At 34.0% G+C, this 56,326-nt stretch carries 57 protein-coding genes and 4 pseudogenes (1 of these 61 running past the window's edge); 22 read left to right on the forward strand and 39 right to left on the reverse strand.

Features of this window, described 5'->3' with window-relative positions:
• Positions 1-17 (forward strand): annotated as a pseudogene (locus LIS78_RS28770) (transposase); its annotated part reaches 423 nt to the left of the window's first position; the annotation flags it as partial.
• Between the two features lie 235 nt (positions 18-252).
• Here LIS78_RS28770 and LIS78_RS28775 read toward each other — a convergent pair.
• A complete protein-coding gene (locus LIS78_RS28775; protein WP_252285501.1) occupies positions 253-738 on the reverse strand; it encodes a CBO0543 family protein in 486 nt (161 codons plus the stop codon).
• 347 nt (positions 739-1,085) lie between these two features.
• On the opposite strand from LIS78_RS28775, the gene LIS78_RS28780 reads away from it, so the two are divergent.
• Positions 1,086-1,544 (forward strand): hypothetical protein, encoded by a 459-nt coding sequence (locus tag LIS78_RS28780; protein WP_209152397.1) that lies wholly within the window; start codon positions 1,086-1,088, stop codon positions 1,542-1,544.
• A gap of 134 nt (positions 1,545-1,678) precedes the next feature.
• Positions 1,679-2,020 (forward strand): annotated as a pseudogene (locus LIS78_RS31750) (IS21 family transposase); the annotation flags it as partial.
• Positions 2,021-2,203: 183 nt separating this feature from the next.
• Here the strand turns inward: LIS78_RS31750 and LIS78_RS28785 are convergent.
• From LIS78_RS28785 to LIS78_RS28800, 4 genes are all read right to left on the reverse strand, one after another.
• Entirely contained in the window at positions 2,204-3,166 is a 963-nt protein-coding gene (locus tag LIS78_RS28785) for a DUF3231 family protein (RefSeq protein WP_252285502.1), read from the reverse strand.
• Positions 3,167-3,419: 253 nt separating this feature from the next.
• Entirely contained in the window at positions 3,420-3,695 is a 276-nt protein-coding gene (locus tag LIS78_RS28790; RefSeq protein WP_252285503.1) for a GNAT family N-acetyltransferase, read from the reverse strand.
• Between the two features lie 71 nt (positions 3,696-3,766).
• On the reverse strand, positions 3,767-4,405 hold the full coding sequence (locus LIS78_RS28795) for an FMN-dependent NADH-azoreductase (RefSeq protein ID WP_252285504.1): 639 nt from the start codon (positions 4,403-4,405) through the stop codon (positions 3,767-3,769).
• 82 nt (positions 4,406-4,487) lie between these two features.
• Entirely contained in the window at positions 4,488-5,129 is a 642-nt protein-coding gene (locus LIS78_RS28800; protein WP_252285505.1) for an FMN-dependent NADH-azoreductase, read from the reverse strand.
• Between the two features lie 209 nt (positions 5,130-5,338).
• On the opposite strand from LIS78_RS28800, the gene LIS78_RS28805 reads away from it, so the two are divergent.
• A complete protein-coding gene (locus tag LIS78_RS28805; protein ID WP_252285506.1) occupies positions 5,339-5,845 on the forward strand; it encodes an RrF2 family transcriptional regulator in 507 nt (168 codons plus the stop codon).
• 154 nt (positions 5,846-5,999) lie between these two features.
• Entirely contained in the window at positions 6,000-6,428 is a 429-nt protein-coding gene (locus tag LIS78_RS28810; RefSeq protein WP_286676980.1) for a UPF0715 family protein, read from the forward strand.
• Positions 6,429-6,506: 78 nt separating this feature from the next.
• Here the strand turns inward: LIS78_RS28810 and LIS78_RS28815 are convergent, their stop codons facing one another.
• On the reverse strand, positions 6,507-7,751 hold the full coding sequence (locus tag LIS78_RS28815; protein ID WP_098288016.1) for an MFS transporter: 1,245 nt from the start codon (positions 7,749-7,751) through the stop codon (positions 6,507-6,509).
• Positions 7,752-7,998: 247 nt separating this feature from the next.
• Between LIS78_RS28815 and LIS78_RS28820 the strand changes: the two genes are divergently transcribed.
• Positions 7,999-8,307: a hypothetical protein gene (locus LIS78_RS28820; RefSeq protein WP_098602817.1), complete on the forward strand. Its 309-nt coding sequence runs from the start codon at positions 7,999-8,001 to the stop codon at positions 8,305-8,307.
• Positions 8,308-8,372: 65 nt separating this feature from the next.
• Here LIS78_RS28820 and LIS78_RS28825 read toward each other — a convergent pair whose 3' ends face one another.
• Complete coding sequence (locus LIS78_RS28825; protein WP_176544074.1) at positions 8,373-8,534, reverse strand: hypothetical protein; 162 nt, start codon at positions 8,532-8,534, stop codon at positions 8,373-8,375.
• A 140-nt stretch (positions 8,535-8,674) separates the two neighbouring features.
• Here LIS78_RS28825 and LIS78_RS28830 point away from each other — a divergent pair, with 140 nt between their 5' ends.
• Positions 8,675-8,878, forward strand: coding sequence for a hypothetical protein (locus LIS78_RS28830; RefSeq protein ID WP_098602816.1), 204 nt, complete (start codon positions 8,675-8,677; stop codon positions 8,876-8,878).
• Positions 8,879-8,898: 20 nt separating this feature from the next.
• Here LIS78_RS28830 and LIS78_RS28835 read toward each other — a convergent pair whose 3' ends face one another.
• Both LIS78_RS28835 and LIS78_RS28840 read right to left on the reverse strand, forming a co-directional pair.
• Complete coding sequence (locus tag LIS78_RS28835) at positions 8,899-9,297, reverse strand: hypothetical protein (RefSeq protein ID WP_098602815.1); 399 nt, start codon at positions 9,295-9,297, stop codon at positions 8,899-8,901.
• A 463-nt stretch (positions 9,298-9,760) separates the two neighbouring features.
• Positions 9,761-10,756: an NADPH:quinone oxidoreductase family protein gene (locus LIS78_RS28840; protein ID WP_252285507.1), complete on the reverse strand. Its 996-nt coding sequence runs from the start codon at positions 10,754-10,756 to the stop codon at positions 9,761-9,763.
• A 147-nt stretch (positions 10,757-10,903) separates the two neighbouring features.
• On the opposite strand from LIS78_RS28840, the gene LIS78_RS28845 reads away from it, so the two are divergent.
• Both LIS78_RS28845 and LIS78_RS28850 read left to right on the forward strand, forming a co-directional pair.
• Positions 10,904-11,497, forward strand: a complete 594-nt coding sequence (locus LIS78_RS28845) for a TetR/AcrR family transcriptional regulator (RefSeq protein WP_168760813.1) — start codon at positions 10,904-10,906, stop codon at positions 11,495-11,497.
• A gap of 325 nt (positions 11,498-11,822) precedes the next feature.
• Positions 11,823-12,098 (forward strand): DUF5316 family protein, encoded by a 276-nt coding sequence (locus LIS78_RS28850; protein WP_098287831.1) that lies wholly within the window; start codon positions 11,823-11,825, stop codon positions 12,096-12,098.
• 119 nt (positions 12,099-12,217) lie between these two features.
• On the opposite strand, the gene LIS78_RS28855 is transcribed toward LIS78_RS28850, so the two are convergent.
• Genes LIS78_RS28855 through LIS78_RS28865 form a run of 3 tightly spaced genes read right to left on the reverse strand, consistent with a single transcriptional unit; the run spans position 12,218 to position 13,504 of the window.
• The gene (locus tag LIS78_RS28855; protein ID WP_182528275.1) at positions 12,218-12,655 is read right to left on the reverse strand and encodes a MarR family winged helix-turn-helix transcriptional regulator; all 438 of its coding nucleotides are present in this window, start codon (positions 12,653-12,655) and stop codon (positions 12,218-12,220) included.
• Entirely contained in the window at positions 12,633-13,082 is a 450-nt protein-coding gene (locus LIS78_RS28860) for an EVE domain-containing protein (RefSeq protein ID WP_207372666.1), read from the reverse strand. Before LIS78_RS28860 ends, LIS78_RS28855 begins: the two co-directional genes overlap by 23 nt.
• Positions 13,079-13,504 (reverse strand): SRPBCC family protein, encoded by a 426-nt coding sequence (locus LIS78_RS28865; RefSeq protein ID WP_252285508.1) that lies wholly within the window; start codon positions 13,502-13,504, stop codon positions 13,079-13,081. Before LIS78_RS28865 ends, LIS78_RS28860 begins: the two co-directional genes overlap by 4 nt.
• Positions 13,505-13,836: 332 nt before the next feature.
• Between LIS78_RS28865 and LIS78_RS28870 the strand changes: the two genes are divergently transcribed.
• Positions 13,837-14,574, forward strand: a complete 738-nt coding sequence (locus tag LIS78_RS28870) for an MBL fold metallo-hydrolase (protein WP_061860444.1) — start codon at positions 13,837-13,839, stop codon at positions 14,572-14,574.
• 189 nt (positions 14,575-14,763) lie between these two features.
• Here LIS78_RS28870 and psiE read toward each other — a convergent pair whose 3' ends face one another.
• The 6 genes and pseudogenes from psiE to LIS78_RS28900 form a co-directional block, all read right to left on the reverse strand.
• The gene (gene psiE / locus LIS78_RS28875; RefSeq protein ID WP_016764251.1) at positions 14,764-15,183 is read right to left on the reverse strand and encodes a phosphate-starvation-inducible protein PsiE; all 420 of its coding nucleotides are present in this window, start codon (positions 15,181-15,183) and stop codon (positions 14,764-14,766) included.
• A gap of 411 nt (positions 15,184-15,594) precedes the next feature.
• A complete protein-coding gene (locus LIS78_RS28880; RefSeq protein ID WP_252285509.1) occupies positions 15,595-15,864 on the reverse strand; it encodes a hypothetical protein in 270 nt (89 codons plus the stop codon).
• A 72-nt stretch (positions 15,865-15,936) separates the two neighbouring features.
• Positions 15,937-16,362: a hypothetical protein gene (locus LIS78_RS28885; RefSeq protein WP_252285510.1), complete on the reverse strand. Its 426-nt coding sequence runs from the start codon at positions 16,360-16,362 to the stop codon at positions 15,937-15,939.
• 398 nt (positions 16,363-16,760) lie between these two features.
• A complete protein-coding gene (locus LIS78_RS28890; RefSeq protein ID WP_252285511.1) occupies positions 16,761-17,600 on the reverse strand; it encodes an MBL fold metallo-hydrolase in 840 nt (279 codons plus the stop codon).
• 784 nt (positions 17,601-18,384) lie between these two features.
• Positions 18,385-18,753, reverse strand: a complete 369-nt coding sequence (locus tag LIS78_RS28895) for a hypothetical protein (protein WP_209152198.1) — start codon at positions 18,751-18,753, stop codon at positions 18,385-18,387.
• Positions 18,754-18,896: 143 nt separating this feature from the next.
• Positions 18,897-19,046 (reverse strand): annotated as a pseudogene (locus LIS78_RS28900) (IS6 family transposase); the annotation flags it as partial.
• A 605-nt stretch (positions 19,047-19,651) separates the two neighbouring features.
• Between LIS78_RS28900 and LIS78_RS28905 the strand changes: the two are divergent.
• From LIS78_RS28905 to LIS78_RS28920, 4 genes are all read left to right on the forward strand, one after another.
• Positions 19,652-20,236 (forward strand): TetR/AcrR family transcriptional regulator, encoded by a 585-nt coding sequence (locus LIS78_RS28905; RefSeq protein ID WP_245210755.1) that lies wholly within the window; start codon positions 19,652-19,654, stop codon positions 20,234-20,236.
• Between the two features lie 59 nt (positions 20,237-20,295).
• Positions 20,296-22,122, forward strand: coding sequence for an alpha/beta fold hydrolase (locus LIS78_RS28910; RefSeq protein ID WP_209152196.1), 1,827 nt, complete (start codon positions 20,296-20,298; stop codon positions 22,120-22,122).
• A gap of 385 nt (positions 22,123-22,507) precedes the next feature.
• A complete protein-coding gene (locus LIS78_RS28915) occupies positions 22,508-22,762 on the forward strand; it encodes a hypothetical protein (RefSeq protein WP_252285512.1) in 255 nt (84 codons plus the stop codon).
• 108 nt (positions 22,763-22,870) lie between these two features.
• On the forward strand, positions 22,871-23,089 hold the full coding sequence (locus tag LIS78_RS28920; protein ID WP_053487901.1) for a hypothetical protein: 219 nt from the start codon (positions 22,871-22,873) through the stop codon (positions 23,087-23,089).
• Positions 23,090-23,217: 128 nt separating this feature from the next.
• Here the strand turns inward: LIS78_RS28920 and LIS78_RS28925 are convergent, their stop codons facing one another.
• The 4 genes from LIS78_RS28925 to LIS78_RS28940 all read right to left on the reverse strand — a co-directional run bounded on the left by LIS78_RS28925 (position 23,218) and on the right by LIS78_RS28940 (position 26,354).
• Positions 23,218-23,901: a DUF3885 domain-containing protein gene (locus LIS78_RS28925; RefSeq protein ID WP_434092394.1), complete on the reverse strand. Its 684-nt coding sequence runs from the start codon at positions 23,899-23,901 to the stop codon at positions 23,218-23,220.
• A gap of 148 nt (positions 23,902-24,049) precedes the next feature.
• Positions 24,050-24,445, reverse strand: coding sequence for a hypothetical protein (locus LIS78_RS28930; RefSeq protein ID WP_252285514.1), 396 nt, complete (start codon positions 24,443-24,445; stop codon positions 24,050-24,052).
• A gap of 650 nt (positions 24,446-25,095) precedes the next feature.
• Entirely contained in the window at positions 25,096-25,503 is a 408-nt protein-coding gene (locus LIS78_RS28935; protein WP_098240106.1) for a GNAT family N-acetyltransferase, read from the reverse strand.
• A 335-nt stretch (positions 25,504-25,838) separates the two neighbouring features.
• Positions 25,839-26,354: a DinB family protein gene (locus LIS78_RS28940; RefSeq protein WP_252285515.1), complete on the reverse strand. Its 516-nt coding sequence runs from the start codon at positions 26,352-26,354 to the stop codon at positions 25,839-25,841.
• Between the two features lie 458 nt (positions 26,355-26,812).
• On the opposite strand from LIS78_RS28940, the gene LIS78_RS28945 reads away from it, so the two are divergent.
• Positions 26,813-27,022: a cold-shock protein gene (locus tag LIS78_RS28945; protein WP_209152099.1), complete on the forward strand. Its 210-nt coding sequence runs from the start codon at positions 26,813-26,815 to the stop codon at positions 27,020-27,022.
• Between the two features lie 804 nt (positions 27,023-27,826).
• Here the strand turns inward: LIS78_RS28945 and LIS78_RS28950 are convergent.
• The 4 genes from LIS78_RS28950 to LIS78_RS28965 all read right to left on the reverse strand — a co-directional run bounded on the left by LIS78_RS28950 (position 27,827) and on the right by LIS78_RS28965 (position 33,112).
• Positions 27,827-28,927, reverse strand: a complete 1,101-nt coding sequence (locus tag LIS78_RS28950) for a GerAB/ArcD/ProY family transporter (RefSeq protein ID WP_209152100.1) — start codon at positions 28,925-28,927, stop codon at positions 27,827-27,829.
• 212 nt (positions 28,928-29,139) lie between these two features.
• On the reverse strand, positions 29,140-30,252 hold the full coding sequence (locus LIS78_RS28955; RefSeq protein ID WP_209152101.1) for a GerAB/ArcD/ProY family transporter: 1,113 nt from the start codon (positions 30,250-30,252) through the stop codon (positions 29,140-29,142).
• Between the two features lie 21 nt (positions 30,253-30,273).
• Positions 30,274-31,500: a Ger(x)C family spore germination protein gene (locus tag LIS78_RS28960; protein WP_252285516.1), complete on the reverse strand. Its 1,227-nt coding sequence runs from the start codon at positions 31,498-31,500 to the stop codon at positions 30,274-30,276.
• Complete coding sequence (locus LIS78_RS28965; protein WP_252285517.1) at positions 31,490-33,112, reverse strand: spore germination protein; 1,623 nt, start codon at positions 33,110-33,112, stop codon at positions 31,490-31,492. Before LIS78_RS28965 ends, LIS78_RS28960 begins: the two co-directional genes overlap by 11 nt.
• 132 nt (positions 33,113-33,244) lie before the next feature.
• Here LIS78_RS28965 and LIS78_RS28970 point away from each other — a divergent pair, with 132 nt between their 5' ends.
• Positions 33,245-33,463: a YczF family membrane protein gene (locus LIS78_RS28970; protein ID WP_252285555.1), complete on the forward strand. Its 219-nt coding sequence runs from the start codon at positions 33,245-33,247 to the stop codon at positions 33,461-33,463.
• A gap of 89 nt (positions 33,464-33,552) precedes the next feature.
• Here the strand turns inward: LIS78_RS28970 and LIS78_RS28975 are convergent, their stop codons facing one another.
• Positions 33,553-34,329: a DUF4046 domain-containing protein gene (locus tag LIS78_RS28975; RefSeq protein WP_209152104.1), complete on the reverse strand. Its 777-nt coding sequence runs from the start codon at positions 34,327-34,329 to the stop codon at positions 33,553-33,555.
• Positions 34,330-35,235: 906 nt separating this feature from the next.
• Here LIS78_RS28975 and LIS78_RS28980 point away from each other — a divergent pair.
• Genes LIS78_RS28980 through LIS78_RS28990 form a run of 3 tightly spaced genes read left to right on the forward strand, consistent with a single transcriptional unit; the run spans position 35,236 to position 37,373 of the window.
• The gene (locus LIS78_RS28980) at positions 35,236-35,535 is read left to right on the forward strand and encodes a hypothetical protein (RefSeq protein WP_209152128.1); all 300 of its coding nucleotides are present in this window, start codon (positions 35,236-35,238) and stop codon (positions 35,533-35,535) included.
• Positions 35,536-35,565: 30 nt separating this feature from the next.
• Positions 35,566-36,681: an FtsK/SpoIIIE domain-containing protein gene (locus LIS78_RS28985; protein ID WP_245210748.1), complete on the forward strand. Its 1,116-nt coding sequence runs from the start codon at positions 35,566-35,568 to the stop codon at positions 36,679-36,681.
• Positions 36,678-37,373 carry a hypothetical protein gene (locus tag LIS78_RS28990; RefSeq protein ID WP_209152130.1) on the forward strand — a complete coding sequence of 232 codons (696 nt, stop codon included), beginning with the start codon at positions 36,678-36,680 and terminating at the stop codon, positions 37,371-37,373. The genes LIS78_RS28985 and LIS78_RS28990 overlap by 4 nt, the downstream gene beginning before the upstream one ends.
• Before the next feature lie 741 nt (positions 37,374-38,114).
• Here LIS78_RS28990 and hutH read toward each other — a convergent pair.
• The 7 genes from hutH to LIS78_RS29025 all read right to left on the reverse strand — a co-directional run bounded on the left by hutH (position 38,115) and on the right by LIS78_RS29025 (position 48,653).
• Positions 38,115-39,653 carry a histidine ammonia-lyase gene (gene hutH / locus LIS78_RS28995; protein WP_245210749.1) on the reverse strand — a complete coding sequence of 513 codons (1,539 nt, stop codon included), beginning with the start codon at positions 39,651-39,653 and terminating at the stop codon, positions 38,115-38,117.
• Between the two features lie 143 nt (positions 39,654-39,796).
• Positions 39,797-41,170, reverse strand: coding sequence for an MFS transporter (locus LIS78_RS29000; RefSeq protein ID WP_192100869.1), 1,374 nt, complete (start codon positions 41,168-41,170; stop codon positions 39,797-39,799).
• A gap of 464 nt (positions 41,171-41,634) precedes the next feature.
• On the reverse strand, positions 41,635-42,966 hold the full coding sequence (locus tag LIS78_RS29005) for an MFS transporter (protein WP_029325558.1): 1,332 nt from the start codon (positions 42,964-42,966) through the stop codon (positions 41,635-41,637).
• A gap of 109 nt (positions 42,967-43,075) precedes the next feature.
• Positions 43,076-44,059 carry an agmatinase family protein gene (locus LIS78_RS29010; protein WP_192100870.1) on the reverse strand — a complete coding sequence of 328 codons (984 nt, stop codon included), beginning with the start codon at positions 44,057-44,059 and terminating at the stop codon, positions 43,076-43,078.
• Positions 44,034-45,329, reverse strand: a complete 1,296-nt coding sequence (hutI, locus tag LIS78_RS29015; RefSeq protein ID WP_209152132.1) for an imidazolonepropionase — start codon at positions 45,327-45,329, stop codon at positions 44,034-44,036. Before hutI ends, LIS78_RS29010 begins: the two co-directional genes overlap by 26 nt.
• A gap of 19 nt (positions 45,330-45,348) precedes the next feature.
• The gene (gene hutU, locus LIS78_RS29020; RefSeq protein ID WP_434092393.1) at positions 45,349-47,016 is read right to left on the reverse strand and encodes a urocanate hydratase; all 1,668 of its coding nucleotides are present in this window, start codon (positions 47,014-47,016) and stop codon (positions 45,349-45,351) included.
• A gap of 149 nt (positions 47,017-47,165) precedes the next feature.
• Entirely contained in the window at positions 47,166-48,653 is a 1,488-nt protein-coding gene (locus LIS78_RS29025) for a helix-turn-helix domain-containing protein (RefSeq protein ID WP_252285519.1), read from the reverse strand.
• A 255-nt stretch (positions 48,654-48,908) separates the two neighbouring features.
• Here LIS78_RS29025 and LIS78_RS31650 point away from each other — a divergent pair.
• Positions 48,909-49,004, forward strand: a pseudogene (locus LIS78_RS31650) (small, acid-soluble spore protein, H family); the annotation flags it as partial.
• Positions 49,005-49,288: 284 nt separating this feature from the next.
• Here the strand turns inward: LIS78_RS31650 and LIS78_RS29035 are convergent.
• The 5 genes from LIS78_RS29035 to LIS78_RS29055 all read right to left on the reverse strand — a co-directional run bounded on the left by LIS78_RS29035 (position 49,289) and on the right by LIS78_RS29055 (position 54,061).
• On the reverse strand, positions 49,289-49,516 hold the full coding sequence (locus LIS78_RS29035) for a helix-turn-helix transcriptional regulator (protein WP_053488389.1): 228 nt from the start codon (positions 49,514-49,516) through the stop codon (positions 49,289-49,291).
• Positions 49,517-49,837: 321 nt separating this feature from the next.
• Complete coding sequence (locus LIS78_RS29040) at positions 49,838-50,317, reverse strand: MerR family transcriptional regulator (RefSeq protein ID WP_252285520.1); 480 nt, start codon at positions 50,315-50,317, stop codon at positions 49,838-49,840.
• 399 nt (positions 50,318-50,716) lie between these two features.
• Positions 50,717-51,505, reverse strand: a complete 789-nt coding sequence (locus LIS78_RS29045) for a ParB N-terminal domain-containing protein (protein WP_209152135.1) — start codon at positions 51,503-51,505, stop codon at positions 50,717-50,719.
• A 109-nt stretch (positions 51,506-51,614) separates the two neighbouring features.
• Positions 51,615-52,916: a replication protein gene (locus LIS78_RS29050; RefSeq protein WP_209152210.1), complete on the reverse strand. Its 1,302-nt coding sequence runs from the start codon at positions 52,914-52,916 to the stop codon at positions 51,615-51,617.
• A 581-nt stretch (positions 52,917-53,497) separates the two neighbouring features.
• The gene (locus LIS78_RS29055) at positions 53,498-54,061 is read right to left on the reverse strand and encodes a helix-turn-helix domain-containing protein (RefSeq protein ID WP_209152209.1); all 564 of its coding nucleotides are present in this window, start codon (positions 54,059-54,061) and stop codon (positions 53,498-53,500) included.
• Between the two features lie 506 nt (positions 54,062-54,567).
• Here LIS78_RS29055 and LIS78_RS29060 point away from each other — a divergent pair.
• Positions 54,568-54,825: a hypothetical protein gene (locus LIS78_RS29060; protein WP_252285521.1), complete on the forward strand. Its 258-nt coding sequence runs from the start codon at positions 54,568-54,570 to the stop codon at positions 54,823-54,825.
• A 223-nt stretch (positions 54,826-55,048) separates the two neighbouring features.
• On the forward strand, positions 55,049-55,678 hold the full coding sequence (locus tag LIS78_RS29065) for an HAD-IA family hydrolase (RefSeq protein ID WP_209152207.1): 630 nt from the start codon (positions 55,049-55,051) through the stop codon (positions 55,676-55,678).
• The last annotated feature ends 648 nt before the right edge of the window (positions 55,679-56,326 follow it).

The raw sequence follows: 56,326 nt of genomic DNA on the forward strand, positions 1-56,326 counted from the left end.
CTGAACAGGTAGAAGCAACAGCATTCCCAAGTTCTTCTCATGCTCATGTGAGTGAAGTTTCTATTTGGGGTAACTTAACTGGATGGGAAAATGAAGACTTGTTCTGAACATTAATCGGCTGGGAAACATCAGGTAACCCATTTGAAACTGAACAATTAGATTTGTTCGTGTTTGAAGAAGCAGTACCAGTTGAGTTTCCACCTATAAAACAAGAGGAAGACACAAGATCACTGTTTCTAGTAGGAGCATAGGTTAATCCTTTTGTTTCTTATCTAAAATGTTAATAATTTCGATTACTAAACGACTAAATAACGTTCTTATATTAAGACTAATAAGGCTGTAATACCATTTCCATTCTTTTTTCCATTTAATTAGTTTCGTATTTTTCTCTGCCCATAACTCAAATAGGAATAGTGAACTAACAATAGATACTATTTTAAATATAATTTTAAAAGGCTTATCATTTTTAGTTAATTGATACAGCCATAAAGAAACAGTTGGTAAGTATAAAAAATTAAACAAAACATTTGATTTAAACTCTTTTGGAATAAAACGTACAGGGTAACTAAGTATATTACGATTAACTAAAAACCTGTCAACGATAGCATTTGTATATCCATTCATAAACAAGATCAATAGTGAATCTTTGATATTGACTTTCTTTAAAACCAGGGGTAAGCCGCCTAAAAATATAATGGTTGTATAAATTAGAAATCGTCTTTCTAATTTATTTCTCATATAGCTCCATCTCCTTTCTTAGTCATAAAATTAGTATTAGCTACTCTATTATTTACGATGCAACAGTTTTTATTTGTCATGCAAATGTAACAGTATAAGCCATGACAATTTCTTCTCAAATGGTTACATTCATTCGGTATCAAAAACTGTATAGGATTGTTGTCCAGATGTTATTTTTATTCTATTTTTGTTAAACCACAAACCATAAATAAACAAATAGCAAATTGCAAATAATAAATTTATTACAATTTAAGTTAGAAAAGGCATTTGCTTTTTTATTACTTTTAAATTGTCTACTTTAAAAGAATAATACAGAAAAAATAATTTTGATTGGATAAGTGGTATTGATGAATGAAGATAAGTTACAAAAGTTACTCTGGAGCATTGCCATACCGGGGTTTGGACAGTTATTAAACAGAAAAATATTCAAAGGTATAACATTCATTTTCCTAGAATTTTTCATAAATTATAATTCAAATTTAAATACCTCCATTATGTTAAGCTTTAATGGAAAAGTTAACGAAGCCATTGAAGTAACTAATTATCAATGGCTATTGTTTTATCCTTGCGTATATGTATTTGCTATGTGGGATGCAGTTAAAGAAGCAAAGGGTGAAAATCCTCCATTTTACTATCTTCCGTTTGTTTTGGGAGCTTATTTAGGAACAGTCGGTATTATTTATTCTAGGTCTTTGACTATTTTTACAATACTATTAGGACCGGTATTTTCAGGTATGATCTTTTTCTTTTTGGGTATATTTTTGGGGAATTTCATAAGGTACATATTAAATAAAAAACTCTTTTAAGTATTCAAGTATAATCAGCAACTGTAAAATACCAATAACAGCGATTCAAAATTCCCTAATAATAACAGACAATCATTTCAAGACCACATCATGGATGGAGTGGAGAAACGGTACTGAAGATTGGAGAGTTTTTTATGATTAGAGAATTATTTCAAGAAGGTTGAACGACTAAAACAGCTATCGCAGAAGCAACTGGTTTTAATCATAAAACCGTAAGTAAATACCTAAAAGATAATCAGTTGTCTAAGCTAAAAGTAAATAAATAGAAAAAAGAAAGTAAGTTAGATTTTTATAAAACGTATATACTTGGGTGTCTTAAAGAAGGTACTATTAATTGTGTAGTTTTATTAGAAGAAATACAAGCAATGGGATATGAAGGTCAACTGACAATATTAAGGGATTTTTTTCGTCCTTTTCGTCAACAACCAAAGAAGCAGGCAATTTTACGGCTTGAAACGCCACCTGGAAAACAAGCTTAAATGGGATTGGCATTCGTCGGGAAGTACTTAGTCAATGATACGCTGCAAGATGTATGTGGATGTAGAATTCAGAATTCTACATCGTCGCAATATTGAAAGCGTTTTTGGAAAAATTTAAAGTTTTCTTCTATGGATTCAACAAACTTTCCCATAATGTTTCACCTCTATTTTTTTATTCTTTTACTTATGCATCCAATTAGATAGAGGAGGTTCATTAAACCAATTTTTTCTTACTAATAACTTAAATCCTTTTTCTGAAAAGTCTTCGACCTGCTTGATTAATTCTTTTAATAAATTTATATGATCTCTTTTATAGCTAACTACTATAGCACTTTGTAAATTGGTTATTCCTATTGGGTTTAGAAACATAATTAAATTTGCTATTAGTTTATCTGAGAATGGTGAGGCTTCAATCTTATTAACGTGAGCCTCCAATCCAGTTGAGGTAGGGACACCGTTCTCCCTGAAGATATTCGATAAAGTAGAAGCTTGGTTAAATGCGAGTTTTTCTCCCTCCAGTAAAAAATTCTTTATGTCCTCATCCTTTACAACTTCAGAAAAACCAGCACAAAGAGCGACCCCCACATTATTACATTCAAGAGAACTAAACATATGTGACAGTTCTACTGCATTAAGTGGTCTTTGCTGAGTTGATTTAACTTTGAACAATTTCCCTTTTCTCTCTTCCGCATTTTTGTAAGAGAAAGAATTATTTTGTAGCATGCCTTTATCACCTAACAACCCTAATAAAGAATAATCTATTTCAGTAAAAGTATCGAGAAGTTCTTTAAAAAATTTTTTAATTTTTAAATCAGTTAATTCTGAATACTGCAATGCAAGTTCTTTCAATCCGTTACCCGTTACATGTTTAAGAATTTCTGTAGTTAGTTGATCTGAAAATAACTTCGTATTTGGATTATATAAATCATCTTGGATGTTGAAAAATGAGGTACTTTTAAAGCCTTTTTCAGACAAAATTAAGTTAGCTGTTTGTTCTTGATGTGTTGATATTTCGTTTATTTGTTTTAGAATTTCTTTCACATCAACATCTTCTGTAGTTCCAATAAGATATTTCAAAAATATGTTAATCATATTAGAACTTGATTGTAAGTACCAAAGAAAACCCAATTCATTTACATTCATTTTTTCTACCCCTATCAATTCATTTTCTCTACTTATATTTTCTAAAAACACGTTAACTTATTCATAACCTTTTTCTTTCAGGTGAATTCTAATAACTAAATTTTTTAATACATTCTTAATTATTTTATTAGAGAAATACCTTTTGTAATTATATGTTAGATATTGATTCAATAGGCCGATCCCTTCTTTTATGCATTTATTGTTTCATACCTTATCTCTTCGTGAATATTTTGATTATACAACAACATTTATGTTAACTTAAAAACTCTTTAATTCTTTTGAGTAAATAGTAAAGTATTTTGGTTAAAAATACTTTACTATTTACAACTGTTATAGAAAAACCAACTAACTCTTCATCTTCTTCAACAACAAATTGAGCTCCTTCCTTTTGATTAATGAGTGTATAAAAAAGTTGATGAACTTTTTCCACAGGTGGTTCTGGTCTTTGATAAAAGTCAACGATATACTCATACATTAGTTCAGTTAATTGATTAATATCTTTCGTTTCAGCTTTTCTAACAGTAGCCATTATAACTTCTCTCCCATAATGAAAAAATTGTTTTGACTTTCCACATCACTTCTAACTAATATGGAGTAAAATTAAAAAGCCAACGCATGTTTTGCTGCATCTGATATACCTTTGCGAATAATATCATCTGCTCTCTCTCGATCAAATTCATGCCCTTCCACATACAATACTTCCACATTATCTATACCTATGATGTTAAGCACTTGTTTTAAATATGGGTGACTATAATCCATTTTCGCAAAAGGTCCTTGTGAGTAAGTTCCGCCACTTACTTGAACGTGGATAGCTTTTTTACCTTGTAAATGTCCAACAGGGCCATTTTCTGTGTAATGAAATGTTTTTCCTACTACTACAAAGGAATCGATAAACGCTTTTAATCTTGGTGGAGTTCCCCAGTTCCACATAGGAGATACAAATACATATTTGTCAGCACTCGCTATCATGTCTGTAAATGTATTTAAAGCATTTATTTTTTGTTGTTCTACTTCATTTAATTCTGAGAAGGAAATTCCGTCTTTACGCATTTTTCCCCAACCGTTAAGGATATCATTATCTATTGTTGGAAAGTCTTCTTCGTATAAATTTATTTCTCTAATCTCGTCATTTGTATGAGAATGGCGATAAGCTTGCAGAAAAGCTTGCCCTACTCGATGACTAACTGAGGTTTCAATTGATTTTGGATTCGCAGTAATGTATAGAACTTTTCCCATGTTAAACCCAACTCTCCCTTTATTAAATTAAGGAAATGTCAAATGATTAATTCACTTGACATTTCCTTTAATGAAGTGTTTTTTATTTTGTAGCCAATCTTGAAGCAGCTTCTTCCACTTCTTTATATGCTTTTTCTACTACCTCATTTGGATCTAATAAAGCAGTTCCTTGTGCGCGAATGATTTGATAATCTTCAATCCCAAGGAAATTGAACATTGATTTCAGGTATTTGTGAGAGTATTCAACTTCTGTATACCAATCATTATTTGTATAGATTGATCCACTTGCTTGAATAACAAGTAATCTTCGTCCGTCTTTAAGTAGACCCACTGAGCCAGTTTCCGTATATTTAAACGTCTCACGTGCGATCATAATATTATCTATATAATCTTTTAATTTCGATGGAATATTAAAATTATGCAAAGGTAAAACGATGACATACGTATCTGCACTTTTAAATTGGTGTAAAACCTCAGACATGCGGTCCGTTACTTCTTTTTCTTGGCTCGTTAGCTCTTGTCCATTTCGTTGTTTTTCCCATGCACTTAATACTGTTTTATCTACCATTGGTACTACATCACTGTATAGATTAATTTGTTCAATTGTCTCACTATCAGGAATTAATTCTTTATAGGCTGTTAAAAAGTGATGAAAAACCTTCAAGCTATATGAAGAAGTATCATCTACTTTTGGATGTGCATTAATGATAAGTGTTTTATTCATTTGTATTTCTCCTTTAATCTGTATTTTAATTCTAAATTAAGGACTAAACTAATCGTCGATTAACTCGGTCTTTAATATAAACCCTATCATTATTTTTGTCAAATGAAAAAAATAATATACTGAAACAGATTTCTTCTATTTGACAAACACTCAAAATACTCCTAAGATACAATTTGATAACCCTTAAAACCAAAAGCAGGTGAGTTTATATGCAGTATAGCGTCGGGGTTGAATATGCATTACATTGTCTTGTTTATTTAATTGATACGCCTTCAAAAGAAAGTGTTGGAATAAAAGATTTAGCAGAATTCCAAGGACTTTCGGAGACATTTCTTTCGAAAGTTTTCGGTAAATTATCTAAAGCTGGTATTGTCAGTTCCGTTCCTGGTGTAAAAGGAGGATATAGATTAGCTAAGTCCCCAGAAGAGATTTCTTTTTGGGATGTAATAGAAGCTGTCGAAGGACCCAAACCTATTTTCCAATGTAAAAATATTGTACAAAACGGTATATTATATCGTGACAAGGACTGTAGTTCCTGTGAATCCAGCAATTCTACTTGTACAATTAATTTGGTCATGCTTGAGGCAGAAGAACAGATGCGTGAATTTCTTCGTCATAAAACTCTTGCATGGTTAGATAAGGAACTTAACCATGTTTTACCTGAGAAGCAAAGAACAGATACACGAGAATACTTCGCAAAAAAAAGCACTAACTGAATCGCCTTGACGAATTAGTTAGTGCTTTTTTAATTATTTCGACTACAGATTAACTGTTACGCTATATAGGTTTAGTTAACATAAAACGTGTTATCGGAAATAATCTCCCTTAAGTAATTGTTTCCTTTTCATTCATGCATTATAGTAACAGTACGTGCTTGACTATAGACAAGAAGGGCGTGCTCAATCATTGACATTTAAAGATTTTTTTCCTTATCATATATTAACAGTCATTTGTTCTAGTGTTTCTTATGCTATATTCATGGTAATCATCGAACCGAGTTATAGAGCTATTATTGCATGTTTCATTATTCCATTTGTTACACTCATTCCTTACTCTATTGCTGCAGTACCCTTGCAGTTTCTTCTAAATAAGTGCCCGAAAAGGTTTAATATCTTTTATTTACTAATATATTGTGTCGTGGCAATCGTTTTTCTTTATGTTTTTTATAAACTTGAGGGAGGATGGTCTACACCAATATTTAATCCTAGGAGGATGATTGTATGGGCAATCGGTGCAGGGATTATATACTGGTTGTGGGATTCTGTCATTATGCAAAAATACGAATATCCTTATTATTAAAAATTAAAGCTGACTCGTTAATTAACTAATTTACATAACAGGTATTATCGGCAGGGTAGAAATTTGTAATATAAGTGCTTAAGCTTTTATAGAGTGAGATTCTTGCTCCGTTACAGTTTTGATATTATAATCCCTCAAAGTTTTTGATGACAAAGCCAGGATAGCTGAACCACAATATAGAGCAGCTGCCAAAATAAAAACAAGTTTCACACCTAACATATCTCCTAAATATCCCATTATTAAATAGGTAACACCTGTCCAAGGAGTAAGTATGATGTTTCGAGCAGCTGTGACTTTAGCAAGTTCAGACTGTTTAATAATATCTTGTAAGACCGTTACCTGACATGTGTCTCTGATTTGATATAAAGGACCCATCAATAAACAAAAAATAAGCGCAAGTATTCCACTGGAAGTTGTTGAAAACATAAATGTGAATAGTCCCATAGACAAACCACTTAAGGCTATAATGTATCCCATTTTCATTTCTAAAATTCTTGACAAATATACAACAATTAATCCTCCTAGAATAGCACCAATGAAGTAAGACGCATTAATAAACCCCCACCAATCTTCTCCCTTGCCTAGTACATCATGAGTAAATGCTAATAATAAAGCAGAAGACCATATAGCATTAGCTAAAGCCTCAAAAAAGTCCATAATAGTAATATTTATAAGGATGGGAGATTTATAAATTGAACTCCACAATGGTTGGGCTTTTTTCTTAACTGTTAATGTAGTGTCTTTATGGGGTAATTTAATCTTATAAATTAGAAAGCCGGAGACAAAAAAAGAACCCATTATTAAAAGAATCATAGCAAACGGAGAGATAAGTAAGATTAAGATACCTCCTCCTCCCCAAAGACCAGCCAATAAAATTTGATTAACCACAGATAGACTACCATTCGCTCTAATATATTCCTTCTTTTCTACAATTAGAGGAATAACAGACATTCGAGCAGGTGCATACCAAGCCCCAATAAAATTTAATACAAATAAAACAATCAATAATAAAATGAATGAGAATGTAAAATGAGTTACAATTAATCCACCTAATATTAAAGTTAAAACTCCTCTAGACCATCCTACAAATCTCAATAAAGCTAAGGTATGAAATGAATTAATATACTTAGCAGCATATAAATTGCTTAGAAATCCTGCAAGAGAAGTCAATGCTAGTACAGCACCTGAACCTAATACCGAATTAGTTTGCTTGTAGACATTAACCATAACTGAAATGGTTAATAAGGTATTTGCTAACGTCTGTAAAATCTGAGAGGTCCATAAAATTTTAAAATTTTTATTTAAGAACAACGATTTTTTCATTTTATCAACCTTTTCATAAAGATTTTAAGTCTTTAAACTCTTCTAACTCATAAAATTCCTTATATTTACATCTTATCAAATATAAGTATTAAAATCATTATTTATGACATATAAAGATTTAGTTAACATAGTGGATTTTCTAGGAAGAAATATAACAAGGAACGATTAATAGTTTAATTAGAATAATATATTAGTGGGATATCAACAGATATAATATAATGAAATAAAAAAGGGAGAAATATCCAAGATGAAAAAGCACTTGTGGAATTGGGGCATTATCATTGGAATTTTTACTATTTTGGCTATTGGTATACCGCGAATAATAAGTAATGAAGCAGAGGATTTAAATTCAACAGAAGGAAAAAAGGTAGAACAACTTGAAGGAGATTTCAGAAAGTGGTCACTTAGACCATTGGACAAATTTATGGTGCAGAGTTACCAAGCCAAATCAAATGGACATCAGTGGAACACCGTAGAGCGAAAATTAATTAAAAATTATCGCGTTACATATTACACTTTTTTTGGCATCCGTTACATGGAAGTAGAAGTCAGTTAAATCTAATATATATAAACATCAAACAAAAAGCCGTGGGAACAATCAGTTCCTATGGCTTCTTATCTTTATGTTGCCCCCAAAACTGCAACTATTGTAATCGATAAAACCATGCTTAATAGCAAAGAGATGATCCAATCCTTTTTATCTGTCATTTTCAAAAGTATATTTAAAGTTGAGCTAATTGCAAGCAAAAAAAGAAAAACAAATAAAGCCATGATAAATTCCATTTTACCATCTCTTTTTTCCTTATAATTACATTTTATCACATTAAAAAGATAAAAAATGAACGAATACTCTGTACAGCTTCAGTTAACCTAATATGGGCTTTTATGGTAAAATTAGATAAAAACTATATCTAGGAGTAAATATGAAAATAGATGACAAGAAAAAACAAATTCAACAAAAATATAAAGAAGAACTTGAGAATAAAAGCGACTCTAAAGGTTATTCAAAAAAGTTGCTCATTTTTGCTGTAATTGTTGTTATCTTTTTTGTTTTTAGTTATTACTTTGGTGTAAGACCTTTTCCAGAAAAAGAAGAGCATAAAATTTTAAAACGAATAGATAGCTAAATAAAAACCAGCCATAAGCTTTATGGCTGGTTTTTATTTTTTAATGTAATCTCTTCTTTTTGATCATTCCATTTTAAAATTATTATAGGTTTATCTGATTTCAATGTTTCTCTGTTGACTATTGCATTTGTTTTTTCTTCAAATTTCCCTTCTTTATCTAGCTCTATAATGGAAACACCCCATTGGCCGTTTGGTGCTTCTAATTTAAAACTGAACTCTCCAACCGATTTCTTATCTTTGCCTGTATAAGTCAATTTAATAGTCTTTGGTTCGCCTTTATCTTTATCTGATATTGGCTTTACAGTCTCTTTTACTGTCCAATTATCGCTTTTGCCTGTAAAAACTAAAGGCTCCTTATCTTTACTTTGGCAGCCACACATTAGAAACAATATGGCAGCAATAAAAAATATCTTTTTCATCCTCATCCCCCTAAATATAACTACTTATTTATTCCATTTTATCAAATATAAGGATGAAAAACATTGTGAATATGATATTCAATTTCAGTTTACATAAAACGTGTTATAGAAAATAAGAAGACCTTATTAATAAGGTCTTTTCTTATTTTTCTTATAAAGAACAATACCCACTATTAGTAAAACCAGTATAATCACTGGTGACCATACAGTAAGAGTAAGCAAAAGTGTAGCAAAATCAAAGCTAGACATTACATAAGTTCTCCTATTCTAATTCAGTAACCATATAATATCATTTTTTCTATATATTATAATAAATAAATCGAATTAACATAATGTAGCTTCTAGGCACCAAAAAAGCTAAGGGTTTAACCCTTAACTTTTTTGGATGTATTTCTCAAATATTTTAAAAATTCTTTATAGTGCTTGATTTTTTACATTAAGAAATCTCAATGTAAATTTCTTATCAGACTAATTTTACAATCGTTCTTCCTCTTACATACCCTTTTAAAATGTTAGGAAGAACAGTAGGAAGCTCATTTAAATTAATTTCTTGTGAGATAAAATCTTCAAAATTAGATGGTTTGAAATCTGTTGCTATGCGCTGCCATATTTTTAAACGTGTTTCCATTGGACAGTATACAGAGTCAATTCCAAGTAAATTGACGCCCCTTAAAATGAATGGAAAAACAGTAGAGGCCAGTTTTGCCCCAGCTGTTAATCCACTAACAGCAACTGAACCTCCATATTGAATCTGGCTTAAAACAGAGGAAAGAGGATCTCCCCCAACAGGGTCAACTGCTGCAGCCCATTTTTGTGTCCCTAAAGCTTTAACTTTTCCTCCATACGTCATATCCCTTGAAATAATGGTATGAGCTCCGAGTTTTCGTAAATACTCATACTCCGATTCTTTCCCTGTGCTAGCTTCTACTTTATAACCCAGAGAGTTTAAAAATGAGACCGCAAAACTGCCAACGCCACCGGTTGCACCTGTCACAAGAACTTTCCCTTTTTCTGGTGATACTCCATTCTCCTCTAGACGTTGTATAGATAAGGCTGCCGTAAAGCCTGCTGTTCCTACTACAATGGCTTCTTTAAGGGTCAAATTTTTAGGTAAAGGTACAATCCAATCACCTGGAATACTGGCATATTCGCTGTATCCGCCAAAATGGGAAACACCTATATCGTAACTTGTTGCAATGACTTCATCTCCTTCATGAAAGCGAGGATCTTTAGAAGAAACGACTACACCTACTAAATCTACCCCTGGTATAAATGGATAATTTCTTACGATTTTACCATCAGGAGTACCTGCTAGCCCATCTTTATAGTTAATCCCCGAATAATGTACCTTGATTAAGACATCACTCTTAGGCAAAAATTCCAGAGAAATATTTTTTACATTTATTGAAAATTCATCATTACATTTGTCTACCACTAGTGCTTTGAATTGATCTTTCATTTCGTGATTCCTCCTTTTTGAAACTACTTCTAGTATACATTATTATTCTGACCGGTCAAACTTTTTTGACCGGTCAGAATAATTTTTGTTCAAATTTTATAAAATGTTGTATACTAATTTGTAGGTTTAGTTTGCTGGAGGTTTATTATGAAGAAAAAAGCAGAAGAGAGAAAGAATCAAATATTAAGAGCAGCTTTCCAAGCTATGTCAGTACAAGGTTATAATTCGGTTACCTTACAGAGTATTGCTGATCATGCAGAAGTTAGTAAAGGAGTCGTCCATTATTATTTTGAAAATAAGGAAGATACCTTATCTCAACTCCTTGAGTGGCTTACAAATAAAATCTATAACTATGAGCTTGCATCAGTGAATTCAGAGTCTACTCCCTTGGGTAAATTAAAAGCTTATGTAAACTCAGTATTTGTCGCCCCTGAGAAAAATGCAAAATTTTATAGAGTTTATTTAGATTTCTTGTCTCAGGCAGGTCAAAATGAAACATATAGAAAAATTAATCATCATTTTTATCAAAACTGTTGGGGCATTACATCTGACATTATTACTTCTGGTCAGAAAACAGGAGTGTTTGAACAGAATATTAATATAGAAAACACTTCAAAAACCATGCGCGCTATTATAGATGGATTGCTCATTCAATGGCTAATGAACGAAGATATAAATTCCCATCAATATTACAAAGAGACTTGCTATCAAAGCTTTTTAGACTTGCTAAAAGTTAATTAGATGCTCTGGTTGACTTTTTTAATCTGTCTAAACTATCTACCTTCTATACTTTAAAGGATAAACAAGAAGAACAAAGTCTAAAATCAAACGAAGCTTTGTTCTTTTTTATAATATGTAATTCCCATAAAGATTAGATAACGCAGGATTTGTATCAGAACAAGCATATGTGTTACAAGCTATCAGTAGAAACAATCCAATAATCAAAGTTAGGCATGTCATATGAAAAGCGAGTTACCATAATGAATTCTCTAGGTACGCCCTCACAAAAAAAGGAATCTCATGGTAATATATAGGTGGATTACTTTTAAAAAAGAGGGATTATCAAATGAAAAAAGGACTTATAACGGGAATAATTGCACTACTTATCGTACTAGCTATTTCTTATTTTTCAGGAATTTGGAGTTTTGTTTATTATTTATGTGGAGCTATAGGATTAGTATCTATAGTGCTTTCTGTAGATTTCTTAATTTATACTTTAGGTAACAACCGGTTATCAACTTCCAATGGGAAAAGCCATAAAAGTCGTATAGAGGATTCAAAAAAGTTTATTTCAATTGCTATTCCTAACTTAATAGCAGTATTGATCTATATAATAAACTAATAAAAAACAGCACTATCCTATTTGAATGGGGAGGGCTGTTTTTTATTAGCTCTTCCTACTTTTGTTAACATAAAACCATTTATAGGAAGTAGTATGAGCTATTCTAGAAACCAACTTAGTTATAATAAAGAATGTAACATCTCATTAAAGTCGTCCTGAGTATCTTTAATATTATTAAAAAACTGTTCATCTACTTTTTCTACAATTGGAATCCCTTGTTTAACCTTATTTTTTCCTTCTGCAGTTATAGATAATAAAATTTCTCGCTTATCTAAGGGGTTCTTACTTCTCTCTAAAAGCCCTTTTGTTTCAATAGTACGTACTACATCAGAAATCATCATAATATTTAACTTTGTAAAGTCAGCAAGTTTTTTTTGAGTCACGTTTTCTCCTTTAGTCTGTAGAAAATCACATGCTGCTAGTAACACAAATTGTGAATGAGTAACATTTATCTTACTCAGTTCTTTTGTTATGAGTCTTTGCCATGCATGTGTTACTTGCCATAATAGAAATCCTGAGCTATCTTCTGGATTATTAAATTTGGAAACCCATTTCATGCAGTTTTACCCCCATAGCTTTAGCAATTATTAAAAAGTCTTCCCGTTCTATCTCAAAATGCCCTCTTCTAAAGAGTAGTCCTACATTTGGGGTCATACGGGCAAAATTTAATAAAGGTTTAATTTCTAAATAACTAGCAGATTGGCATTCTTTAAACTCTACATCTATTCTATTCGGTATAAAGTTTGGATTCATTTCGTAAAGATAAACCTCACCCGATTTAACTTTACCAATAGCAGTAAAAGACTGTAAAGGTAAGCCATTTTTATAAGATGTCTTTGGTGAATAATAAACGAGCCAATCTCCTGCTTTCATTCGTTTTAAAGGATATGCTTTACCATGACATAGTTGAGCAAAGCCATTTTCCTCTCCTATTCTTACATGATCCTCAGATACTACACCTATCCAATATCGTATTTTAGTCATTCGTTTTCACCTGCCAATTTAACAAGTCTATCCATAGAATGAGGGATATTTTTTGTTAACAAAGGTCCTATCTGATCCCCTATTTCCTTAGCATGAGGGCCTGAAATGCTAACACCATGTGTAATTTTAGTTTGGGAATCGGTCTTGTTTATGTAATGATAAAAAGCAATTTGTATATTTAGTTCATCTATTGCCATAACACTTGTAAAGCTTTGATTTTCTTTCACTTCTTTAAGAGTAAAGATACTAGGTTTTTGATTGAGAACTGTTAGAGTTCCAACACTTCCCGTTGCAAAGGGGCGCTCTAAATGAGCTTCTATAATTTCATCATCCCACTTTGACCATTTAGATATATCTTGATACAAATTCCAAATAGATGTAGGGCTAGAAGTAGTAAAAATAGCATGTTCGTAGTTCCACATAATAAGACCTCCTAAAATAGTAAGTGCACGTATCATTAATAATACGTGCACTTACTATTTGTGTCAATATTTAACAGAAAGTTTGTTCTGCATAAAAATCTAGTTACCATAATCACAATTATAAGAAGCAAAAAACCTGTATTTTTAAATACAGGTTTTTTCATGTTCTTCTTCAAAATATCTATTTAAAACTTATATTTATTAAAAAATTATCTTAATCTTATCTTTATAATACCACATTTTTGTATTTTTTTCCAGTATAGTATTCAATTCTTTTTTCATTAAAATACAAAATAGGGTAGGTACTTATATAAAAGAAATGGGGTAGAAATTTGAAGGTAGCTAGTGGAGTAGAAGTCATAGAATTAAAAATCGAAGCTCTTGGTAAGCAAATTGTATTAAATCCTACGTTAGTTTGGGATAACAAGATGTCTATCTTAATTGATACTGGAGTACCGGGACAGTTAAATAAAATAAAAGAATCTATGTCTAAAATTGGTGTTCCTTTTGAAACTCTAAAGGCAATTATTTTAACACACCAGGATATTGACCATATAGGAAGTGGTCCTCAACTCTTAGACGAATTGAATAACCAGATTACAGTATATGCCCATGAAAATGATAAACCCTATATTGAAGGGGTTTTACCACTCATAAAAACAGATACTAGTCGTATGAGTAAAGAAGAATTAGCTTCTCTTCCAAAAGAGGTTAAACATTTATATGACAACTCTCCAAAAGTTAAGGTAGATGGATTATTAGAAAATAAACAAGAACTTCCTTACTGTGGAGGAATTGAAGTTATCTATACTCCTGGACATTCTCCAGGTCATATTAGCTTATATTTGAAACAATCAAAAACACTAGTTGCTGGGGATGCTATGGTGAAAATCAATAATCAACTTCATGGACCAGTTAAACAGACTACTCTTGATATAAAAACAGCTACAGAATCTTTAAAAAAATTCTTAGATTACGACATCGACACAGTAATTTGCTACCATGGAGGAGTTTTTAGAGAAGACCCAAGGCCACATATTTTAAAAATATTGAATGAACAATTAGCATAAGTGCAAGTAAACTCCTATGTAAACTGGTTCTATATATAGAGATACAAAGCCGGTTTACATAGTGTGATTTTTTCGGAAGTAATTTATGTATATGAATGTATAGCGAATAGTCCTCCTTGGAAGCCTTCGTGCTGTTATTCTGCACAAAAATGCACAATGAAAAGATATCCTATTTTTAACAAGGCATAATTATAGTTTCTCCTTTTGTTTCGACGAAAACTTTATAATAGCGTAACTGATAGTTAACACAAGAATAGCGCAAGTGTGCAAAAGTGTATTAACTGGGTTATCATGCTCCACAATAACCAGACGTATCAATGCAGTAATGCCAATATAGAGAAAGTAGCGTAGAGGAAAGTGATAATTCTCTTGAAAATATTTTACGATCATTGCAATGAATTCAAAGTACAAAAAGAAAACTAAGATACTTTCAAGAATTTTGTAGTGAGTCTCAATTCCTCGATTAAAAATAGAAAAATGAATGAAATGGAAAATTTCCTTACCAAGCAAAACGGATAAAGTAACAGCTAGTAAAATCAATGCTGTATTTAAGATAAGCCGGAGAACGTGTGAAACCTTAAAGTTCGGTCTTTTGTTTTGTTGTATCATCAATATTCCTCCTACATACATAGACTCTTTACTTTATTATATCTTCCGTTTTAGATTTAGCGTTAGCCGTTACAACTTGTTTGTTGGAATGTTTATTTTGATTCATATATTGCAATACATCAAGACCATATTTGTCGTCAGTAACTGTAAATAGTAAAACTTTAATAATACATGAAATACTTTAATATTTACATAACATATTATAAGAAATAAACAAAGTTATTTTGTGAAATAATAGTCGATTACAAGATTCATTTTTAAAGATATATGTATATAAATCTACAAATTTGGTCAGACTAGTAACGTATTCCCCTATTCCAATAAATTTGAAAAACCTTTGCCTGTATGGGCAAAGGTTTCTTTTTTTATGTAAATATTTTTTAAGATGCAAGCATTCTATGTGTGCTCTTTTTAATTTTCACCAAAGTTCATTGCAAAAAGTAGCATACCTAACGTGATAAGTAATGGAATTATAACAAAAGAGGCCAAACTAAAATATTTCATTAGCCCTTTTTCATTTTTTCCGAAAGCTAGTACTCCACATGTAAAGCCTGCAAGATAAATAACGACTCCTACATAAAGAATATTTGAGCTATATATCGATGTGAAATATTGTCCCAACCCAATAAAAATCCCAAGTATTGATAACCACAATGAGTATAGACTAAAACGTTTTTTCAATTTATTCCTCCAAGAATTAAATATATGGTTAAAGATCACATTTATTTATCTATCAGTTAACATAAAACGTCTTTACTTTGTTCTTGGTACCAGTTCATATTCAGCCTCTGCTTGTTTCAATTCATTCTCTTTCTCTTCAGTCCATTCTAACTTTATTTTTACCTTATTGTTTTCTTTAGAATAAACAGACGCTTCAGATTCGTAATCTCCAGGAATAACTATAGGTTCTTTTAAATAACCTTTGTATCCATACTTAGAGTTATCTGAGTATGGTTTTATTGTTACGTCAATGCTCTTATTTTTTAAGTAAGTAGCTTTCACATCATATACCCATTTATTGTGATCTTTCTTAGGTACGATATTTATTTTCCAATCTTCCGTATTGAAAGAAGAAATCTTTTTCACAGAAATATCTTTAATATTCTCTTGCTTTTGTTGGCATGATATTAGAAGAACTACAGTGCATAAGAAAAGTAAAATAATAGATTTATATTTCATAAAAACTCCTTTTTTATAGAATTTATAGGCTACATAATTAAAAAGACCTTATTAGTATGAATAAGATCTTTTATGTTTATTGCTTATTACGTTCCGCAAAATATAAATAAACAATACCAATGACTAAAGATACTATACTTAAAATATTTAAGGTCGTGCCTATTTCATACAATTGGTCTTTAAACGTACCTGAACTCCAAGATGCTTCACTGGAAGAATAAATTGCTACACTAATAAACTTTGTACATATAAATAAGGCTGCCAAGAATATGAATAAGCAACCCGCGGCCCTTTTATTCAAGAAACACTCCTAATAAGTTACTTTATTATTATATTTTACCACAATTGACCTTTCTAAAGTTAACATAAAACGTATTCCAGGAACCCATATAAATTACTTAAACATATTCTAGTCGTAAACCTACCCCAACTTCTTCTATATCAGCAACTCGAGAGAGAGCTATCTTAGAATGTAGATCCGTACAATGAGAGGCGTGTAGCTTATTAGGACCAAGTTCTTCTATATATTTTACGGTATTCTCTAGCTGAAAGTCTGATGGATTCAATAAATGAAATCCCCCTATAACATCTACTATTCTTTCTTCACTACATACCTCTTTTGCATACTCGATAATGTTACATATCCCCGAATGAGCACAACCTACCATAATAACTAACCCTTCTAGTGATTTATAAACTAACGCAGTATCATCAAAAATAAAATCATCAAATTCTTCTTTTTCAGTGTTTACCTTTCCAATAGATTCTTTGCCCTCAAAATTAAATTTTCTTTTAATTTCACCCAAAAACACTAATTTATCAGTCAGCCAAAATGGTTGCTTAGATAAGTTAATAGGGAAATGTTTGCTTAATTTATTGTAAGATAAGACACTCCCTATCTCGCTTACTGAATCAAGTAATTTGCTTTCAAAAACTAACGGATGACCAATGATGGTAGGGGTATAATGAGTTAAAGCCTCACTTTTTGCTTCCATATGTAGGCTAATTAAATGTGTAAGTCCCCAAGTATGATCGACATGTCCATGTGATAAGGCTACCCAATCTAAGTTCCTTAAATCAATTCTCATCTTCTCTGCATTTCTTATAAAAGCATCGGAATAGCCAGTATCAAATAAAATTCGTTTATCGTCTTCCTCAATAAAGAATGAAAGTGCTGGCTCTCCTAAGAAGTAGCGATCAATCAATGTATTATTATCTACAAGTACTGATAATTTCATATAAATATCCACCTTTTTTGTGATTTCCATATATTATAACTAAGGAAATTATTGTTAACAAACAAAAGTGAATCTGTTTTTAAGTTGCATAAGACATACCTATTTAGTTCACATAATGTACCTTATAGGCACTCCTAACGACCAAATATTAAACCTACAATAGACGCAACTAACATAATGATTAGCATTAATACATTAACTTTAACCAAGAATAAAGCCCATCTTTTGTTTTTCATAGCAAAGTAAAAAACAGCAACATAAAACAATGCAGAGATTGTCCCTCTTATAATAAATTGCGTTCCTAATCCGTAATCTGTGAAGAAAAAGTACAAACTTAGCAATAAAGAAAGAATAAAAACGGACAAGTATGAGTTATGAATTACCTTTTTTCTTTTTTGTTCATGTTCAAATAAATACATGTAGAATACCTCAACGTTGGATTTTATACCATTTTATCAATAATATAACTTCTAATCACTATGAATATCATATACGGAGATAGTTAACATAATCACCATTTTAGGAAACAAAAAGGCTTTTAAGAATCTTATTCCTTAAAAGCCTTTTTGTTTGAAACATCATCTAGTAAAGAACATATTTAAAATCTTTTTCAAAAACTGTTCGTAGGATTTAAACACTATGCTAAATTTTGAACTTTGCTTTTCTTTTGGATTAATCATATTTTTACTCCCTGCGTAGATCTTTCTATAATTATATCACCGTTATTTTACTAAAAAGAAAAATTTGGATATAGTATACAGATCTAGTTACCATAATGGATGTTCTAAGAATCCAACACTTCTTTTAGCATAACTTTAAATTTGGGTCTAAATACTATATCCATAGTCATTATAAAACGATCAATTCCTTGATCTATAAATAACCGAATTGCTTTGCTTTCTTTATTATCGTTTACAATCTCAATCTTTGTAACAGATTCTAGACCGTAATAAAAGATTTCGTCATCTTCTAAATCCGTTACTGAAAGTGAGAAAGAATTATAGAATGGTGAGATTTTCACTTCAAACCTGTTTGTTTGAGTAGTAAAAATAAAAGTGGACTCATCGTACCAAAAAACCTCATTTTGATCCTTTTTAAGTGGAATACATTCAAATAATGAAATAAAATCTAATTCTTCAGGACAATCTCGCATTTGTTTCCTCCTTGGTTGAAAACTATCTATTTAAGTAGATCCTTTTGTACAATATAAAAAAGCAAAAATTCTTCAATTATTTTCCCATATACTTTAATACTCTTCAATTATCTTATGTATACGATATACAAAGTTAGTTAACATAATGTTGTATGAGCAACGATTATGCCCCGTTCCGCCATCATTTCCACCAAATCACGAAAATTTAGATTGTACCGTAGGTACCATCTTACCGTTAATAAGATAATATCAGGCTGATAGTGTTTCCATTTAAATAAATTTTTCTTTTCCATACCGATCACACACCCTTTTAGAGTAATAGTATTAGTATGTCCAAGACTTAGAGATTACTTGTAATTCCCCTGAAGTTTTTGCACCAGAACCCGTAAAAGTGGTTTGATTATCTTGTCAGGATAGACAAAAAGATTAGCTGTTTAGATCTGATAGAACTTTTTGTGTTCAACTTAACGACGAAGCATTATATATAGATTTTTATACAATTTTGAGCAGTGCAATTTTTTGTAAAACGTTATTTTAGGTAAAATAAGCTGCTGATAACGATAATTATGTAAATGAGCTGACTTATTTTATTCTTTGCTTAGCGTGGGGTTTTTCTAAAATGCTGGCGATGACCTTTGTACTCTGAATAATGGTTTTCCGGTTATGTCTGTTAACCGGAAAATTGAAATATCAAATCTATTTCCTAAAGTGACACTTGACTGGAAGCCCCTAATTTTTAGTTCGGTCACAATATATTCGGATTGGGTATTTATCCAGGCTCGTACTTCTATGGGGAATTCTTTAGGAGTATTGATACCTCCATAGTGATTTTTATATTTGTATGCATTTCATCAATCATTCCCTTGACTCTCCATTTGTAGTACTGTATAGTACTAATATGAAAAAAAATACACTTAGTAATAAAGATATTGCTCTGCAATCCGCTTTTACATTGTTTCTTACTAAAGGTTTTCTGGCAACAAGCATGGACGACATAGTCGCACGTAGCAAAGTTTCAAAAACGAACATTTATTATTATTTTAAGAGCAAGGAGGAGCTGCTGCTCGCTATTGTTAATCAGTTGATAGCACATTACGAGCAGCGAATTAATTATATTGTGTCTCAAACTGAGCTCACCGTTCAGGAGAAATTAGAAGCGGTACTCCACATTTTAAGCGATACTATTGAACAAAATAACTACCTTGGCGGTTGTCCTTTCCTGACTCTGTATACACAGACGCCTATTGACGCGGTTGAAATTAGAGATAGAATCAAGAGTTTTTTTGAAAAACAGCTGCATGGTGTTGAATTGATTTTAGCCGAAGGGATTGCACGACAAGAACTAAAGGAAGAGCTGCCCGTTAAACAAATAGCTATGTTGATTGTCTCCTCTATTGAGGGTGCTCTCTTCTTGGCTCAAGCTTCTAACAACCAAGATATGATCAAAAATTTATTTCCTACTTTAGCTTCCATGCTAAAGTAATATTTTTAGATATATTAGTACTAGTTAGTACTATAAAATAATAAAGGAGTGTTTTTATTATGAATATCTTCATGACCGGCGGAACTGGTTATATTGGACGTCATTTAATCGCTGAGTTAGCTTCTCAGCATCAGATTTATGCACTTGTACGTCAAAAAAATCGTCTTCTTACCATCATCAATCAACTGGCACCCGATCAACAGAACAACATTGTTCCTGTTATCGGTGATCTAACGCAGCCTCGATTAGGTTTAAGTGATGACAGCTACAAGCAATTACTTGCAACTGATCTAATTATTCATGCAGGAGGTCCAATGAATATTGAGTTGAACCTCAGTGAAGCTGAGCAGTCTTTTCTCGCCCCTGCAAAATCCCTTGCTCGGCTAGCACAGGATATCCACGCTGCAAAAGAATTAAAGCATTTTATCCATGTCGCAGGCTTTATGAGTCCCTATCATGAACAAAATGCATTGTTGGATCTAGATCATTTGCTGGACAATCAACCACCTTATGAAAAAATGAAGTTTTTAGCCGACTCTTATATACGAAAATCTCTTCATAACATGAGCATTCCCTTATCTACTGTTAATCCTAGTGTAATCGTCGGAGACTCCTTCTCAGGGAAAACAGAACAGATTGGAGGCCTTAGTATCTTAGTCGATGCCGTAAGGCGAAATCTTATGCCGCTTGTTCCAGGCGGCGACGATTATTGGTTACCAATGGTTCATATTGATCATGTGGCTTCGTTTATTTCAAAACTTGCTAATACAGAAGGGTTATCAAGCAATACCTACTATCTTTTAGATTCTAAGCAAGAGAGTCCGTCGATCCGAACTTTCATCAAACTCATGGCACGCGAATTGCAGACAACAAAGCCGTTAGGAACTATACCGCTTCCGTTATTGAAAACTGTGCTTAGAATGGGTGCTGGTAAGATGCTTGGTATTCCTAAAGAATCCATGAGTTTTCTTGTTAAGTCGGAATTCCCTGTTTACAGTAAATTAGAAATAGAACAAAGGAACGGCAGAAATTCATTCGTAGTTCCGTCCACGCTCCCTTTTATCATTAGTGATTTAGATTATCGGTTAAATCATTTAGGACTGAATCAAAATGAGCAGAAAGATTTTAGTCAACGAAGAAGGGCTAACTTAGTTTCGCTAGAGAAAGATAGGAATGAAACGCCTATTATTTTTCTTCATGGGACGTTCAGCAATGCCGACGCCCTTTTGCCCCTCTCACAATTTTTAAGCAGTTTAAATACTTGGTTCGTAGATTTACCTGGATTTGGGCGTACCCCTTATCACCATAATCCTTCTGTGCTAGAAGGCTATGTAGAGAGCATTTCCACTATGATCACTGAGTTGAACAGACCCGTTATATTAGTGGGGCATTCATTTGGCGGATTGATTGCGGCTCAAGTGATGGAACGGCTGCCCTCACTGATCAAACAACTCATTTTATTGCAGCCAGTACTGCATCCTATCCAACCTAAATATAGATTTCGACGTATTACAAGTTTCGTTCTAAAATATATGGAGCCTGCCCGTTTGGAAAAAGAGCTACTTCAAGCCAATAGCTTCAGAACATCCAGTCAGTTATTGAGTAATTACGCTCATTCTATGGTCCGTGATTTAAAATCCCCCCGTATACGCAAAACTAACGCTACGGTCATGTCTTGCTTAACTATATCAAAATCCATTCAGTTAAATCCCGAGACATGGGATAAGAGGAAAATTAAGATACTATGGGGAGCTTTGGACAAAGATCATCATGTCCCAAAGCAGTTTGAACACTTGGATATTACACGTATTCAGTACGGTCATCAGTTTCCTGTTGAATCTCCTGAACTAACTGCTCAATGGATTTCTCAAGCTGTAACAGTATAAAGGTTCTTTTGATAGTATTGATGGAGGTGTGGATTGTTAACACAAATTCAGACTGCTTTTTTAAGGGCTCGTTTTCTGAACTCAACTGGACTTAAATAACCTAAAGTTCCATGAACACGATGATGGTTAAACTGGTTCTGTTGCAAAGTTTGAAAAAAGCATAAACAGGTTGTTAAATGAAGAACAATGATCTATTTGTCGTCAGTTAGTGTAAATGATTAAACTAATTATTTTTATGAAGTACTTTATGATTTACTCAACAAAAAACGTATTAGAGGTAGTTATGAACTCCTTGTTCAAATATGTATTTTCTGGTAACATCAGGATCGTTAAGAATAGTTATTTAAAAACCATACAAACTATTAAGCAAGCGAGGAATCACACATTGAGAAAACATTTTGGTAAAATTTCATTTGCTTTTTTAATCTTGACTTTTGGCTTTTATTTCGTAGTTCCTACAAATAATAATTACTCATCAACAGCTATCAACACATGGTTATTGATTGGATTAGCTTTGACATTAATTTTTGCTTTTTTTAGTCCTAAAAATATATGGAAAAAGATTGTACTAACTGTTATTACAATAGCAATTGTAATCTTTTTATTTATTGCTATTGCATTTGGAATATCAGGTCTATAAAGGATGCAGCTGTTATTTACATAATGTAACTATCGGAAAATCTAACAGAAATACATTTTTTTCTTTTTATGGTAATATAAATAGTGAAAATGTATAGGAGGATTTACATTGATAAAAAATTTACCCTTACTAATTTCCATTTTAATAATAGGAGTTAGTTCTTCTACCATAAGTATGAATGGACATTTACCTACGTTCTTTGAATGGACATTACCAATTATGAGCATTATTTTAAATATCATCGCAGTTATAGGGCTATCCTTACACGTATTTGTATATAAGCCTATGAAAAAAGCAGAAGATAACCTTAATGGAGCTATTAAGTAAGAATGAAAAAAGAGCTAACTATAGCTCTTTTTTCATTCTTATAATATATACGATATAAAGAACTAGTTAACATAAAACACATTATCGGTAGTCTAAAGAGCACAATCTTTAGACTACCGATAATGTGTTTATTTAAATAAAAGGTCAATTTCTTCTCGGTCATAATCTAAAATCCAATGATTATATTCTTCATAAAGAAACTTTATAGATTTTTTGTTAGAGGCTAATACATCACAACCTCGATCATCATACAAATGAAAAATGATTTCTTTAGAAAGATTAACAAAATAAATATCATAACCACTTTGTGGGTTGTTTTTAAGTATGCTAGATGGATGAGCAAAGTCTTCATAACAAATAGCTTTTAAGAGTTGTACATATTTTAGTTCTGGTTTCTTACAAGAAAGTGTAAATCGATGAGTGACGGATTGATCATCTGCCTCATCAAATACACTGGGTAAAAGATGATGACTTAATTGGTATAGCTTTTCTTTATTTTTTATGTATTTTAAATATACGTTTAAAGGCCTTTTTTGGAGGAAGATATCTTTTTTTATAGAGTGTACATCTGTAACAAGAAGAATCTCATCTTCTTCTCCAAATACTGCTTCAAATAATCTGATTGAACGATAAAATGCTTGCTCTAAATGTTCCTTTTTGTAATAAGGTATTAAAGGATTTGATATTTCAAATCGAATACTATTCTTCCAAGAATAAAATAAGGAAGGGCTCAAAATTAGTCTTTCAAAATGCTTTTCTAAAAATGAATGTAGAATATCATGGTTTATATATTTTTCTCCGTGGTTTTTGATTTTATTTTAACATTTTTCTAAGTGAATTCTTTGTATGCCATATAAATATCTAGTTACCATAATCACAGTTACAGGAACCAAAAGGAGCACATTAAGTGCTCCTCTTCTCATTACCTTATAGTATTTCTTAAAGAATTTTATTATTGCTCTATTTGTCTTTATTATTTAAGTCGTGCCAATCCCAATATGAACTATACAGTTCATCATGTAAAAATTCTTCATCTTCATCGTCATCTTGTTTTTCTTCTAACTTTAAACCAACCCATATATCTTCTTCGTTCTCTAATACAGGATCACTTACCCCATCTAGTAAACAAAAAGCACTATGAAAAGCACCCATAATGTTATCTCTTACGATTTTTTCTATTGCACTAATACTTTCGTCAGTAAACTTTTGAGAATTTAAAGCACTTATTTCATCTTCAGTTAGATCAAATTCCTCCCAGGATAATTGTTTATCTGGTTGTTTCAATTGGTCCCCGACTTCTGCATATTCCTTAATGATACTATGTAGTTCTCTTAAAAATAACTGTTTAGAATCCATATTTAATTCTCCCATGTATGTTATAAGTTCTATTTATTATATCAGTTTCACTTTGATACTCAGTGTATAAAGTATACAAATTCAGTTTACATAATACCTCTTTCCGGAACACAACCAAAAAAAGAACCCTTGTAGGATTTGGGTTCTAAGGAGGTTACGATTCCTTTAATATGCAGCTTTTTATACATCCTTGATATAACAGCACTCCTCGGATGGGTGGATGTAAAATCGATGTATAAAAAGCGCAACTTTTATACATATGCTGTAACCTCTCTGAAATACTATCTTTACAAACATATGTTATTCTGTATCTGCACATGGATCTTATAGTTTTATTCAATAAAAAGCCACCTGTCCTACTACACTAGGTGGCTTTTTATTTTGCTAATATTAAGGTTTGTTCAATATAGATAGTCTAAAAGGGCATACATTTTTAGTTACCATAAAGCTGATTATCGATATGAAAAAATAACCTCCGATCGAAGATCCCTTTGTTGCTTATTCAATTAAAGCGCCCGATTGCGGAATCTCGATACCAGTTAATGATTATTAAAATTAAAGCCTATGATAGTTTGAAAATGTTAAATTGAGTTTTAGAGAAACAACTTTTTATATATTAACTAAGTGAAGTTCAAGATTGGCATAAGCATTTATCGTTTTATATTTCTTGTCATTCCAATTGAGTATTTCTTAAATCCTAAAGATTCATAATAGGATTCCAAATTTTCTACACACATAAGTTGAGGAATAACTCGATTTTGCTCACAATGTTGAATGATTCGGTTCAACATTTCTTTGCCGATACCCTTAGATTGATATTTTGGTAGCACACCGACTCCGCAGATAATTCCAGTAACCACGCCATCCGATATCACACGTCCCATACCCACCAATTGTTGTTTATCAAAAGCATATATTGCATACCAACTTTGATTGCACATTTGTTTTAAATCATTAACTGTTAATCCAAGTGAATTCCATCCTAAAGATTCGTATAAGATCAGTAATTGCTTAAAATTTTCAGGGTGATCACTTATATAACGTATACTGTTTTCCATATATAGCACTTCCTGTTTTTTTTGAATTTCCCCATTAAAATCTCTATTCTATATATCTTCTTCCACAAATTCTTCCCTTTAATTGAGCAACATTTAGAGAATGAGTACTACTATTACAGCCGGTTTTGGTGCAAAAAGATCAAGCGAGAAAAAAATCTGAATAATATACAATAAATTTGTTTGTATTATTCGTATTAAGGTCTTTTTATTGAACATTTTTGATGATAATACATCTTTATTGTTCGTTATTTACCTTGTGTTAACATGCGATTTTTGAAAATACTCGAGCTTTTCACCAGAACCAGCAAAATTATCTGTAGTTAGCAGGGGAAAAGCTACCTTTTCGTCTTCATTGCATACAAATAAACAACATAATCAGTCATAACACCAGGATATCCTAACTGTCGCAACATAGCTGTTATATTCCCACGATGATACGTTCCATGATTGACAACATGCTGCACCAATTCGAAAAGGTTAGATTCCAACCGGCCAAAATTAGGATGTTCTGGGAAAATTGCTTGATCTAGATTCCCTTGACGATCGAAAAATGCTTTAAATCGCTCGGATAAGTAAAAAAACATCGTCTCCATTTCCTTAATACTTTTTCCTTTTGTTTTCTCCCTCAGTTGTTTTCCTAGTTTTATGATTTCATCAAAACTGTCGCCAGACATGACACCCAACCACGTGTTATCGGTAGCGTAAATATGCGCCAACACCTCTGAGATGGAAGAAAAAACACTTTGAATCTCCTTGTGGTAAATGTCTTGTGGTAGTTCTTTTAAGCACTCAAAAACTCTTTGATTTGCCCATACGTGATAATCATATAGTGATAATGTTTGATGTTTCATTTCGGACTCCTCCTGTTTCACTATTCATTATTGACATAACATTAGGTATCGGTAGTCAATCTATCTATTTAGAATTCTATAGAAATCCTCCCAGACCTTGTTCTGAAGAGATTTCGTGTTAACATAAAACTCGTTCGCGGAAGTAATAAAAGCGCAAACCCGTTCAGTAACAACGAGTTTGCGCTTTTTTTCTATTATGAACGAGCATAATTTCCATATCTATTAATTACCTTTACACTTCATAAAAAAAGTACACAAACAGATAGTTCGCAAAAAAATGTTCGTATTTGTATGCTTTTACGAGTGGTGATTTAAGAAGAATGAATTTATGTTAATTTTATAGATTAGAAAACCATATTTAATAATAAAGACACAAGCCTATTTCCCCACTAATTCCCTTAATATGTTACAAATATTATACAATATAAAAAGACTAATAATTTAGGGGGGAAGATTATATGGGAAGAAAAAATGGAACAATCAAGTCGTACAATTTTAATAAAGGATATGGTTTTATTACAACAGAAGATGAAACTGAGCTTTTTGTTTCTTATCGCTCTATTGAAGGGAATGGTTATGCAGATCTGAGAGAAGGCCAAAAGGTTTCTTTTGAAGTAGAAACAGGTCAAAAGGGGCTAGAAGCAGTACGTGTACGGGTCCTAGACTAATATCCTAAAATCATCTGTTACTTAAAAGGCAACAGGTTACTCCGTTGCCTTATTTGTACTTTATAAAGCTGTTTTGACCATTAGTCTAAAATAGGTCGCATACTATTATAAAAGGAACGTTTTAAGTTAAAGGAGTAAATAGAATGGCAATGTATGAAGAATATGCGTTAAGAGATGAAACAATAAAAACTATAAAAAAGGCGAAGGATTGCTCTTATTAAGAGGAGTTGAAGTTGTGAGGTTTCACAGAGCATAATATTTTTTCTATGCAATTATTAGATAAACAATCACTACAAAAATCAAAATAAACTTTCATATAAAAAAATGAATACAAACAGACAGTTCGTAAAATAAACGTTCGTATTTGTATAAGTTCACAAATAATAAGAGCTTTATCATAGAAGAAATAGATCATTTTACCATGTTGTTGCAGATAAAATTCATTATGATGACTGACTTTTTTAGATAGCGAGCTTTTTTTAAGTCATTAATATAAGTGATAACTATATTTTATATAAATAATCAAGTTTTAAAGGAGAAAGATCCATTAGAAATCAATAAGCCCTGAAACTGTTAATTATTTATTTTTTTAATTTAAAGTACGCATATGCACTCAACATGATAGCTACCATCCCTATGCAAGTAAGGGGAAATAGAATTGTATTGATAAAATGATCATAAAACCAAGTATACAGAAAAATCACCTCACATAGTTTAAAATCACATTGATAAGCACTAACTTAGAAGGATTCAACGGATTGTAAGAGTTGTTTCATCGTCAGAAAAATCAGGCAAATGAACCTGTTATCCTCTCTGTTTCTTTCTATTTTTCAAGAACGCAACAAGAAGAAGCAGAGGAGGAATAATCGCAGAGAAGGGAATATACAAAACAAACATTTCTATCCCCAATCCTTCAGAGAGGTGTTCCTGGAAATTACTAGAGATAGTCAGAGACATAAATAGAATGATGAGTCCTATAGGATACGACAGTTGTGAAGATGATTTAATCTTAAATAAGTTGGCCGTTCCTATGACAGCCGCATAAAGTAACACGCTTATTTTAAAGAAACCACCGGTAACTAAAGCAATCATAAAAAACACATCAAGCCGTTCTAAAAAGTCAGCTACTTGGATGCTTTGTATGGTACTAAGAAGAGGGAACTGGGAACGTTCAGTCAAATCAACCCCAAGTACACTAATGTTAATAAGCATGGTAATAGTCAAGTTAATGCCGGCTAATCCTGATGCGCATAACATGGTCACTTTTGCCTTCTTTGGATTTTTTAAATACGGTAAAATCATAGTAAACACAATCGCTTCGCTAAAAGGAAAATACAAGATTTGAGTAAAAACAACTTTCAAGGGTGGGAATATCCCTTCTTCAAGTACTGGTTGTAAGTTCGTAATATCGATTAACCCCGAACATACAATCAGAATAAAGCCAGTGATGGCTAGGATATACATGAGTATAAAAAAGATTTCTCCTGATCGGGCTATTACTTCGATACCTTTGCGAACCGTATAAATAATAACAAGAATCAATAAAGCATTCGCAATAAACAAAGGGGTATCGGGATAGGCAAAGGTTAACAGCATCTCGCCGATATCACGTAGAACCCTTGCTACATTATAGATAAAATAAAAGATATAAAGAAAGGCCAGTACGCTTCCTACTGCTTTACCTAAGATTTTTTGCATGTACTCTGTAGGTAAAAGATCTGGATAGTACGAGTAAAGTTTATGATAGATTAGAAACAGAACAAAACTGAATACCGTTCCAAGCAGAATTGCAAGCCAAGAGTCCTGTTTTGCGTCCATGGCAATAGGTAACAATAAAGTAGTACCCAGCTCAAACAAAACCATTAAGATAAAAAGCTGACTGGCACTAATTTTGGCTTTTTCCATTCAATCGGTCCTCCTTTTCGATTTTATTAAAGCGATTTTCTGCTTTTTTTGAATGGTTCTTTAACCTTTTCGTCACTTGAAATTCTTTGAATATTATGTAGTAGATGTTAGATTTAATTTAAGGTTAGTTCTAGGCTAAAAGCATTCTTTCTATGGATGAAGCTTTCATTAGGCAATTTAACGAGAATGACAATATTACATTTGAAAATTAGTTAGTTAAATGTGTTATCCCTCTGCTTCTTCCTATTTTTAAAGAAAGCTACAAGAAGAAGAAAAGGAGGAACAATTCCAAGAAGAGGGATATGTATAACAAACATTGCGACTTTGAGTCCTTCATGGTTATGCTCTTGAAGATTACTCGCAATGGTAATAGATAAAAAGAGAATGATTAACCCCAAAGGATATGATAACCGTGAAGGTGATTTAACCTTAAATAAACTAGCAGTTCCTACGACAGCTGCGTAAAATAATACACAGATTTTAAAGAAGATAGTGATGATTAAGGCAAGCATAAAAAATACATCAAGACGTTCTAAAAAATTAGCTACTTGGATGCTCTCAATTGTGCTAAGGAGTGGGTATTGTGAACGTGCAGTTAAATCAACACCCAGTACACAGACATTAATGAGCATGGTAATAATTAAATTGATTCCACTTAATCCAGTTGCGCATAACATAGTTACCTTTGCTTTCTTGGGATTGTCTAAATAGGGTAAGATCATCGTAAATACAATGACTTCTGTAAATGGAAAATACAAAGTTTGAGTAAATACCACTTTTAGGACAGGGAATAAGCCTTCTTCCAAAATAGGCTGTAAATTTTTAATCTCGATTAATCCAGAAGATACAATTAAGATAAAACCAGCAACCGCAAGGACATACATAAAAATAAAAAGCAGTTCTCCTGATCGAGCTATGACCTCAATTCCTTTTCTAATGGTATAAATAATGACAAGCATTAATAATGCATTCGCGATGAATAAAGGTGTGTCAGGATAGGCAAAAGTTAACAGCACCTCACCGAAATCGCGTAGAACCCTTGAAGCATCGTACATAAAATAAAGAATATAAACAAAGGCTAGTGCGGTTCCAAGTACTTTCCCTAGAATCCTTTGCATATATTCTGTAAGCAAGAGGTTGGGATAATAGGTATAAAGCCTATGATAGACTAATAATAGAACGAAACTGAATACCATTCCAAGCAGAATCGCAAGCCAAGCGTCTTGTTTTGCATCTATCGCAAGAGGCACCAATAAAGCACTACCCAGTTCAAACAGGACCATTAAAATAAAGAGCTGACTGGCACTAATTTTTGCTTTCTCCATTTACCTGGCACCTCCTTTTCCTTACTTTTGATTCTCTTTTATCCCTGAAAGAAACGATTTATTTCGTAAGCCAGCGCGACGTACATAGGCTTCCACTGTAATATCTACATCTAACTTCGGAAAGTACACATCGTTCCATTCCTTTTTTAATTTCTTAAATTGATTTGGTCTAGTACGATGAACTACTTCGCCAAATCCTAAAATATCCGTTTTATTTTTTTGCGCACGTTCAATAGCTGTCTTTAGCTCTTTTCTAATTTCTTTTCTCACGGATTGTTCGATTTTTGTAATGACCTTTGGATTGGTGATATCAACAGGTACCTCCATTTCACCGAGATCTCCTTCAACACGCGTGTGAACAGAAATATGAGGTTGAGCATTCTTCACTTGTGCAGACACACTTGTTTTTTGTCGTACAGTTTGATAGGCAATCGCTTCTTTTTTCCCTTCCCAATCAATATTAATATCCGTTCCTTGGATTTTGTCGAGAATCCATACCGTTCCTCTTGCTGGTTCTCCATACAGCCAATCCACCAATTTCCCCTGTTTTAAGACAGCAATTCCGGAAGCTCCAAGTGTTGCTTCGGGTGCACTTTCCTGAAGGTTATCTAGTTTTTGTGCTTGCTGGGGATTCCCAACTAGCCGAAATCCTGAGACGACGGTTTCTCTTCCAGGAGATTCAAGGCTCTTCATCACGTCTTGGAGCGATGTTTTTACATTCTCTCCCCATTTTCTTTCCGTAAATTCTAAGGTTTTTAGCACTTTATTCGCTGGAATCTTGTCAACTGGTGTTAACGTTTTCACAAGGTCAGCTGCGGACGAATGGTTGGCAATCACAAGGGTGGAAGTATTTCGAAATTCTGGATCTCGATCAAACGCATCCATTAATGTATTAATTCCTTCTTCTTTGGCCAACTTTTCCCCAACCACGACCAAGTTTGCATGAGCATAATACAATCTTCGAGAAATTCTGCCCGAAGCCCGTCTACTTGCTTCGACTAGATTGTCTCCTGAAGCCGAGTAAATGGTAATAGGAGGGCTCTGGGTACCGCCTCCGCCTACCATACCTCCTGCCACATTCCCTGGATTAATAATTTGGAGCGTTAAGTGATATCTGCCATCTTTTGTTTTATCCACGCCCATAGCTGCCACGATGGCAAGGTCGGTTAACTCTTTTTTACTCCAACAACTCGAGAGCAAGACTGTAATGAGTATCATTAACAAAAGAAAAAAACCTTTACGCTTCATTGTTGTCACCTTCTTCAAAATCGCGATTGATCATACCACGAGACGCAGGAGGGTGTGGGTGTTGATTTGCCCCTTCTCGAACCGTGTTAGCAGTGATTAATCGCGGTCTTTGTCTCAGCGTCCACCACGGTAATCTTACAACGGTATCTCCATTGTTTACGGGGATGAAGGGAGCAAATGGGGCCATATAGGGTACTCCAAATGAACGTAAGCTGCATAGATGGACAATCATCATTAAAAGACACAAAATGATGCCGTAGAAACCAAATGTTGCTGCACCAATCATAAACAAAAAACGAATTAAGCGAGCTGAAATCGCCATGTCAAAGGAAGGTGTGGCAAAACTGGCAATGGCTGTGATCGATACAATGATAACCATTGCTGGTGACACAATACTTGCTTGAACAGCTGCTTGGCCAATTACAAGGGCCCCGACAATGGATACGGCTGAACCAATAGCTTTGGGTAAGCGTATCCCTGCTTCTCGTAAGATTTCAAAGGTTAGTTCCATGAGAAGAGCTTCCACAAAAGCTGGAAAGGGAACAGCTTCCCTTTGGGCGGCAATGGCTACAATAAGGGTGGTTGGCACCATTTCCTGGTGAAAGGTTGTAACAGCGACATAGGTAGCAGGCGCAATGAGAGAAATCATAAACATAAAAATACGTAAAAGACGAATAGAGGTTGCAATGTCGAACCGGGCATAATAATCTTCAGCCGATTGGAAAAATTGCATAAACACAGCTGGCGCAATCAGTACAAAAGGAGTTCCATCCACAAATATAGCAATCCGCCCCTCTAACAGGTTCCCGGCTACAACGTCAGGTCTTTCCGTGTTGTACATAGTTGGAAAAGGGGTAGCTGTTTGATCTTCTATTAGTTGTTCAATATAACCTGATTCCAAAATGCTATCGATATCAATTCCATGTAATCGCTGACGAATTTCTTTAACGACTTTATCATTGGCAATGCCATGTATGTACATAAGCGTCACATCTGTCTTTGTTACACGTCCAACTTTTAAAGACTCCATCCATAAATCGGGAGTCTTAATGATGCGGCGTACCATCGCTGTATTGGTCCCAAGAGACTCGGTAAATGCTCCTTTTGGCCCTCGCACTACCATTTGAGTAGTGGATTCCGAAATAGAACGTTTTTCTCCACCTTTGGTACTAGCACTCAGTGCTCGGTCTACTCCGTCTATTAAAATAAGAGTATCTCCTGCCATTAAAGATGCAAACAAATCATCCAAGTTAGTGATGAAAGAGATGTTTCCAATTGTCATCATATCTTCAGAAAGCAGGTCTAGCGCATTGTGCTGATTTATTTCTTCTTTATGATCATCCTTCATCATAGATTGCAGTAGATACTCTTGAATCGACTGATTATCTACAATTCCATCTACGTAGACAATGGCTGTTTTCACGTCGTTATTCTCCCCCATTTTTATCTGGCGAATAACGACATCTGAACTATTTCCCGTTTTCTGCTTAATCATATTAAGGTTGCTCGATAATGAAACTTGTATCTGTTCTATTGGAAAATCAGTGCTTCGATTTTCGTGAGCCTGTTGGCGATTCTTTTTTTGTTTGCGATCTTTAAAAAACGAAGGCATAGATTTAGGCACCCTTCTTTTATTTTTTATTACTTTAACCATATAAGGGGTTTTTATGTAAAGATTAACAAATGTTATTTATGTATCGTCATAGAAGAAAGGGAAGAACCTATTAAATAGAGCGTGATCCATATAAAAATCATAGGAATTAGCCTATTAATGATGGGATGCTTAATGGGCTTTTCTTTAGGTATCGATATTTTTCAAGGGTTTGATATTTCTCAGGCGTTGTACAACGCCGTGAGTCCTTTTCGGATAATAGAGGTGGCCGAATTATTTGTGCTCTTTTTTCTTCTTTTTTTTGCTGAATCTTTATATCTTTTTATGAAGAAGAAAAATCAAAGCAAGTAACTACATACTTATAAATCGCTATTTTTTAAAATAGGAAATAAAAATAATAGGAATATAGTTCAGGCTATTCGTTTCAATTGGTTCTTTTATTAATCAAGATCCACATAAGATAATTCATTGTCTATATTCGTTAGTTGTTTTTTTATCCACTCCTTCACGTTGTTCATTCTGGAAGCAAACGCCATTTGAAAGAGACCAGTTAACTGAAAATCGGTGAAATGACTTCCTTTTAATTTGAGAAAAGCCTCCTCATAAGAAGAGAAATGAAGCTGTTTGAATAAAAAATCGACCATTGCCTCCCGAACGTATTCTTCATTTTTCCAACAATTCATGGGAACATGAGCAAATTGCCAAGGCTTAAAGACACCGGGATAAACAGCATCTACCACTTGAAAAGGGGATTGGCCGAAAAGGGAAAAGACACCTCCTAGGCTATGTTGATAAAAAAAGTGAATATTAATCTCAATAGGAATCTCTTTAAGAGGGATATTTAGTACTTCCTCTATTACATACTTTACTGCCTCAATAGCTCGTTTTTTTCCTTCTTCTCCATCCCAATATTTATCAGGAACTTGTTGGAACTGCCATGGTTTAAATCTTCCTGGATAAGCATTATCAATGACTTCATAATAATTCCATCTATAAAGCAAAGCAGGTGGTTTAAGACGATGAGACCATAAAGTGCCTGCCTTTACCTTCAGAGGAATCTCGTGAATAGGAATCGATAATCGTTGCTCAAGTAGATAGCATGTCATATAGCGCATATATCTTTTCCCTTCATTACCTACAAAGAAATAATTAGGAAAACGTTTTCTTTTCTTTTCTAGAACATCTTGATAAATATCAATGACTTGTTCTCTATTCACTATCGAAAGCCCCTTTTGAGAAAGTATATTTGTTTATTATTATGTATAATAATGGGATTTATATACAAATGGAGTTGAATCTGATAAGATACATAATAAAAAGAAAAGCTCCTGATTATTTATCAGGAGCTTTTCTTTTTATTATGTAAATAGGGATGAGGGAATTGATAAAGGAAAAATAATATACTCGTGCATATTGGTTCTTGAAACCAAACTCCAATGAGTCCGCCATCCTTTCTAGGCTGCGAATTTTTTGTGTTTAAAACAAAAAATGTAATCGCTTTCTACTTTGATTTGTTGTAAAATAAAAAAGGCATGTTAATTGGAGATTTTTCGAAATGTCATCTTAACTCATTGAGCCTATTCCCACATCACAGCACCAGGGAATAGGTTTTTTTATGCAATTATGGATATAGTATTTAAACCCATATTTAAAGTGGGATTATTTGTATAAATTTAACAATAACACAAAATATATAGTTCATAAAAGTATACTTTTACGGACTTTTCAGATTTTTTATTTTTATTTATAACACATATTATTCATATGGTCAAACTTGGTTTTTAGTAAATAGGACAACTCCAGCTCATAAATAACGATAACACCTTACATCACCACCTACCCCTTACCTACTTCAGTAAGGGTTCTTTTTTATTTTTCGAATGGACAGGCAAGCTTACTGCAGTAGCTACATAGTATCTAAAGAATCTTAACTTCATTATTTAATTAGTAGCTAGTTCAGTATCGCTACCGCGTTAATACAAGCTTTGGACGTGTAGTGAAGCCTCTCGTGAAACCTGTAAGGGAGCTGAGCCGAAGAGGCGAAGGGGGCGACCGAATGCGTTGAGCTGAAATAATTCATACATCAAAAGCAAAAAATTAAAAGAATGAAAGAAGGTACCAACATGAGAAAAGCACAAAGGTTTCTTTTTCAAAAGATCTTTCCTTTAGCCCTCCAATCATCTCTCACGAGACCTCGTCCCTTCAGAGCTTATTCCTTTGTCCCATTTAGTCCACTTGCCATGTTTGACCCCACTATTTTGACCCTAGGAAGCATTGTCTTAGGAATTGCTATTATCGAACGAATATTAGAGCGATGGGGTGTCATTGATCTTGTGGATCAGTTTGCGAAAGTAATGCGCTTTATCTTGCCTGTCACCTTCTATAGCGCCTTATTTTACTTCTTTGCGACATTTATGTTTTGAGGAGGGTTTTAGATGTTTGAGAAACTAAAATTGCGTGGCCAGTTGATTAAAGCGTTTCGTACGGCAGAGATTTACCGGATAGTTAAACGTGGAGACCGTACCTCATATCTGTTTCCGAAAATTCATCAAATCGATAACCATTATACGTACACTCGGTACGTCTTTTCCTTACTAAATGGGATTGATCCTGAGCTTTTAACGAAAAAAAGGTGGGCATTACGGCAAGTATTAGGCAGCAACATCGAAATAAACGGCAGCCTTAAGAATTTTAGCCTCACCGTTCATCACAAAAGCCTGCCTAAGATGCTTAACTACAATTATGAAGCCATACATTCTCATATTGAAAAAATGGAGCTCCCAGTATGCATTGGTCAAGATATCTATGGTAACCCCGTTTTATGGGATTTTGCTGATTTAGAAACCTTATTGATATCTGGGGAAATTGGCGCTGGAAAGAGCAGTCTCATGCGCGTTATCCTCACAACATGGGTGAAATATACGTCGCCCGATGATCTGCGATTAGTATTAGTCGATCTCAAGCGAGCTGATTTAGGGCTGTTTCATGGGATTGAGCATGTGGATGCGCTTTGTTTTGAAGCGAAAGACATGCGAAAACCTTTTGCCTTGTTACGAGCCGAAATGTATCGACGGGGTGATTTACTGTTAGAGCATGGCGTCACACACATTAGTCGACTTCCCTTTAAGCTACCTCGTATTGTTGTAGTTGTAGATGAAATGAGTATCGTGAAGAGAGAAACGGACCTTGTAGAGATGATTCAACAGTTCGCCAGCCAAGGCCGTGCGTTAGGCGTTCATACCATTATTGCGATGCAGCGTCCTGACGCGGACTTATTAAATTCAGCATTAAAGGCGAACTTACGTGTGAGGATTTCGGGTCGGCAAGCCGATGCCACGAATGCAAAGGTTGCAGGAGTGCTAGGAGCAGAAGAAATTGATGCTGCAGCCAGGGGGCGTATGAAAATTAAAATTGATGAGGTGAAAGAGTTTCAAGCGTATTTTTTAGATGAAGAAGCGTGTAAGGAAATGCTTTCTCCTTATAAAACACGGGTAAAAAATTCTGAACCTCAACTGGAGGTCGTATCACAGCCTATCTTTGGATTATTAGAGAAGGAGGAACAGCGATGAGCTTTCGGTTATCTCAGCGTGATAAAGACATCATTGGGTTTATCAATCAGTTTCGGGCTGTAGATCGAGACTCATTAGTGGAACTGTTTTTTAAACAGCTCAAATCGCCTATTAATGCCTGTAATAGTGTCATGATACGTTTATATCGGTTAGGGCTGATTGAACGCACTCAGCAGTATTCTCCGACGGTATATTTACCTGTGGATGCGAAGATTAAAAAGAACTCTCAAAAAATATTACATTTCCTTTCAATTCTAGATATCTATAAACAAATGTGTACGTATAGTGCCCCTAAACAGGTTATTGTCGAAGATAAGCCCACAGGACGAAAAGGAGGCATTGAACCCGATCTCTTTTGTATCTTTAAAGGATCTCCGTTTTGGATTGAAATTCAGAGAAATCAGTATTCGGAGCAGAAGATGCAGGCGAAGGTCACCCTCTATGAGGAGTTTTTCTTTTCGGATGAGTGGAATGACTTGCACTGGCAACCAGAAAGTCGATCACCTATCTTCCCTTCGGTTATTCTGATTACGCCTGTTCGGTATGCAGTGTCTTCAGAGCATATACGGATTATTCAAGTAGCAAGTATTCATGAACTTATGGAGAAATATAAGAGTTCTACTAAACAACATAGGGAAGCAAAACCGATAACACAGTCCTCTTCTGGTGGAATTAGAATCAACTTAACCTAGAGTGCTAAAAATTCAGCCTACAAAAAGAGCTCCTATCTAATTTTGAGCAAATGGAATAAGAAATCAGATAGGAGAAAGAAAAAGACACATATAAAAATATGCGCAAACAAAAGATAGATTCTAACATCTATGAAAGTAAACCTCTACGTTATGTTTGCATGTAGATTGGTATGGATAGATAGTGGGTAAATTTGATAAATGTAAAAAGATTTCTCCCTCCTCCTGACAAGGAAAGAAGAATCTTTTTATGAGCTGAAATGCATGATGAAACATGCCATACCGACCTAACAAATCGTAACATATCTTTATAACAAGAAAGAGGCAGTAGTGTTTCTTTTTATAACGATACTATTTCAGGTAGGTTACAGCATATATATAAATATATTTTTACTTTTTTTAATTTAAAAATATATAGAGGGGAAGTTTAATAATTGATTAAGACAAGTATTAATTTAATGAAAGTTGTCATGGATACTACTATGAAGAGTAACTTAGTTTTTATGAATTATTATCTTAATTCTAGGAAGATTGTTTTATCTAGATATAAGAAGCCTTACAAAGGGGTTTTTTATGGAGTATATAGATAAAAAAGAATACAATATCCTACTTTTTTATAGGAACTAGCATATACATGGAAAAAGAATCCTTGGCGGAAATTCACTGCCCCAAGGATTCTTCATTACATAGATTCAGTTAAGAGATATTATATTAAGTAGAGAAATAGTTCATATCAATTCTTTTTTAGACTTGCAACTCTCCTATTTGTATCTCTACCTGTTTAACCAGTGCTCCTGTATGGACTAAATTTTCCGATTGGTTTATATCTTCTGATATGACTCGGTCATCTTCTAGTGGCGAAACGTATTGTCGAAGTAATTGATATGCAGCTTCTGTACCCATTCCTGATTCTAAAGGCTTTAGAAAATCTAAACCTTGGGCACTGCACATCAACTCAATTCCAAGGACTTTCTCTGTATTCGAAATAACCTTCAACGCTTTCAAAGCAGCAGATGTTCCCATACTTACATGGTCTTCCTGTCCTGCTGTTGTAGGGATCGAATCGACTGAAGATGGATGGGAATATACCTTATTATCAGAGACTAATGCTGCCGCCACATATTGTGAGATCATATACCCTGAATTCACCCCACTCTTCTCAACTAAGAAAGGAGGTAATTCACTATGCTGAGGGGATAAAAGTCGAAAAACCCTTCTTTCAGAAATATTTGCTAACTCCGAGATAGCAATTGTTAAAAAATCCATAGCTAAAGCTACTGCTTCACCATGACAATTGGAAGAAGATATAGCAACCCCTTTTTCTCCTTCATGAAAAATCAGAGGATTATCAGTTGCTGAATTCATTTCCCTCTCCACCACTTCCTTTGCATAATTCATAGCATCTTTACAGGCTCCATGCACTTGAGGAATTGATCGAATACTTAAGGCATCTTGGGTTCTATACTCCTTAAATGTCTCAGCAATTTTACTTCCATTAATAATTTTATGTATATTTGAAGTTGTTTTTTGTTGTCCTGGATGAAGCTTCACTTGGCTAATTCTTGGATCGAATGCATAGTAGGTTCCACGCAAAGCCTCAAAACTCATCATAGATATAATGTCAGCAGATTTAAGCAAATTCATAGCATCATAAATTGCTAAGGCTCCAATCCCTGTCATATCAACCGTTCCATTAATAAGAGAAAGTCCTTCCTTTTCATGCAATTCAAGTTCAGAAATACCTATGGACTGAAGAGCTTCTTTTCCACTCATGACTATCCCTTTGTATTTCGCTTCACCCATTCCAAGAAGAACTAAACTAATATGAGCCTGATGATTTAAATAACCTAAAGATCCTTCTTTAGGAACAATCGGTGTAACTCCTTTATTTAATAGTTTAATTAAAGCCTCCACTGTTTCTAGTCTTATGCCTGAATAACCTTGTGAAAAGTTTTGAATCATCATAACCATAATAGCTCTGACCTGTTCTGGTTTTAACGGCTCGCCTACCCCACAAGCATGGCTCATGATTAATTTTTTTTGCATTTCTTTAGACTCGGTTGTTGAAATTCTAACTTTTGAATTTTCTCCTACACCTGTCGTAATTCCATAGATAACTTGATTCTCTTCTACAAATCTCTCTACTAATTTCCTTGCTTGAATAATACACTTCTTCCTTTTCTCAGAGAGTTCTAGAGAAGCATGATGCCTTGCTACTGCTACCAGATCCTTAATGGTAAGGTTGTCTTCAATTACTACTTTCGTTTCTCTTACTTCAATCAAGATTACTCCTCCTCAATGTGATGGTATTTAATCTGAAATTAATTTTTATTAGTAAGTTCCTGTAGTCAGCTTTCCCTCTCTACAGTGCTAGCTTTTTAGAATCTAATGTCTATATAAGAGAGCAAAAGCTGACCTTATTTTGTTTAAGCTTTACGATTCATAGAGTTTAGAGTTGTCTTATCTTCTACATGTAAAGGGTTATCTTCTAAAGGATTACTTGCTTCACTTAGAGAAAGAGATTTTGTTTCAGGCGCCCACATAATTGAAACAATAGTACCTAATAATAAAATCGCAGACATTCCGATCATTGTTGCACCTAATCCCATATTATTTAAGCTTAAAGGCAGCAGAAACGTTCCAACAGCAGATCCGATCCGGCTGAAAGCTGTCAAAAAACCTACTCCCGACCCGCGTATTTCAGTTGGAAATAGTTCGGCAGGATATGTCAATGTTAGATTCGAAGCTGCTGATATAATGAAAGTAAACATTAAAAACAAAGTGATAAGTAAAATATCAGGCCTCTGTAAAATACTCAGCATAAATAAACTTATGGTCATCAATGCAAACGTTCCAATGGTAAAACTTCTCCGAGAAAGTTTTTCCATAAGCCAAAGTCCAACCAACGATCCAACAATTAGAAATATATTTAGCCAAAGGTCTACTGTGAAATTTTCAGATAATCCCATGCTTTTTAATATTGAAGGCAAAAAGGTATAAATAGCAAAATAAGGAATAACAATGCAAACATAAAATATTCCTCCAAAAGTAGTGCGCTTCCAAATTTGTTTGTTAAAAAGTGATAGATATCCTTGGTTTTGCTGATGCTCTGTTATCTTTTCATCAATTTCTGCGTTTACCCCAATGTATTTTTTAACAATCTGGCGTGCCTCTTCATTACGTCCCATGCTAATAAGCCATCTTGGTGATTCAGGTGTACCAATTCTTAATAGCAGTACGATAATTGCAGGAATTGCCGATGTAGCAAGCATCCACCGCCATGATTCGTTGTCATTTGAGCCTAAATAGTGGCCGACTATGGTCGCAGCAACATACCCAACTGTCCAGAGCACATTTAAAGAAGCTAGTAAGATACCCCGGTATTTTCTAGGCGCAAATTCTGCAAGTAAGGTTGAGCCTACGGCATAATCACCTCCTAGAGCAAATCCTATTATTAGACGCAAAATAAATAGCTCTACTGGACCATTTACGAATAACTGTAGAACAGAGGCAATAGCAACTACTAGAAAATTAAACAGATATATTTTCTGTCTACCTACACGATCGGATAACCCTCCAAGCACTAGACTTCCTAAGAAGAGGCCAATTAAAGCTGAGCTGCCTATTAGTCCTTCCCACATGGAATTAAGTTTCATTTCTGGTCCAATTAGAGCAAGAGCTATACCAATAATACCAAGAGCATAACCATCGGTAAAATTAGACCCAAAAGTAAGTGCAGTAATCTTTAAATGAAACTTATTAAGTGGAGCATCATCCATTTTAAATTTGTGTTCCGCCATAAGAAATTTACCTCTCCTTCAACTGGAGTAATATTCTAATAATTTTTTTGGTAATACCTTGAAAAGGAGCTTGTATTAATTCTATTCTCCATTTACTTACTCTCAGAAAATCTAACTAAGTAAGATTTTAACCAAAGTTCAAAGTAAATGAAGAGATAAATAAGTAGCCAAGCGCTTTTTTGAGAAAGCCTTGGCTTTTTCTTATGTTTCAAAAATTTGTGTGATATTGATAAATGAAAATCTTGGCTATCCTGTAGTAATAATTTGATATAAGAAAATATATGTCTAAAAGCATACAATAAAGTAAATCGATATCTGGGTAGTAGAGTAGAACAAAATTATTGTTTTATTAAGAAGCATGTTTGTTAACAGCTATTTATTTTCATGGTTTTATATTCTTTCGTTCATAAATTAGGTATCTCATTTTGATAGAAGCTCTTTATCCTATAGAAGAATAATAGTTACTATAATATGATATTTTCCTCATTATGCATATCCGATATATGACTTCGTTGTCCTGGTTTTACAAATATCATAGATACCATTCCAATTATTACAGCAATGGCAGCAGCAGTAAACATAGCATTATATCCATGTGCCGCAACAAGGCTTCCTGTTAGTGTAGGCGCAATAATAGTAGCCAGGTTCGCAATAAAATGAGTTACTCCCCCAAAAGTCCCTGCTTTATTAGGCTCTGTATCAAGAACAACTGTCCAATAGATCGAATTGGGTAGGTAATTAAAGGCATTACCTATACACATTAATAAAAGTACTGAGGTCGCACTTCCAACCGTGGGGATTAGCATAAAACAAATAGCTGTAAAAAATAAGCAAACTACTGTGAACCAGGATCTGGCTATACGTAAATTTCCAGTTTTCTCACGTAACTTATCCGAAATTTTCCCTCCTACTAATCCTGTAATAATAGCACCTACCCATGGAATCATACCTATATATGAAAGAGATGCTAAAGAATAGTTAAATTCATCTTGCAAATATTTTGGAGTCCAAGTTAGTAATAGAATATTGACATACAAAAATGCAAAGTACCCAATGGCATTCATTACTAATGTAGGGTTTTTAAAAAAATAATACCAAGGAACATTTTTGGAATTTGTTTTTTCTAATTGTGATTCACCTTTTATTAAACTATCTATACTTCGAATTTTTTGAAGTTCAATTTTTGAAACTCTCGGATGATCTTCAGGTAAATTTGTGAATATTTTTCTCCATATTAATACCCAAACAAAACCCAACAGACCAAGAATAATAAATGTTACCTTCCAATTAGTAAACGTTAAAAGGCCCACTACGATAGGTGCGGTGACTAATGCTCCAATTGGAGTTCCAACTAAGCCAAGTGCTACAGAAAAACCTTTTTCTTTTGGAGATACCCAATTTGCCATCGTTCGGTTCATTGTAGATAAAGTAGGTCCTTCAGCCAGTCCAAACAAAACACGAAATACCGCAAAACCAGCTAATGCAGAACCCCCAAAGAACGCTGCACCTAAGTGACCAGCAAATATTGTCCCAATTTCAAATATAGACCATGTGGTTCCAGCAAGAATCCACATAAACTTAGGACCTTTCTTATCTGCCAACGCTCCTCCGAATAGTGCACCGAAAATATAACCATAGCCAAAATACCCCAAAATTGCTCCCCAGCTTACTGGATTTAAGTTGAATTCTTGAATAATTTCAGCCTGAGCGTATGAAAGTGCTCCTCTATCTATGTAATTTATGATTGTTATAATAACAATCATAAAAATAATAAAGTAGCGATAATTGTTTTTCATTAATTACTTCTCTCCTCTCTCATTTTTTCACTTTTCTTCCTGAGAAAGAAAGTTTCATAACAAATCGCTAGAGATTTGTTACTTTCAAAAGGATAAGAAAATTAATATTTTATTTTCTATTTGCAAAGCCTGTTAAAAAATTCAAGAATACATGAACTCCTGCTTTAACAGTAATTCCTGATTTATCGCGTAAGGGATCTAAACATACAATATCCATTGCTTGGACTAATGGATGTGAGCCCGCAATGTATATGGCTTCAAATAATTCATCCGTTCTCATTCCTCCTGTTGTTCCTGCTGGTACACCAGGGGCATAAGCCACATCAAGAACATCCATATCTACTGTTAGATAGATGACATCCACTTCCTTGGCTAAATCATCTAAGGCTCTTTCAACTATACAAGAAATCCCTGTTTTTCTAGCTTGAAGTAAGGTTACGTAATTAACACTTTTAGTATCTGCATACTCTTTGAGAGATTTCGAGTTATAAAATCCATGCAGGCCAATATTCCAAACGTTTTTGCCTTCAATTGTACCACTCTCAATCAGGTTTCGAATGGGCGTTCCATTTGATGGTCCGTTATCTTCTAAACTGCGTAAATCAAAATGTGTATCGAATTGAAGAATTCCTATACGTTGTTCTGGATGCGACTCTTTCCAGCCTTTTACTAACATAGCCGTAATCGAATGATCTCCCCCTAACATGATAGGCAGTGTATGAGGGTGATATTTCCGCATTGAAATCATGGCTTCTTTAATATACTGATGAGAAAGTGAAATATCTGTTACATGCTGTTTGACATCGCCTAAATCTAAAACCGATAAGGGGGTCAAATCCGTATCATATTCAATATGATACGGATTAAACGATTTCCATAGTTGTCTCATGGCCAAGGGAGTTTCACTTGCTCCTGATGCACTAATAGAAGATCTCGAAAGAGGGACTCCCAAAACGGTTACATCTACAGCTTGAAAATCTATTTCATCTTGCACTTCAAAAGTCTCGATCCAATCACTTACCTTAGGTTCAGTTGAACGCTGTCTTTCCCAATGAAAAGAGGGACGATTAAGTTGTGGGTACGGGTACGTCACGTAAAACCCCACCTTCCACAATCACTTGTCCTTTTTTAATGACAGTATCTACAAGGTTCACTGCATAGTTATATTGCAACGTTTGATAATTCGGTGCATCAAATAAAACAAGGTCCCCTTTCTTTCCTACTTCGATACTCCCAACTTCATCAGCTCTTCCAATGGCATGAGCTGCATTGATTGTACATGCTGTTAGGACTTCGGCTGGCGTCATCTTCATCGTAAGACATGCTAGATTCATAATAAAAGGTAATGATTCAGTAGGTGATGACCCTGGATTACGATCAGTTGAAAGGGCAACCGGAACTCCAGCTTCAATCATCTTTCTTGCATTCGCAGGCTTCTCCATTAAAAAGAACGCTGTACCTGGCAACAAGACTGCAATAACACCACTTTTAGCCATTTGCTTAATACCTTCATCGGATGCCTGTAATAAATGGTCGGCTGAAACAGCCCCTACTTTTGCTGCAAGTTCTGCACCGCCAAATTGAACAATTTCATCTGCATGTATTTTTGGCTTTAATCCGTAGACTTTTCCTGCCTCAAGAATTTGCTCCGACTGTTGAATTGTAAAAACTCCTTCTTCACAAAAAACATCGCAAAACTCAGCCAAATTTTCTTCTGCAACTCTTGGAATCATTTCCTCTATCACTAAACGAACAAATTCGTCTGGATTTTCTTTATATTCAACTGGAACAGCATGAGCTCCCATGAAGGTAGAAACTAAATCTATAGGATGCCTTTCGTCGAGCTTTTTGGCTGCTCGTAGCTGTTTCAATTCATCTTCTAGTGTCAAACCATATCCACTTTTCGCTTCAACCGTCGTAACTCCATATTGTAGAAAACGATTTAGGCGTTTGGAGGTTTCTTGAATCAATTGTTCTTCTGTAGCTTCTCTTGTACTTGTTGTTGTTTGGAGAATTCCTCCGCCTGCCTTTAGGATATCAATATATTTAGCTCCGTTTAATCGCATCTCTAGCTCTTTTTCACGACTTCCCCCAAACACAATGTGAGTATGAGCATCGATTAGACCTGGAGTAACAATCTTTCCTGAAGCCTCAATCGTATTTATATGTCCATTCAACGTATGAACATAACGTTCTGCTTCAACATCCGATCCAACAAACGTAATCAACCCATTTTCTACTACAACACTGCCATGCTCGATAATACCGATATCGGACATATCTTGAGCGCGTTTTGGTTCTTTAGTTCCGCCTCTAACTGTAATCAGTTGTGAGGCGCGTTTAATATACGTAATAGATGACATAATGCTCACTCCTTTTCTTTTAGTCTAATGTTGGAATGTTCATGCCTTTTTCTTTGGCAGTTTGAATGGCTAATTCATAGCCTGCATCTAAATGACGAACTACCCCCATACCAGGGTCTGTTGTTAATACGCGTTCAAGACGTTTAGCTGCATCTTCTGTGCCATCTGCTACTACAACCATACCTGCATGAAGAGAATATCCCATACCTACGCCACCACCATGATGGACGGATACCCAACTTGCCCCTGCAGCTGTATTAACTAGTGCATTTAAAATAGGCCAATCTGCTACAGCATCACTGCCATCTCTCATCGCTTCTGTTTCGCGGTTTGGCGAAGCAACAGATCCCGCGTCTAAATGATCTCTACCAATAACAATAGGTGCTGAAAGTTCTCCAGATGCAACCATTTCATTAATAATTTTTCCAAATCGTGCACGTTCTCCATATCCTAACCAACAGATACGTGCCGGTAATCCTTGAAATTCAATTTTTTCTCTCGCCATTTTAATCCAGTTACAAAGATGGGTATTATATGAGAATTCACGTAAAATAACTTCATCTGTTTTATAAATATCTTCTGGATCACCTGATAAAGCTACCCAACGGAACGGTCCTTTTCCTTCACAGAATTGAGGACGGATATAAGCAGGTACAAAACCTGGGAAGTTGAACGCGTCTTTTACACCTTCATCTAACGCTACTTGACGAATATTATTTCCGTAGTCGAAAGCAATGGCTCCTTCTTTCTGCATATCTAACATAGCCTGAACATGAACAGCCATACTAGCTTTAGATTTTCTTACATATTCCTCTGGATTCTGATTACGTAATGTTTCTCCTTCCGATAGAGTTAATCCAATTGGTAGATAACCATTTAATGGATCATGTGCCGAGGTTTGATCTGTTACAATGTCTGGAATAAAGCCGCGTTTAATCATTTGAGGAAGCACTTCAGCTGCATTTCCAACCAACCCGATAGAAAGCGCTTTCTTTTCTTTTTTTGCTTCTTTAGCTATTTTAATTGCCTCGTCCAAACTTTCTACCACAATGTCACAATAGCGTGTTTCAATTCGTTTTTCGATGCGTGTTCGGTCAACATCAATTCCAATGACCACGCCACCTGCCATTGTAACGGCTAATGGCTGGGCGCCTCCCATGCCTCCTAATCCAGCTGTTACGGTAATGGTACCTTCGAGACTACCATTAAAATGTTGTTTCGCACATTCAGCAAATGTTTCATACGTACCTTGTACAATGCCTTGGCTTCCAATATAAATCCAGCTACCGGCTGTCATTTGCCCGTACATCATCAATCCTTTTTTATCGAGTTCATGGAACTTTTCCCAATTCGCAAAGGCCGGAACAATATTGGAGTTAGCTAAGAGCACACGTGGTGCATCTTTATGAGTTTTAAAAACAGCTACAGGCTTGCCTGACTGTACTAATAATGTTTCATCTTCTTCTAAATCTTTTAAAGTGGATACAATACGATCAAAGGCATCCCAATTTCGAGCTGCTTTCCCTATTCCCCCGTATACAACTAATTTCTCTGGATGTTCTGCCACTTGTGGGTCTAGGTTATTCATTAACATACGAAGAACAGCCTCTTGGACCCACCCTTTTGTATTTAATTCAATTCCTTTAGGAGCGCAGTATTTGCGCAAGTTAACTGATTGAGTATTCATCATATAGTCCCCTTTCTGTTAATTAATAGTTTATTAAAAAAACACTAACAGAAACAGAAGACAATAATCAGAATATAAGTAATATTAAAACTATAACAATCTTTAATATTACCAAATTCTTCATTAATTATAGGAAAATAACTAGATATCTAGATTAACATTTGATTTTTCCAGGTAGAAGGTGATACACCAGTCTGATTTTTAAATACCCTACTGAAATAATTTGGGTCTGAAAAACCTATAGAAAATGAAATTTGCTGAATTGACAGTGATGTTGTAGATAATAGATGTTTAGCTTTATTTATCCGAACATTCGTAAGGTATTGCTGAAATGTTTGTGATGTTCTCTGAGATAATACATAACTAAAATAACTTGGACTTTTATTAACATAATCAGCTACTACTATGAGATTTAAATCTGTCCGACTGAAGTGTTCATCAATAAACCTCAAACCGAGTTCAATAAAGTCATTTTGAGTATTTTTTTGCTGAGTTTTAACTTGTTCTAAAATTTTATCAATAAAAAGTAATAATTCCTGTACAACTTTAAAAAGTACTGGTGAATTAAGAACAATGTTAAAAATGTTTTGATATTGTTCCTCTAATGCTTGATTTTTTTCTAATCGATAGGATTTCATATGCCTCCGTATCTGTGCAAGAATACTAGTAAGGCTAATACGGATTAACTCAGGTTCAGGGTACCCGTTAGGAAAATTAGTGAATTTCTCATAAAGCCAATTTTTTATAGGTATTAGGTTTTCTCCCTCTAACATTTTAATCCATATTCGTTGTTCTTCAGAATTTAATAAAGGATCAAATTCTTCAAAGCTCGGGAATTCGGAAGCCTTCATAACTTGTGTATATCCCTTGTAAAATACCATTTTTAACGTCTGGATACACCTCATATAACAGGCATGTAAGGAGTCCTCAACTTTATTTATGGAGTCAATACTAATAAAAACTCCCCCGTTCAGTAATTTGATTGAATTACTAATGAATCTAGTAGAATCTATGTACAGCTTGTCCATTTCAAAAACAGAAAAAAGACATACTATATAATCACTAAATAATAAAACAACCGGTGTTTCCATAAATATGTATTCATTAATATACTTATAAAGTTCTTTTAAATCGTCTGGATATTCCGGTTTTATTATCATCATTCCTTTATAATCATTAGAAAACTTTACCTCAGTTTCTATCATCAATGATTGGTAATATCTATAATTTTCATCTTTGTTTTCTAAATGAATAGACTTCTCTTTAAAATTTGATAGCTTTTTTATACTCTTTTCTAATGACTCTTTTAGTTTCTCAGGTAACAATGGTTTTACTAATAAATTAACAGCTTGAAGTTGAATTGCTTGCCAGGCACGTTCAAAAATTGCCTCAGTAGTGATAGCTACTATAACTCCTTGGTAATTTTCCACTTTTCTTAAGATAATCTCCCAACTGTTAGTTGAAAACATTTCTAACTCTAAAATCAATATATCTGGTTCACTTTTTTCAAATTCATTAATAAACTGCCTTGCATCTTCAACTAAACATACTTCATTAAATTTCATAGAATAAGAATTTATTAACCATTTAATACCTATTCTTTCTGTAGAGTCTCTATCGGCAATTATTATTCGCATTACTCTATCCTCCTAGAATTTAATAGGGAATAATTAGACTTAGCTATTTACTCAAAAGATAAATTGTAAAAAACTAAATCTGGATAATTCCTGCTCTTATTATATAAGTATATATAATACTTAGGCTCCTAGCACATAAGGTATTTAATGGAAAGTGGTCATTCTTCTTTTTTTGAAATAGAGGATTAAATGGATAAAAAATAATCAAAAACCCAATACTGTCACTTTTATAAATAAAAAGGAGGCGAGATAAAGGTGGATGTACAAAGAGCACAAGAAATTGCAGATTCAGTGGACATGGCCAATGTAATATATAATGGGAAAAGTATTTACATTGAGCATGTAGAAAGAGGAATAATAGCTTGAAGACAGTTAATTTAATAGAGAATGAGGTTTATTCTCTAAAACGATTATATGGGGACATTAACTTTAAAGATAAAAATTTATAGGCAAGTTCTTTCTAAGAGGAGCTCTAGATTGGTTTAACTAAATTTTATTAATTAGTTATAGCTTAAAAGAAGGCGAGATACTTAAAACAACCTTTATCTCGAACTGATCCTAAATCGAAATATAGCAACATAATTTACATTTCCATATAACACTAAACCCCATGTTATATATCATTTACATGGGGTTTAGAATTGAAAGAAATCATCAATATCTTTTGTTTTATCTACTTTTTGAACGGTGGCCATGATCTTTTTCATTACTCTAGGAGTTGGAATATAACCTTTGGTGTTACAAACTCGCCAAATAGTGTTTCGGGAAACACCACTTCGTTCAGAAAATTCACTTTGTGTAATTCCTTCTCGATCCAGCCAACGACCAAATTTACTGCGATTCGGGTTACGCCACCAAAACACATCTCTCACTCTCCTTTTTTATTAGCTTGTCCACTTTGCACCAAATTGAATCAAAAGTGTTTGAAAAATTAGGAATAAGGAAGCGTTTTTAGCATAGAATAAGAGAAATAAGATTCCTCTACACATGTTGTCGATATTTTTGTCATAATCATATAGCATGAATACAGTTAAGACCGCCTTATACACTGATACATAATGGGCGGTCTTTGTTATTGATATTCTTTGAAATTGGGTTTCACACAAAAAAACCTTTTCCCTCTAGGGAGAGGAAAGAGGTTTTTTTGTGAATATTAGATAACGAGATGCCACCATTTTAGCAAATCATTTTTCAAAAAAGGTTTTTAACCACTTATAAAAACTTTTCTTTTGTTGTTGTGCTTTTTTTAACGCCCGAATCTCGCGAGCCATTGAAATTAATTGACGTTCGCGTTCTTCAAATTTTGCATCGATATAGCTTTGTATCTCTTTCATTTGTGCTTCGAGTGGTTCTAGGATAAGGGTTTGTTTTTCAGTTGAAATGTTAGGTGGAGTGTTTGGTATTTGTACTAAGTTAAATTTTTTTGCAACGGTTATAACAGCTTTTTCTAAGGTCATTTCGGGATGGGCATAAATTCTTTTTAGTTCATGAAAGATAGTAACGTCGTCATTTGTATAAGCTAATCTGCCTTGTTTTTTAGTAAATTGCACACCAATTTTGGCAAAATGGAAGTTGTACTTTCGGATAGTTGCTATGGACAAACCAAGTATATCAGCTAATTCTTCGGTGGTATATGCTGCTTCTGCGGTTATGACTCTCAACATATGATCACCTCCTCTTATCAAGAGAACTATTCTAGGTATATACGTTAAAACCTTCAAATAATAAGAGGACCATATTTGGTGTTTTGCCATTTTGCCGTTAATATACCAAGAAACAGTCTTGGCTGAAAATAAGCTAGTACGTTCAACTATTTAATTATTTCATAAATTAAATAGTTGCCCCAATCCCTCATTACAATGGTTTCTCCTGCATTAGCTTCTTTCCGTAACCACTTTTCATCTTCGTTCACATTTTTTTAATTCATGTTTTACCGTTAATAATCGACAGCCCAGTATTCTCATAGCCATGGGATAATTCAAGTCCATGTCTTGATATTTGGGCTCTCTTTTTCATCTTAAGTCAAGATGTTCTCCCTCTAAACCATTCTACTCTCACTTTATTTACTTTTGATATTCATAGACAACAGGAACTTGATCCATTTTGACTGTTTTAGCCACGACATAACGGCGGTATCCATCTTTTAAGATCTTTGATCCTTTTTCAATCGTCAACGGCTCATCTAAACGTCCTGTACGCTTCACAAAATCGATAACCTTTTGCGTTTTTTCAGGGTTTGGGCGTGTCTTTAAGAACTCTTCAGGAACGATAATATCATCAAAGTTCAATAGATCCTGAGTTCCCTTCGGTTGGTTTGATAGTGTTGTCTTTTTTTCCTCAGCCTTTTTCTCTTCTGTAGGTGCTTGTTGTACTTCTGGCTGAATAGGCTTTACTTCTTTCTTCTCTTCCTTTGCTACAGGTTGAGAAACAGGTGCTTGTTCTTCTTCCTGTTTAGTAGGTTCCGTATTCTTTTGGTCTTGAGAAGGCGCAGATGCCTCTTGTTTAGGTTCTTTTTTCGCATCTGACTGATTCTTCTCTTTATCATTTTTGTTCGGGAGAACGGTAATCTGGAAACAAATCACCCCTACTTCACCAGGACATTCATCTATCGGAATATCCAGCGTTGGTTCCCCTTGAATTAAAATCTTTTCATGCATGATGCTTTTCTTCGTGAGTCCAGTTTTATTAAAGGCTTTCTTCGCAACAAATACGGTATACGAAATAAACGTACTCTTCTTCAAGCCTTTAGGCGCAGATGGTGACCCTTTTTCACGCATATCAAAGGCAACGTAGCGATCATATTCTCGTAGTGGTCCTGTGGCTGATCCGGTTAACGTAATTTTATGTGGCATAATAGTCTCCTCCTGCGTAGATTCTTAGTTATTGTTTATTTAGAACACAGTTCTAAATAAACAAAGTATATTAAAACATCAGCTTCTAAGAGATTTCTACTTTTTTTGATTAGGAAGCTGTGTCTTTTAGTTGATTATGTTGGCGCAAACATTCTTGTTCTTCTGGCGTTAAAGCTTGTCCTAAGTCCTGTTTCACCTGAGCTATCTCCAACAAGCTATACGTGGAGCTGTGCTCCTCCAACAAGCCCTCTTCTTCTAGTGTTAGCTCCTGTCCTAAATCTTGCTTTAACTGAATCATTTCAAGCTGTTGATCCAAAGAAATCTTTGATTCTTTTGTAACTTTTTCTTGCTGCTGTTCAGCTTGTAACCAATCGGGAACCAATTCTTTACGGATAATACGTTTCGGTTTGGCCAATGTTGTTGTTTGACTTTCGTTATGTATAACTTCTTGTTGGTTTGCGTATACTGATGAATAATCCTGCCCTTTAGGGTTTACCAATTCATAGAATTGATTTTTCGCAATTTGATAGATTAATCGACACATATCCCCTAGGGATAAAGAATTGCCTTGTTGATTAGCTTCATGGACATATTTGTCTAATCCCACAATGGATGTATACGCAATTTCATGGACTTGTTCTTTCACAATCTCAATCTCTGTATCTCGTTTGACAGCTTTAGCAGCATTTTGAATACGAGCATAGAAGTCTTGCAGTCGATGCCCATATTTACCTGCATAGACTTGATTGACTTTCTTAGGCACACCTTTGATATAGGTGAAGGCCTGTGAAACAGATATTAAATGATTATTTATATGATTTACAGGTAAATCAAGGTTAATAAAGGCATCAGGTGATTTATCGGCCTCTAAGCCTGTCATATCAACGTTTTCATCACTTTCTGGAGACGTCACAGGACGTGTCACAGGAGTGGTCATTTCTTCTTTTTCAAGGCTTTGTACACCTGTTGTGTCATGGGCGAAAAAGATTTCGTCGCAAATGTGATGAAAGTTCTTATGGCTTTTAAGGATAAATACATAGCTATCAGGGTGAGTTCCTGTTGCATCCTCTTTAATGTAACGTGCCACAAGTACAAACGGAGTCGCTTTTAACGAGCGTACAAAACGAGAAACCGTACTTTTGGAAACATTAAATTTCTTCATAAGTGTTTCAGAACGGATCGCTTGAATGCCCGTAGCCACTAGGTTATAGATGACGTAATCGAGCATTTCCATCCTCTTTTTAGGGAATTCTTTATGTATGGCTGATTGTTGTTGTTTAAAGTGGGTACGAAGACTTTCTAAAAACTCTTCTTTCTTTCTCCGAAGTGTGGACTTGTTGGTCCATAACCATTTGAACCGTCCATTGAAGGTATCTACATCTTTTAAATAGCAGGTTAATATCTTTGTCATTTGTTCATCGTCTCCTTTAAGGAACACAAAAAAGACACTGTTTCCCTGGAAAAAGGAAAACAATGCCTTGATTTTGATGAACTAAGCTCTTGAAATAGATGTCAATTTCATATAAAATAAAAACATAAGTTTTATTTTATAGAAAAACTAAATCTATTAACAAGAGACTTCGACAAGTGTTTTCCCTACCGTAATTAGGGTGAACGGTTTAAGAGTGTTGCTGCACTACTTAAACAGTTGAAGTCTTTTTTCTATTCCGGTCATTTTTGTTAGTTTAATTATAGCGTTAAGTAGTCTCATAATTCAATAAAAAAATAGTAAAATATATCAAAACAAGTATATTTAGCTACGCAGATACCACATTAATGTAGAGATTGAGTCCATCATATATGAGATTTTTAGTTTTGGGGAGGGGAAAAAAATTCCCCTCCCCAATTAGCTTAGAATATGTTAAAATTATTGTTTTTTTATATCAAAAACGTTTAAATTATGTATATCTTGAAATGAGAATAACCGTTTTAGTAAGTGGAGACCTACCATATAAATAAAAGAACCCTAACGATTAATTCGTTGGGGTTCTTTTATTTACCAAATAGTTTTGAGAAGAAGCCTTTCGATTCCTGTTGTTTGTCAGCATGAAGTTGCCGCATAGTATCTATTAACATTTGATCACGTTCAAGTTGTCGTTTTTCACGCTCTGCTTCTTTTTCTTCATTAGTTGCCGCCGTTTGTCGTATTACTTCGGCCATTGCTTGCATAGCATTTGCCATTTTTTCATTTTGACGTGCTAAATCTTCATTTTGTGATTCTAGCGTTTCAACTTTCGTTAAGATAGTTTTGTATGCTTCAGTTAATTGCGTCAAAACTGGAGCATTCTCATTTGTTTCCCCCTCGACAACAATATCATGACCTTCCGAAGCAAGCAAAGCGCGAATATAGTCATTAGGATGCCCTTCAGCTTTCAAGTCTTCTATAAGTGACAACACAGGAAAAATAGATTCTTTGTATTTCTTTGTCCGACCTTTTCCGACGGTGTGCGGTTCTACAAATTCCTTATATGTATGGAGCCAATCATAAACGCTAGACCTTGAACGCCCTAGTTTGTCTGCTATTGCCGTTAAGGAATACACTTTTTCGTAATCCATTACAAAAAACCTCCTTTGAAAAATACATCGTGACATAATGATAACATAATAGAAACGTTTTATACCGTACAAAACAACATTTTGAACAAATAAAGACATCGAGAAAACAAATGGAGTCGTACAAAACAACATCTTGTACATCTTTCGGCAAACCTTCGGACAAATGACGATGTTAGTTGAACTTGTTCGAGGGTTGGTTTAACTTGTCCGGAGTGTAGTGCGCATGTCGGAAAATTAAGTTCACCTCAAGTTCGCCTTTGGTTGAACTTGAGGTGAACTTATTCGAGAATACAAAGCGTGGTTTGTATTCTGTAGTGGCATTTACCTTTATTAAATGTAAAATTGACACAGCCTTAAATATAAACTTCAGATTAAACACAGGTTAGTTAATTTACAAAGGCGAAGTGTACTGTTGGAAAATTAGATATTTTAAGTTAAGGTTAGGGTAAACTTACTAATTTTTATAAATAAGTATAATTATAGATAGGTTAGAGGGGGTAAACTATATGAAAGTATTGAAAAATAATGTAACTAAATTCATTATATTTTCTCTTATAATTGGTTTGATTATCGCTTTTATATTTACGATAAAAGGTTTGCTGTTACAACTCTTAGGGGTGACACTGCTTATTGTTGCAGCAATTATTTGTATTCTTTTATTCTTTACTATCTTCGGCCCAATAATATTAGGAGTTCTTGCAATTGCAGGAGCAATCTTAGGTTTTTTCTTAATTATCGGAATAATAGGTTGGATTTTTATGTAAAAAACAAGACTATTGAACGTTATTTATCTAGTAAAAAAGTAAATTAAGGAATAATATTCATTTTATGTTAATAAAAAACATTTATTTAAGTCAAATATAATCATCAAACAACTTTAGTAAATGTAAATAAAAGGATTTATGTTCTATTTGAAATTAAATGGTAGTTTGATACGATAAAACGAAACTAATGTTCTATAAATATAAAAAGTTCTAGGAGAATTATATGAAAAAAGTTATATTGTTTAACTTCAATGGCACTATTGTAAATACAAAGCTTTTAGCAATTGATATTTTTAATGAAATTGCTAAGAAGCAGGGGTATAAGAAAATTAGCGAAGAAGAGGTATTACACTTAAGTAAATTATCAATAAGTGATCGTTGTAAGACGCTTAATGTACCTATATATATAATGCCTCTCGTTGGGATTGCAATAAAAAGAAGATATCAAACGTATATTCCTAATTTAACACCTGTACTTGAAATAAGTGAAATGCTTAAAGAATTAAAAAAACAAGATTATAAATTAGGTTTTTTAACAAGTAATAAAAAGAATGCAACTAATAAATTTTTAATAAATAATTCCATTAATATTTTTGACTATAGTCACTATACATTTAACCCTTTTTCTAAATCAAAAGATATTTCAGCATTCCTGAAAAATAACAAATTAAAAAAAGAAGAAGTTATTTATATAGGAGACGAGTTAAGGGATATTAGAGCAGCTAAAAAAAATTGCCTTTTTTGTATAGCAGTAGCTTGGGGGTTCGACTCAGTAGAGCTTTTAAATACAGGACGTGCAGATAAGGTTATAACGCAACCTAAAGAAATTGTAGATATTTTATCAAGGTTATAATAATGTTTTTTATATTTCTTAATCTATTGCTTTCTATTATCTTACTGTTCATCCAATCTGCTGAGAATGAAGAAATTCGTTAGATGGTTACCTTTTGCTTGATAGGTGCAACATACAACTAAATAAATCAAAGAGATATATTTTAGTCAATAAACAAGTGCTTACTCCTTTAAGCGCTTGTTTTTTTGTCTATTCTTCTCCTTTGAAGAAGTCATTCTTTTGTGTTTTTACTGTGTAAACATAAAAACATTCTGAAGAGCATAAGGGGTTTTTGCTATCACAGAGTGTGATAGGCTAGGCAGAGCCTAGCAAAACCATGATATCATGCAAAATCTTCAAGGAACCCCCTCAGCGCCCCCTCAAATTAAGGGACAGTCCCTTCACCGTACCTTCAGTGATCTCAACATTTGTGCCAGAAACCCCTTCACCGACCCTTCATAGTTGATAAATGTCCCCTCAAGGGTCACTTCATTTTGAAGTGTTTTTTGAAAAAAATAAGATGGAAGCAAGTGATCTTTTTTTATTTTTGTTCGCACGTTTATGGTCAAAACGGCCATCTGTTTTTACTTACAATACAAGTGCTTTACGCGTGCTTTTTTATCATTTATAAATCGATTTTTATTCTATAAACGATGACTTTTCTAAAAA

It is taken from the genome of Priestia megaterium, from assembly GCF_023824195.1.
Classification (GTDB): domain Bacteria; phylum Bacillota; class Bacilli; order Bacillales; family Bacillaceae_H; genus Priestia; species Priestia megaterium_D.

Excerpts from the sequence above, each read along its gene's own strand:
- LIS78_RS29045 (WP_209152135.1), bottom strand. The coding sequence starts at position 51,505 with ATGCCACATAAAATTACGTTAACCGGATCAGCCACAGGACCACTACGA.
- LIS78_RS28940 (WP_252285515.1), bottom strand. The coding sequence starts at position 26,354 with ATGAAACATCAAACATTATCACTATATGATTATCACGTATGGGCAAAT.
- LIS78_RS28860 (WP_207372666.1), bottom strand. The coding sequence starts at position 13,082 with ATGACTAAAATACGATATTGGATAGGTGTAGTATCTGAGGATCATGTA.
- LIS78_RS28865 (WP_252285508.1), bottom strand. The coding sequence starts at position 13,504 with ATGTGGAACTACGAACATGCTATTTTTACTACTTCTAGCCCTACATCT.
- LIS78_RS28830 (WP_098602816.1), top strand. The coding sequence starts at position 8,675 with ATGAAAATAGATGACAAGAAAAAACAAATTCAACAAAAATATAAAGAA.
- LIS78_RS28910 (WP_209152196.1), top strand. The coding sequence starts at position 20,296 with ATGAATATCTTCATGACCGGCGGAACTGGTTATATTGGACGTCATTTA.
- LIS78_RS28955 (WP_209152101.1), bottom strand. The coding sequence starts at position 30,252 with ATGGAGAAAGCAAAAATTAGTGCCAGTCAGCTCTTTATTTTAATGGTC.
- LIS78_RS28805 (WP_252285506.1), top strand. The coding sequence starts at position 5,339 with ATGCAGTATAGCGTCGGGGTTGAATATGCATTACATTGTCTTGTTTAT.
- LIS78_RS28790 (WP_252285503.1), bottom strand. The coding sequence starts at position 3,695 with ATGGCTACTGTTAGAAAAGCTGAAACGAAAGATATTAATCAATTAACT.
- LIS78_RS29050 (WP_209152210.1), bottom strand. The coding sequence starts at position 52,916 with ATGACAAAGATATTAACCTGCTATTTAAAAGATGTAGATACCTTCAAT.
- hutI (WP_209152132.1), bottom strand. The coding sequence starts at position 45,329 with ATGTCATCTATTACGTATATTAAACGCGCCTCACAACTGATTACAGTT.
- LIS78_RS28990 (WP_209152130.1), top strand. The coding sequence starts at position 36,678 with ATGAGCTTTCGGTTATCTCAGCGTGATAAAGACATCATTGGGTTTATC.
- LIS78_RS28965 (WP_252285517.1), bottom strand. The coding sequence starts at position 33,112 with ATGCCTTCGTTTTTTAAAGATCGCAAACAAAAAAAGAATCGCCAACAG.
- LIS78_RS28835 (WP_098602815.1), bottom strand. The coding sequence starts at position 9,297 with ATGAAAAAGATATTTTTTATTGCTGCCATATTGTTTCTAATGTGTGGC.
- LIS78_RS28935 (WP_098240106.1), bottom strand. The coding sequence starts at position 25,503 with ATGGAAAACAGTATACGTTATATAAGTGATCACCCTGAAAATTTTAAG.
- LIS78_RS28945 (WP_209152099.1), top strand. The coding sequence starts at position 26,813 with ATGGGAAGAAAAAATGGAACAATCAAGTCGTACAATTTTAATAAAGGA.
- LIS78_RS28775 (WP_252285501.1), bottom strand. The coding sequence starts at position 738 with ATGAGAAATAAATTAGAAAGACGATTTCTAATTTATACAACCATTATA.
- LIS78_RS28820 (WP_098602817.1), top strand. The coding sequence starts at position 7,999 with ATGAAAAAGCACTTGTGGAATTGGGGCATTATCATTGGAATTTTTACT.
- hutU (WP_434092393.1), bottom strand. The coding sequence starts at position 47,016 with ATGAATACTCAATCAGTTAACTTGCGCAAATACTGCGCTCCTAAAGGA.
- LIS78_RS28845 (WP_168760813.1), top strand. The coding sequence starts at position 10,904 with ATGAAGAAAAAAGCAGAAGAGAGAAAGAATCAAATATTAAGAGCAGCT.
- LIS78_RS28795 (WP_252285504.1), bottom strand. The coding sequence starts at position 4,405 with ATGGGAAAAGTTCTATACATTACTGCGAATCCAAAATCAATTGAAACC.
- LIS78_RS28825 (WP_176544074.1), bottom strand. The coding sequence starts at position 8,534 with ATGGAATTTATCATGGCTTTATTTGTTTTTCTTTTTTTGCTTGCAATT.
- LIS78_RS28850 (WP_098287831.1), top strand. The coding sequence starts at position 11,823 with ATGAAAAAAGGACTTATAACGGGAATAATTGCACTACTTATCGTACTA.
- LIS78_RS28930 (WP_252285514.1), bottom strand. The coding sequence starts at position 24,445 with ATGGATTCTAAACAGTTATTTTTAAGAGAACTACATAGTATCATTAAG.
- LIS78_RS28815 (WP_098288016.1), bottom strand. The coding sequence starts at position 7,751 with ATGAAAAAATCGTTGTTCTTAAATAAAAATTTTAAAATTTTATGGACC.
- LIS78_RS29040 (WP_252285520.1), bottom strand. The coding sequence starts at position 50,317 with ATGTTGAGAGTCATAACCGCAGAAGCAGCATATACCACCGAAGAATTA.
- psiE (WP_016764251.1), bottom strand. The coding sequence starts at position 15,183 with ATGATACAACAAAACAAAAGACCGAACTTTAAGGTTTCACACGTTCTC.
- LIS78_RS29055 (WP_209152209.1), bottom strand. The coding sequence starts at position 54,061 with ATGGATTACGAAAAAGTGTATTCCTTAACGGCAATAGCAGACAAACTA.
- LIS78_RS28885 (WP_252285510.1), bottom strand. The coding sequence starts at position 16,362 with ATGAAATATAAATCTATTATTTTACTTTTCTTATGCACTGTAGTTCTT.
- LIS78_RS29005 (WP_029325558.1), bottom strand. The coding sequence starts at position 42,966 with ATGAAAAACAATTATCGCTACTTTATTATTTTTATGATTGTTATTATA.
- LIS78_RS28905 (WP_245210755.1), top strand. The coding sequence starts at position 19,652 with ATGAAAAAAAATACACTTAGTAATAAAGATATTGCTCTGCAATCCGCT.
- LIS78_RS28960 (WP_252285516.1), bottom strand. The coding sequence starts at position 31,500 with ATGAAGCGTAAAGGTTTTTTTCTTTTGTTAATGATACTCATTACAGTC.
- LIS78_RS28855 (WP_182528275.1), bottom strand. The coding sequence starts at position 12,655 with ATGAAATGGGTTTCCAAATTTAATAATCCAGAAGATAGCTCAGGATTT.
- LIS78_RS29060 (WP_252285521.1), top strand. The coding sequence starts at position 54,568 with ATGAAAGTATTGAAAAATAATGTAACTAAATTCATTATATTTTCTCTT.
- LIS78_RS29025 (WP_252285519.1), bottom strand. The coding sequence starts at position 48,653 with ATGCGAATAATAATTGCCGATAGAGACTCTACAGAAAGAATAGGTATT.
- LIS78_RS28895 (WP_209152198.1), bottom strand. The coding sequence starts at position 18,753 with ATGCGAGATTGTCCTGAAGAATTAGATTTTATTTCATTATTTGAATGT.
- LIS78_RS28785 (WP_252285502.1), bottom strand. The coding sequence starts at position 3,166 with ATGAATGTAAATGAATTGGGTTTTCTTTGGTACTTACAATCAAGTTCT.
- LIS78_RS28950 (WP_209152100.1), bottom strand. The coding sequence starts at position 28,927 with ATGGAAAAAGCCAAAATTAGTGCCAGTCAGCTTTTTATCTTAATGGTT.
- LIS78_RS28800 (WP_252285505.1), bottom strand. The coding sequence starts at position 5,129 with ATGAATAAAACACTTATCATTAATGCACATCCAAAAGTAGATGATACT.
- LIS78_RS28890 (WP_252285511.1), bottom strand. The coding sequence starts at position 17,600 with ATGAAATTATCAGTACTTGTAGATAATAATACATTGATTGATCGCTAC.
- LIS78_RS29065 (WP_209152207.1), top strand. The coding sequence starts at position 55,049 with ATGAAAAAAGTTATATTGTTTAACTTCAATGGCACTATTGTAAATACA.
- LIS78_RS28840 (WP_252285507.1), bottom strand. The coding sequence starts at position 10,756 with ATGAAAGATCAATTCAAAGCACTAGTGGTAGACAAATGTAATGATGAA.
- LIS78_RS28980 (WP_209152128.1), top strand. The coding sequence starts at position 35,236 with ATGAGAAAAGCACAAAGGTTTCTTTTTCAAAAGATCTTTCCTTTAGCC.
- LIS78_RS29000 (WP_192100869.1), bottom strand. The coding sequence starts at position 41,170 with ATGGCGGAACACAAATTTAAAATGGATGATGCTCCACTTAATAAGTTT.
- LIS78_RS28780 (WP_209152397.1), top strand. The coding sequence starts at position 1,086 with ATGAATGAAGATAAGTTACAAAAGTTACTCTGGAGCATTGCCATACCG.